General features: G+C 60.4%; 35 protein-coding genes and 2 pseudogenes (2 of these 37 running past the window's edge). 23 read left to right on the top strand and 14 right to left on the bottom strand.

Annotated features, from left to right (window positions below; translation table 11 throughout):
• A protein-coding gene (locus tag YQ44_RS10460) for a glycosyl hydrolase family 18 protein (RefSeq protein ID WP_071323323.1) crosses the window boundary here: on the top strand, positions 1-2,411 show its final stretch. It extends 5,170 nt beyond the left edge of the window; the window shows 2,411 of its 7,581 coding nt (coding positions 5,171-7,581); the start codon falls outside the window, past its left edge; it ends in the stop codon at positions 2,409-2,411.
• Between the two features lie 205 nt (positions 2,412-2,616).
• Here YQ44_RS10460 and YQ44_RS28820 read toward each other — a convergent pair whose 3' ends face one another.
• Positions 2,617-2,859: a hypothetical protein gene (locus YQ44_RS28820; RefSeq protein ID WP_156894770.1), complete on the bottom strand. Its 243-nt coding sequence runs from the start codon at positions 2,857-2,859 to the stop codon at positions 2,617-2,619.
• Positions 2,860-3,014: 155 nt separating this feature from the next.
• Between YQ44_RS28820 and YQ44_RS10465 the strand changes: the two are divergent.
• Positions 3,015-3,839 (top strand): annotated as a pseudogene (locus tag YQ44_RS10465) (efflux RND transporter permease subunit); the annotation flags it as partial.
• Positions 3,840-4,020: 181 nt separating this feature from the next.
• Here YQ44_RS10465 and YQ44_RS10470 read toward each other — a convergent pair.
• A complete protein-coding gene (locus YQ44_RS10470) occupies positions 4,021-4,614 on the bottom strand; it encodes a TetR/AcrR family transcriptional regulator (RefSeq protein WP_071323325.1) in 594 nt (197 codons plus the stop codon).
• A 277-nt stretch (positions 4,615-4,891) separates the two neighbouring features.
• Between YQ44_RS10470 and YQ44_RS10475 the strand changes: the two genes are divergently transcribed.
• Positions 4,892-6,115, top strand: coding sequence for an MFS transporter (locus tag YQ44_RS10475; protein ID WP_071323326.1), 1,224 nt, complete (start codon positions 4,892-4,894; stop codon positions 6,113-6,115).
• 75 nt (positions 6,116-6,190) lie between these two features.
• On the opposite strand, the gene YQ44_RS10480 is transcribed toward YQ44_RS10475, so the two are convergent.
• Positions 6,191-7,414, bottom strand: coding sequence for an FAD-dependent monooxygenase (locus YQ44_RS10480; protein ID WP_071323327.1), 1,224 nt, complete (start codon positions 7,412-7,414; stop codon positions 6,191-6,193).
• A gap of 137 nt (positions 7,415-7,551) precedes the next feature.
• On the opposite strand from YQ44_RS10480, the gene YQ44_RS10485 reads away from it, so the two are divergent.
• From YQ44_RS10485 to YQ44_RS10510, 6 genes are all read left to right on the top strand, one after another.
• Entirely contained in the window at positions 7,552-8,469 is a 918-nt protein-coding gene (locus YQ44_RS10485) for a LysR family transcriptional regulator (RefSeq protein WP_071326391.1), read from the top strand.
• A 597-nt stretch (positions 8,470-9,066) separates the two neighbouring features.
• Positions 9,067-9,825, top strand: a complete 759-nt coding sequence (locus YQ44_RS28825) for a hypothetical protein (protein WP_156894771.1) — start codon at positions 9,067-9,069, stop codon at positions 9,823-9,825.
• A 2-nt stretch (positions 9,826-9,827) separates the two neighbouring features.
• Positions 9,828-10,343: an RNA polymerase sigma factor gene (locus YQ44_RS10495; protein ID WP_071323329.1), complete on the top strand. Its 516-nt coding sequence runs from the start codon at positions 9,828-9,830 to the stop codon at positions 10,341-10,343.
• Between the two features lie 123 nt (positions 10,344-10,466).
• Positions 10,467-11,465: a FecR family protein gene (locus tag YQ44_RS10500; RefSeq protein ID WP_071323330.1), complete on the top strand. Its 999-nt coding sequence runs from the start codon at positions 10,467-10,469 to the stop codon at positions 11,463-11,465.
• A gap of 278 nt (positions 11,466-11,743) precedes the next feature.
• The gene (locus tag YQ44_RS10505) at positions 11,744-24,679 is read left to right on the top strand and encodes a filamentous haemagglutinin family protein (RefSeq protein WP_083411754.1); all 12,936 of its coding nucleotides are present in this window, start codon (positions 11,744-11,746) and stop codon (positions 24,677-24,679) included.
• Between the two features lie 86 nt (positions 24,680-24,765).
• Entirely contained in the window at positions 24,766-25,539 is a 774-nt protein-coding gene (locus tag YQ44_RS10510) for an RNA polymerase sigma factor (protein ID WP_071323331.1), read from the top strand.
• A gap of 898 nt (positions 25,540-26,437) precedes the next feature.
• On the opposite strand, the gene YQ44_RS10515 is transcribed toward YQ44_RS10510, so the two are convergent.
• The 3 genes from YQ44_RS10515 to YQ44_RS10525 form a co-directional block, all read right to left on the bottom strand.
• Positions 26,438-29,527 (bottom strand): S8 family serine peptidase, encoded by a 3,090-nt coding sequence (locus YQ44_RS10515; protein WP_071323332.1) that lies wholly within the window; start codon positions 29,525-29,527, stop codon positions 26,438-26,440.
• Positions 29,528-29,553: 26 nt separating this feature from the next.
• Entirely contained in the window at positions 29,554-30,309 is a 756-nt protein-coding gene (locus YQ44_RS29305; RefSeq protein ID WP_198043906.1) for an NF038120 family PEP-CTERM protein, read from the bottom strand.
• 1,459 nt (positions 30,310-31,768) lie between these two features.
• The gene (locus YQ44_RS10525) at positions 31,769-33,010 is read right to left on the bottom strand and encodes a hypothetical protein (RefSeq protein ID WP_071323334.1); all 1,242 of its coding nucleotides are present in this window, start codon (positions 33,008-33,010) and stop codon (positions 31,769-31,771) included.
• A gap of 338 nt (positions 33,011-33,348) precedes the next feature.
• On the opposite strand from YQ44_RS10525, the pseudogene YQ44_RS29755 reads away from it, so the two are divergent.
• Positions 33,349-33,559, top strand: a pseudogene (locus tag YQ44_RS29755) (IS256 family transposase); the annotation flags it as partial.
• Here YQ44_RS29755 and YQ44_RS29525 read toward each other — a convergent pair.
• On the bottom strand, positions 33,479-34,051 hold the full coding sequence (locus YQ44_RS29525; RefSeq protein ID WP_083412125.1) for an IS66 family transposase: 573 nt from the start codon (positions 34,049-34,051) through the stop codon (positions 33,479-33,481). The pseudogene YQ44_RS29755 and the gene YQ44_RS29525 sit on opposite strands and share 81 nt — an antisense overlap.
• Between YQ44_RS29525 and YQ44_RS10535 the strand changes: the two genes are divergently transcribed.
• Positions 34,043-35,308: a DUF3667 domain-containing protein gene (locus tag YQ44_RS10535; RefSeq protein WP_156894773.1), complete on the top strand. Its 1,266-nt coding sequence runs from the start codon at positions 34,043-34,045 to the stop codon at positions 35,306-35,308. The genes YQ44_RS29525 and YQ44_RS10535 overlap by 9 nt on opposite strands.
• A gap of 261 nt (positions 35,309-35,569) precedes the next feature.
• Here the strand turns inward: YQ44_RS10535 and YQ44_RS10540 are convergent, their stop codons facing one another.
• The 7 genes from YQ44_RS10540 to YQ44_RS10570 all read right to left on the bottom strand — a co-directional run bounded on the left by YQ44_RS10540 (position 35,570) and on the right by YQ44_RS10570 (position 45,385).
• The gene (locus YQ44_RS10540) at positions 35,570-36,733 is read right to left on the bottom strand and encodes an MFS transporter (RefSeq protein ID WP_071323336.1); all 1,164 of its coding nucleotides are present in this window, start codon (positions 36,731-36,733) and stop codon (positions 35,570-35,572) included.
• Between the two features lie 91 nt (positions 36,734-36,824).
• Positions 36,825-37,406, bottom strand: coding sequence for a violacein biosynthesis enzyme VioE (gene vioE, locus YQ44_RS10545; RefSeq protein WP_071323337.1), 582 nt, complete (start codon positions 37,404-37,406; stop codon positions 36,825-36,827).
• A gap of 9 nt (positions 37,407-37,415) precedes the next feature.
• Positions 37,416-38,534, bottom strand: coding sequence for a tryptophan hydroxylase (locus YQ44_RS10550; RefSeq protein ID WP_071323338.1), 1,119 nt, complete (start codon positions 38,532-38,534; stop codon positions 37,416-37,418).
• Positions 38,534-39,823 (bottom strand): FAD-dependent oxidoreductase, encoded by a 1,290-nt coding sequence (locus tag YQ44_RS10555; protein ID WP_071323339.1) that lies wholly within the window; start codon positions 39,821-39,823, stop codon positions 38,534-38,536. The genes YQ44_RS10550 and YQ44_RS10555 overlap by 1 nt, the downstream gene beginning before the upstream one ends.
• A 1-nt stretch (position 39,824) precedes the next feature.
• Positions 39,825-42,842, bottom strand: a complete 3,018-nt coding sequence (gene vioB, locus YQ44_RS10560; RefSeq protein WP_071323340.1) for an iminophenyl-pyruvate dimer synthase VioB — start codon at positions 42,840-42,842, stop codon at positions 39,825-39,827.
• A complete protein-coding gene (locus YQ44_RS10565; protein ID WP_071323341.1) occupies positions 42,839-44,146 on the bottom strand; it encodes an FAD-dependent oxidoreductase in 1,308 nt (435 codons plus the stop codon). The genes vioB and YQ44_RS10565 overlap by 4 nt, the downstream gene beginning before the upstream one ends.
• Before the next feature lie 885 nt (positions 44,147-45,031).
• Positions 45,032-45,385: a hypothetical protein gene (locus tag YQ44_RS10570; RefSeq protein ID WP_156894774.1), complete on the bottom strand. Its 354-nt coding sequence runs from the start codon at positions 45,383-45,385 to the stop codon at positions 45,032-45,034.
• Between the two features lie 230 nt (positions 45,386-45,615).
• Here YQ44_RS10570 and YQ44_RS28845 point away from each other — a divergent pair, with 230 nt between their 5' ends.
• From YQ44_RS28845 to YQ44_RS28220, 12 genes are all read left to right on the top strand, one after another.
• On the top strand, positions 45,616-46,101 hold the full coding sequence (locus YQ44_RS28845) for a hypothetical protein (RefSeq protein ID WP_156894775.1): 486 nt from the start codon (positions 45,616-45,618) through the stop codon (positions 46,099-46,101).
• A gap of 63 nt (positions 46,102-46,164) precedes the next feature.
• Positions 46,165-47,355, top strand: a complete 1,191-nt coding sequence (locus YQ44_RS10575) for a type II secretion system F family protein (RefSeq protein ID WP_071323343.1) — start codon at positions 46,165-46,167, stop codon at positions 47,353-47,355.
• Entirely contained in the window at positions 47,352-49,043 is a 1,692-nt protein-coding gene (locus YQ44_RS10580; RefSeq protein WP_083411757.1) for a GspE/PulE family protein, read from the top strand. The genes YQ44_RS10575 and YQ44_RS10580 overlap by 4 nt, the downstream gene beginning before the upstream one ends.
• Positions 49,024-49,830: a hypothetical protein gene (locus tag YQ44_RS10585; protein ID WP_156894776.1), complete on the top strand. Its 807-nt coding sequence runs from the start codon at positions 49,024-49,026 to the stop codon at positions 49,828-49,830. Before YQ44_RS10580 ends, YQ44_RS10585 begins: the two co-directional genes overlap by 20 nt.
• Positions 49,818-50,405, top strand: a complete 588-nt coding sequence (locus tag YQ44_RS10590; protein WP_156894777.1) for a PilN domain-containing protein — start codon at positions 49,818-49,820, stop codon at positions 50,403-50,405. Before YQ44_RS10585 ends, YQ44_RS10590 begins: the two co-directional genes overlap by 13 nt.
• Positions 50,402-50,971, top strand: a complete 570-nt coding sequence (locus YQ44_RS10595) for a hypothetical protein (RefSeq protein ID WP_071323347.1) — start codon at positions 50,402-50,404, stop codon at positions 50,969-50,971. Before YQ44_RS10590 ends, YQ44_RS10595 begins: the two co-directional genes overlap by 4 nt.
• Complete coding sequence (locus tag YQ44_RS10600; protein WP_071323348.1) at positions 50,964-51,479, top strand: hypothetical protein; 516 nt, start codon at positions 50,964-50,966, stop codon at positions 51,477-51,479. Before YQ44_RS10595 ends, YQ44_RS10600 begins: the two co-directional genes overlap by 8 nt.
• Before the next feature lie 32 nt (positions 51,480-51,511).
• Positions 51,512-51,955, top strand: coding sequence for a type II secretion system protein (locus YQ44_RS10605; RefSeq protein ID WP_083412126.1), 444 nt, complete (start codon positions 51,512-51,514; stop codon positions 51,953-51,955).
• Between the two features lie 5 nt (positions 51,956-51,960).
• A complete protein-coding gene (locus tag YQ44_RS10610) occupies positions 51,961-52,347 on the top strand; it encodes a type II secretion system protein (RefSeq protein WP_071326393.1) in 387 nt (128 codons plus the stop codon).
• Positions 52,337-52,858 (top strand): type II secretion system protein, encoded by a 522-nt coding sequence (locus YQ44_RS10615; RefSeq protein ID WP_198043907.1) that lies wholly within the window; start codon positions 52,337-52,339, stop codon positions 52,856-52,858. The genes YQ44_RS10610 and YQ44_RS10615 overlap by 11 nt, the downstream gene beginning before the upstream one ends.
• 134 nt (positions 52,859-52,992) lie before the next feature.
• Positions 52,993-56,388: an FG-GAP-like repeat-containing protein gene (locus YQ44_RS28850; RefSeq protein ID WP_198043908.1), complete on the top strand. Its 3,396-nt coding sequence runs from the start codon at positions 52,993-52,995 to the stop codon at positions 56,386-56,388.
• An 88-nt stretch (positions 56,389-56,476) separates the two neighbouring features.
• Positions 56,477-57,671, top strand: partial view of an RHS repeat domain-containing protein gene (locus YQ44_RS28220; protein WP_083411759.1) — the 5' end (the start) only. It continues 2,168 nt past the right edge of the window; only the first 1,195 of its 3,363 coding nucleotides appear in the window; the start codon lies at positions 56,477-56,479; its stop codon lies off the right edge, out of view.

The following is a 57,671-nucleotide window of genomic DNA, read 5'->3' on the forward strand; positions in this document are numbered from 1 at the left end:
GCGAAACGGATGTGTTGCCGGCGGGTACATTCAAGGACGTGATCGAGAGAGAGAACAAGCGGCTGCTCAAGCAGGAAGATGACACGGCAACCCAGCGGGCGGACTCCGCGAAGCAATTGCGCTCCCTCTACCGCAAGCAGGCCAGCGATCCCCTGCGCCAGAAGGCGCTGGTCGAAGCGCGTGCGCAAAAGGCCCAGATGAAGTCGGCCCAGCGCATGATGACCAAGATGCAGGACTATGCGATGGTGTCCGAGCAGATCCTGGTGTACGGCACCCAGGCCATCAACTTCCTGGAGGACAAGGGACTCAACAAGGCCGTCGCGTCGCTGCTGCGCAATGTACTCCATTACGCCAACATGGCCGTGCAGATCGGCACGGCGCTGGCCACTGTTGGCTATGCCTTCCAGCAGATGCGCGCCATGCAGGCCATCGGCTCGATAGGCAAGGGTGGCGGTGCGATGATGATGCTGTCCATCGGCTTCACCGCTTTTTCCCTGATCAAGACCGCCATTTTCGGGGCGGACCCCGATCCGCTGGAAGAAGTCTACAAGGCACTTTCCAAGCAGATCGAAGAGATGGCGAACACCATCCTGAAGAGCCTGGAAGCCATGTCCGAGCAGATGGACAGCATGGGCGCGGGCATCAACAAGCGCATCGACGGCCTGGAAGAAAAGATCGACGGGCTGGCGCGCGAACTGGGACAGCAGGTTGCCGACATGTCGAAGCTGATGGACGAAAACTTCGCCCTCGACCGCGCGGAAATTCGGCAATCGACCGCGCAGGTGCTGCTGGCCATGCAACGCGGCTTCGATACGATGAACCGCCGCTTCGACATGCTCGAAGACCGTCTGGAAAACGACATCCGCCACCTGGAAGAAGTGATGACGGTCAGCCTCATGAACGAGTACGAGGAAATCGACATCGCCATCGACAAGTCGGAACGCGACCAGGTCTGGGCTCCGGAGCCGGTCGCTGTTCTGGCCGATGATCCGAAGCGCCTGGTCGATTATCGCAATGCCCTGGTCAGCGGCGTGCGCAACAAGCTGCTGGGGCTGGCCCCGCAGCAACTGGAAAATGTGTTGGATTCCCGCTGGCTGCAGGACTGGCCGCTGGAGGTGGGGACGGCCTCGGCCTGGGCCGGCGCCGTCGCGATCAACCGTATCGGCGACTGCTACGATTTCTATGTCCGGCGCGGCACTGGCGCGGACGCCTCTCGCGGCCGCATCTACTTTTCTTCCGTCTATGGACACAAGCTGGCGGACCGGCTGCTTTGGGTGTTGCAAAAGATGTTGCGCTTCTCCGGTAACGTGGGGTCGATGATCGAAGACCTCGACGAACTGATCATTGCGCCGGCGGAACGCACGAAGGCTTTCCTGACCGGGCTGAAGACGGACAATGCTTTCTTCGGCGCGCTGTTCGACGACTACCGCGATACGCTCGATGACGTTGCCGGCCGTTGCGCCGACATCCTGCCTGGCGACCTGGTGCAAAACTGGCGTCTGCCGGCGCAACGCCTGGGCGATCACGCCTTCCTGCAAGGGCTGATGTTCGACCGCCTGCCGCTGCTGTCGCTGGCCGATCTGGCGGCAGAAACCGTATCGGCGACGACGCCGCTCAGGCGCGACCGGTACCTGTCGTCGTTCGAGCTGTTCCTGAATGGCCCCGCCCTGGGGTGGCGCGCGCGGCGGGTGCTGCGGGTGCTGGCACTAGCCCATGTCTTCAAGGTGGCCGATCTGGAAATCACCGACGACAAGGAAACGATCACGCTGTGGGTCGGCTTCCGGGGCGTGCGCCAGCCGGTGGCGCAACTGTCGCTGGTGGCGGACCAGATCGTGGACAGCCGCTTCACGATGACGGGCAATAGCCTCGCGATACGCATCGCCCGGGCCTGCCGTCCGGAGCAGCAGCGGGCCGTAACCGCGTACAACGCACGCATCCGTGCCGAGGCGAAAGGGGAACTGGCGGCGCTGGACGACAGCGTGGCGCGGTTGATCCAGTTCATGACGCTGGCCGGCCTGTCGGAAGCCGGAATGGCCGAGGCGCTGAGCATGCTGTGGAGTTCCGGACGAATCGACTCCTACTTGTCGGAGCAGATTGCGACGCCTGACGGCGGAGCGGCGGCAATCAGTCCGCCGGTTGCCGTCGTCCTGCGCAGCGGGCGCACGACTTCAGCCCGCTCCGAAACCGTGCTGCGCGCGGCGTTGGCAGCGCTGCCGTCCTGGCCGGCAGACGATGCCCGTCGCGATCCTCTGCCCGCTCACCTGATCGAGGAAACGGAAGATTTCCTCACGCGGGCAAAGGCGTACAAGGACAGGTTGAACGACGCTTTCGTGCCGCTCCTGCCGTCGTTCGATACGCTTGCGCCGGTCGAGATTGTGAGGCTCGGCGCCGCTGAACGGACGGCCGCATGAGGGGAGGGCTTGCGGACAGCCTGGTTTTATAGGACCTTCGGCGTTTTTCTTATTCCGGACTTTTTCCGGAATGGCGGCAACGGGTGGGAACAGATGGGGAGCGAGGCGCTGACGGCGCAGCGCTCCCTGTATGCCATTGCCCTCGATACTTGCCGATTGGAAAATTCAGAATACTCATCCTGAACGATGACCCTCCGGTCATTTTCTAAAATGTAGCGTCGGGGGCATTTCTGGGACCTGATAATTCCTGAATTTTGCCAAATTTGTCAATGCCTTGAAAGTCGTGGAGCAAGCAATGCCCTATCTCGCCAGGAATGTGCACATCCTGGTTTTCCATTCCTTCAGACTGTTTATCGTCGCGATAGGTATCGTCGGCATCAAAAGCAGGACGGAAAGCTGCATCGCTTTCGCCGATTACGCATCCGCTACCAACTGCGGATTCACTCAAATGCATCGTTGCAGAAAAGAAATGATGCGAAAGAGAACTCGAATCGATTGCTCCGCGCCCCGCGAAACCCGGGATTTACGTTGCAAGAGGCTTAGCCACGGAAGCGTGCATGGAGAAATTCACTGAAGGCCAAGCAGTTTTTGCTAGCGCGCGGTATCCGCACGGTGCAAGTGGTGGCCCGTTCTGCCGGAGACAACCGTTTTGATCCAGCCAAACTCATGGACTTTACGTTGACAGGGGCAAGCGGGCAACGCATCCCGCTGTCGCAGGTAGGCAAGGTCGACGTGCGCGCTGAAGAAGCGATCATCCGGCGACGCGACCGGACGCCGACCATCACCGTGCGCGGCGACATCGCCGATGGCTTGCAGCCCCCGGACGTGTCCAGTGCTATTACAAAGCAGCTTCAGCCTGTCATCGACAAGCTGCCGGCTGGCTACAGGATCGAGCAGGCTGGCTCCATCGAGGAATCGGGCAAGGCAACGACCGCCATGCTGCCGTTGTTCCCTATCATGCTGGCGGTCACGCTGCTGATCATCATTTTTCAGGTGCGCTCGATTTCGGCTGTGGTCATGGTATTTCTGACCAGCCCGCTGGGGCTGATCGGAGTGGTACCGACACTCATCGTGTTCCAGCAGCCATTCGGTATCAATGCACTGGTCGGACTCATTGCCCTATCAGGCATCCTGATGCGCAACACGCTGATCCTGATCGGCCAGATCCAGCATAACAAGCAGGCTGGCTTGGATCCCTTCCTTGCGGTCGTCGAGGCAACCGTGCAGCGTTCCCGTCCCGTGATCCTGACTGCGCTGGCAGCCATCCTGGCCTTTATTCCGCTGACCCATTCCGTTTTCTGGGGGACGCTCGCTTACACGCTCATCGGCGGCACATTTGCGGGCACGGTACTCACACTGGTATTCCTGCCAGCCATGTATGCCATTTGGTTCAAGATTACGCCGACAAGCAATGTTGAATCGAACTGATCTGTCGTTTTGCACCATTGTATTGGAAGGATGTGCGATGTCGCAGTCTGCTGTCGTCGTTGCCACCGGGGTGTCGTCTGGAATCGGCGTGCCGGTGCGGAACATTTCGCCAGGCGCGGCCGCACGGTGTCTGGCACCGTGCGCAGCCTCATCGACGCAGCGCCCCTGACCTTGCAACGTTTCACGATGATCTCTTAAGCAACAGCCCGCGTAGTAGTAATTCCAAGGCCGCAACTCCCTCGATCAATCGCACCCTGCCTTCGTCACCGTCTGCGATCCAGAACGCTGCTTCTGCCAGACTGCCGTAAATCAGCGAAGCCAGTGCCCGTGGGCAAGCTTCGGCCACGATGCCTTGATGAATCAGTTCGTGGATAATCCCTTGCATCGACTCGACGCAATGGCGCTGCGAGTCCGGTGACGCACCACCCAGTACCGCCCTGGCATCGCGTAAAACGATGCGCTGAATTTCCGGCTCCAGGGCCATCTCCAGATAGGCACGACAGCGACTACGAAAACCTTCCCACGGATCGTCGGCCCGTTCGGAGATGGTTTGCAGGCGGTCATCCATTTCCGCGTCGATCTGTTCTACCACCGCGAGCAGCAAGCCTTTCTTGTCGCCAAAGTGGTGATACAGCGCACCACGCGTTAGCCCTGCCTGCGCAGTGAGGTCGTCCATTGACGTGTCGGCATAACCGCGCTCGCCGAACACTTTGCGGGCAGTGGCTAGCAACGATGCACGGGTTTCTTCCATTTCTGCACGGGTGCGGCGAACCATTCCTTCCTCCTTACATACGCTACGTATGATTGTTTACATTCAAGGCGTATGAATGTATGATTTATTCATACGCCATGTATGTATTATCACTGTAGCGTGTCTTCATTGCAAGTGCAGCATGAAGGGGATCGAGATCGATACGCCATGGCAGAAGATGCCTGCTGTGTCCGCACCACGGATTTTTCCTTCCATTTCATGGCAATTGCACAACACCTACCCGATACCGTCTTTACCGGCAAAAGCCGTCTATCTGATTCTCTAACGAAGGATATGAACCATGAGTACGTCTCCCTGCGCTGCAACAGAAACCTCTGTCCGTCACCCGTGGCTGGCGATCACCGCCATAGGTATGGCCACCTTCTCGGTAGTGACAACGGAAATGCTCCCGGTCGGCCTGTTGACGCCGATTGGTGACGCCCTGGACACCTCCACCGGAACCGCTGGCCTGATGATCTCGCTGCCAGCATTACTGGCGGCCTTGTTCGCTCCATTGCTGGTGATCGCATCGGGAAGCCTGGACAGGCGCAAAATTCTATGTGGTTTGCTCAGTCTATTAGTGATCGCGAACATTGCCTCGGCATTGGCGCAAAACCTGGCGTGGATGCTGGCTGCGCGTGTTCTCGTCGGTTTTTGCATGGGCGGAATCTGGGCCATTGCCGGTGGCCTGGCTTCCCGTCTTGTTCCTGCTCCCTCAATCGGCCTGGCAACGTCGATTATCTTCGGCGGAGTAGCGATCGCTTCTGTGCTGGGCGTGCCGCTTGGCGCCCAAATCGGTGACTTTGCCGGATGGCGCTGGGCCTTTGGCGTCATGGCGCTGTTTAGCGGCCTGGTACTGGCGTTCCATCTGGCCGTCATTCCTGCGCTGCCTGCTGCCAGTTCGGCAACCTTGCGTCAATTCGGCAAACAGTTGTGCAACCGGAAAGTGCAAGCAGGGCTGCTTCTGACCCTGTTGCTGGTGACGAGCCATTTCGTGGTCTTCACCTTTGTGCGTCCGTTGTTGCTGTCAGTGTCAGGGTTTGATGCGCAATGGCTAGGAGCACTGCTGTTTTTCTATGGCTGCGCGGGCATCATTGGAAACTTCCTGGCTGGTGTCGTTGCGGTGCGGCGCACGGCGCCAACCATCATCGCTATCGCGAGTGGCTTGCTGCTCACGCCGCTACTATTCTTGGCAGTCGGCGACTCCAGGATCGGCGCCGGCTTGGTGTTGCTAGCTTGGGGACTAGCCTACGGCGGTGTATCGGTCGGCCTGATGACATTGATGATGAAGGCGGCACCCCAGGCAGTGGAGATAGGCGCTGCGCTGTACGTGAGTGTATTTAATGTTGCCATTGCGCTCGGGGCATGGGCCGGTGGACAGGCAGTCGACAGGCTAGGCCTTTCCACCAACCTCTGGACCGCAGCAGGATTCTCCGCTGCTGCCTTGCTGCTGTCGTTTGGTATCAGCTTTGTTGAGCATCGAATGAAGACTGACGACAGGCAGCTTGGCTCTGCAATGCACTGACAATGCCAGTCTCGCCCAGTAGTGAGGCGTCTCGCAGTCGGAGACGCCATGCGGTATCTATATTGGCACAGTCTTTCAGAGGCGGTACAGACTGCCGGAGCCAACGCTGCCCACCGGCGTGCCGTCCGTGCAGCCAGTCATCGGCAAACCCTGCGCCCATCCGGCTGCCAAGGCATGCACGTCACGCAAGGGATCGGACGCCTTGGCGCGCTCATTGCGAATGCGGCAGGTTTCAGGATCAGTGGCAAACAGGCCGCGCGCGAAAACGCGACCCTGCTCGGCCAGCTTCGCGGTCTTCGGCCCGCGGATCTCCGCGAAGCGCAGCAAGGCTGCATCGAGGCGGCCGTCCGTCCCAGCCAGACACCGCGCCAGATGCCAGGCGTCTTCCAGCGCCTGACAGGCGCCCTGGCCAGATGTCGGCAACGGCGCGTGCGCCGCATCCCCCACGAGCAGCACATTGGCCCGGCTCCACGTGTGCAGTGGCTCCAAGTCGTGCACGGCAATCAGTCGGATGGCATGCACCGGTGTCGCCTGGATGATGCGGGTGACAGGTTCCGGCCATCCCGCGAACAGATCCTCAATTTCCTTACGCATATCCGCTGCGGGCGCTGCCCCCGGCAATGGCCGTGCCTGCGCCGCCGCCCAGTAGACCAAATCCGGCCGGACCGCCACGCAACCGAAGCGATCACCCGACCCCCAATAATCCTGAATCGCGATATCGTCCACCAGTGCACTCTCCGCCTGCGCCACACCCACCCAGTTCACGAAGCCCTGATAAACTGGCGTGTTGTCCCCCGCGACGAACCCCCGTGCCACCGAGTCCATGCGGCCATCGGCGCCGATCAGCAGATCCGGACGAATGCTTACCCCGTTTTCGAACCGCGCTACGGCTTTGCCGCTAGCATCGAGGTCGATCGCCACCGCCCGATGCCCGAATTCTACCGGGATCCCGGCCTGTGCCGCATGATCCAGCAGTACCGCCTGCAAGTCCCGGCGCAAAATCGTATGGGTCGGATGTCCCATAATCTGGTCTAGCAGCGCAATATCGATGCCCCCCAAAGAATTGCCTGCGGCATCCTGGCGGTGCATGGCCACTGGCCGGCCTCCCACTGCAGCGATGTCTTGCAGCAGCCCTAGTTCCTCTAGCACAAAGCCAGCGTTGGGCCATAGCGTAACGCCAGCCCCCATCGTCGATGGCCCCGCCCGGCGCTCATATACCCGGGGACTGTACCCCCGCTTGCTCAAGGCAAGCGCCACGCTCAACCCTGCAATGCCGCCGCCAAGTATTCCGATTTCCATGCTGAAGCTCTCCTATTCAATCCATCCCGACGTGCCGCCGGCGGCGACCCATCGGACGAGACGGCATCTTAGATTCCGCCACTGTGGAGTACTAGTATGTGAAAATGGGTAGCTTTCATACCTTAATCGGGATAATAATGCGCAATGCCCTCGACCTGAATACCGTCCGTGTCTACGTGGCAGTCGTCGATGAACAAAGCTTTGCCGGTGCGGCACGCCTGCTGACCCTGCCATCTTCCAACGTCAGCCGCCACGTCGCCACGCTGGAACGCATGCTGGGCGTCCGCCTGCTGGAACGCAGCACCCGCCACCTGCGCATGACGGAAGCTGGCAGGTTACTCTACGAACGCGCCAAACCCTTGCTCGACGCCTTACTCTCCACCGAGGAAGAGCTTGGCGCAGTGCAGGGCGAACTGCGTGGTCCCCTAAGGATGTGCATGCCAGGCGAAGCGCCAAGGCTGCTAGCGCCTATCCTGGCCGAATTCTGTAGCCTCCATCCCGGCGTCGAACTGGAATGCGATACGCGCCTGACCGGTCTGGAAGCTCTCCGGGAAGACATGGACCTGTCCATCGTCTTCCATCGTGGGCGCCAGGACGACAGTACCTTCATCACCCGCGAGCTCGCTACGCTGCCCAGCATCGTGGTCGCGGCGCCCGCCCTGCTAGCCAAAACTGGAATACCGCGCCAAGTGCGCGAACTTAGGTCATTGCCTTGCATTACCACCTTGAGCGCGTTAAAGGGCCAGCCCTGGCAGTTTCTCGACGCCACAGGCGAAATCGTGAAGGTAGCTGTGCGTAGCCGCTATCGTGTTAACAGCGGAGAACTGGCATTGGCGGGCGCACGGCAAGGCATCGGCTTTGCGATAGTGGCGGCCTATCCATGCCAGGAAGACCTTGCCGCGGGCCGATTGCAGGAAGTGCCGCTGGACCTGTGCCCTGCGCCGCTGCAATTGCTTGGCGCATACAGCCATCGGCATTCCGTGACTGCGCGGGTTCGGGCTTTACTGGAATTGATACAGGTGCGGTTGGAAGGAGTGGGGAGCGACTCAAGATGAAAAGCGCATCGAGGAACGCGCCCGAATAGCCGAATGCCTGCTCGGCAACTGCGGATTCAATCTATCAACGCAGCACTTTAACTTAGACACATCGTTGCAGACTGGGAATGATGCGAAAAAGAACTGGAATGGATTGCTCCACTCCCCGCAAAGCCCGGGATTAACGTTGCAAGGGGTTTAGCCAAGGAAAGTTCATGGTGGCTTCCACCGAAGCTCAATCAACTATGGCTTCAGCGCGGCACGAGTCTCGGCAGGGCAGGGGAGATAGACAGGCCAGACCCGATCTGGCCGTTGGATCAGGCAGCCACGAGATCGCACACCTGGTACCTGCCAGGACATCCAGGCAAAACACGATCCATCGATTTTTCATCTTTCAAGAACCATGGATCAGGGGAGTCTAAGCTACTGACAGCAACTCATGGCGATTTAGTATTGATGTAACAACACCGTCACATTTGAATGCCACTATGCACCATTTCAGAATGGTGCAGCTACCTTGCCGACTCGATCCGTCATCCTGCCATGGCCCATGCAGCACCGCTGCTGGCTTGACGACGCTCGCGGCAATGCACGGTGGCGGAATCGACAGGGGTGCGTATGTACGTCGGCGGCTTGAGCTGCAACGGGCTGGCGCTCTTCTGGGTACTGAGTGGGCTTATCGGATTAACAGGGGACGCCCATGGCGCTCCTCCCGATTTTCCGCCTACCGGTGCTGCACGTGTCGATCCCGTTTCTGATGCGGCTATTTCTCTCCTTGCTTTCAGTATCCCGGCGCAGCCGCTCAATGCGGCGCTGAACCAATATGCGGACATCACCGGACAGCCTGCATTGTTTTCTAGTGATATCGCGCATGCCCGTACCTCCACGGCAGTATACGGCCATCATTCGGCCGAAGCGGCATTGCGCATCCTGCTCGAAGGTACCGGACTGGTTGCTGACAGGCGCAGTTCTGGCCTGGGCCAGACCTTCATTCTGAAAGAGGCTGCCGTGGCATCCGCAGCACCGGCATCTACCTTGCCGCGCAATGGCATGGCCGAGCTGTTCAGCGAGAATGGCTATGCCGGACTGGTTCAGATGCGTATCTGGCAGGCGCTGTGCTCGGATGCGCTTACCCGTCCGGGAAACTACACGTCCTTGCTGCGGTTTTACCTGGAAACGGATGGCCGCATCGGCGGCGCCCGCCTGCTCGGCAGCAGTGGCGATCCCCGCCGCGATGCCGCGTTGCTGCATACACTGCGCCGTGTGCACATCGGCAGCGTCCCGCCAACGGCGATCGCGCGCCAGCCTTTGACCATGTTGGTTGCACCTAATGCCCCGGATGCCGGGCCGCAGTGCGAGCGGCAGGGAGCGGGCTAGCCATGGCCGAAGGCACGCAGCTCGTTCTGCTGAACTACCTGGGCAAGCATTACGCTTCCATCAAGCAACGCCTGACGCGCAAGCTGGGCAATGCGGAAGATGCCGGCGATGCACTGCACGATACCTGGCTGCGCCTCAAGGGCGGCGAGGACCTTGGGCCCGTCCAGAATCCCGGTGCCTACCTGTCCCGGATGGCGGTCAACATTGCGGTGGACGTGCGGCGCCGGCACAGCCGCCTGCTGTCCGGCGATAATGTCGATGCATTGCTGGAGGAGCTGGTGGATCCGGCCCCCGGTCCGGCGCGGACGGCCGAGATACGCTCGGACCTGGATGCCCTGTTCCAGCTGCTCGACCGCATGCCCGAGCGCCGCCGTGCCGTCGCGCTGCTCGTGCATGCGGAAGGCGTGACGCAAAAAGAGGCGGCCCAGCGGCTGGGCGTGTCGTTGCGGACGGTCGAATACGAATTGAAGCGCGTCCATGAGCGCCTGGACGCTTATCTGGCGGCGGAGCATGAATAATGCGGGTTTTCCGGGGCGCCATTCGTCATCAAGTATGAGAGAGCAAAAAACATATGCATGCAGCACGCAGCAGCCCGCAGGTTTCCTGCCTCGCGGCCCGGCCTGGCCGCTGGACCTGACACGATGAAGACGCCGCCGCCCAAGGACAGCCGCGCCGCTTCGTCCGCCGATCTGGACGCCCAGGCGTGGAACTGGTTGCGCCTGCTCACCTCGGGAGACGCGCGCGAAGTGGATGCGCAACGGTTCCGGCGCTGGGTCAAGTCCAGTCCCTTGCATCAGGCCGCGTACAACGACGTGAAGCGGCGCTGGGATGTGCTTGAGGCCCCGGCCCGCGAGTTGCTGCGCGCCAGACCGCAGGCCGTGCCGGCGCGCGCGCGACGTCCCCTGCTTGCGCCCGGTGGACGGCGGGCTTTTCTCGGCGCTGCCATCGGCGCGGCGGCCGTCGCCGGCGTGGCCGTGATCCATCCGCCCCTGGGCTTGTGGCCGGGGCCGGACGAGTGGGCGGCAGACGAGCGCACCGCCCCTGGCGAACAGCGCACGCTGGCCCTGTCCCAGGGTGTCGACGTCATCCTCAATACGCGCACCAGCGTACGCCGCCAGACCGATGGCGGCAGGCTGGTCGGCCTGGATCTGCTCACGGGCGAGGCGTCCATCGACCTGAGGGAGGCGGGGCCGGCCTTTGCCGTCGTGGCCGGCGTTGGCCGCAGCCTGCTCGAATCCGGACGGGCCGAAGTGCGCCACCTCGATGGCAAGGTCTGCGTCACCTGTATCGATGGCGCCGTCCGCGTGGAGCATCCGGCCGGCGCGCGTCAGCTGCATGCGCGCCAGCAAATGGTTTATGGCGCCAGTTCGCTGGGCGACATCACCGGCATCGATCCGAAAACGGTGTCGGCCTGGCGCCAGGGGATGCTGGTGTTTAACCAGGCCCCCCTGGCCGACGTGCTCGACGAAATCAATCGTTACCGCGCCGGCCGCGTGGTGCTGATGAACGATGCCGTGCGCAACAAGCCCGTCAGCGGGCGTTTCTTCACGGCCTCGCTGGACCTGGCGCTGTGGCAGTTGCAGGAGTCGTTTCAGCTGCAGGCACGGTCGCTGCCGGCGGGATTGCTGCTCTTGAGCTGAACGGCTCGCTCCATCGGGTTGCACCACAGGTCCCGGGGCATTGGCGCGCGTGTCGCCCGGCGTTGTGCGCCGTATTTCGCGCTGTGCGCAGAGGTTACAAAAAAAAGTTTCAAAAAAGTTTGCGGTATTTGCGCGGTGCGGTTCGTCACCCTTGCATAGGGGCCCTTCCTGTCGCCGGCGCTACTCGGCTGCGATGGAGAAAGCCTTCATGAATGTGGCTGGCCGGTGCGAGACGGGCAGCCGGACGGCATCGACTCAATGACCAGGCGGAAACTTACATGGACACACGCGGGCGCAGTGGCAGGGAAAATCAAACGATACGCAAGCAGGATCGGGTATTCAGGCTGGCACCGCTGGCGCGGGCCATCGCGCTGGCGCTGGCCGCCGGCGCGGTGACGGTGCCGGCCCATGCGCAGCGCGCGTTCAGTCCGGCATGGTTTGCCGACAAGGGCGCGGTCCGGGACACGGCGTCGCAAACGGGCCGGCTGCCCAACGGCTTGCCTGCATCCAACCTGACGAGCCCGCTTGGACAGCAGCAGAAGGCCAACGAGCAACTGCAGCGCTCCATCAGCAACCTGAACCTGGCCGCGCGCGGCATCGCGGCGCAGCAGTCGGCCCAGGCTGCCGCCCGCCTGGCGGCAGCGAACGGAGCATCCGTTCCCGACGGCATGACCGTGGGTGGCTTGAAAATCGATACCGATTCGCTGAGCGCAGGCTGGCACAACGCCAATGCCCCGACGCTTTCCCAGGTCGACGGCCGCAGCAACGTCGCCATCGAACAGACGGCCGACAAGGCTATCCTGAACTGGGAAACGTTCAATGTCGGTCGCAATACGACGGTCGAATTCAGGCAGCAGAAGGAGTGGGCCGTTCTCAACCGCGTCAACGATCCGAATGCGCGCCCCTCGCAGATCCAGGGCCAGATCAAGGCCGATGGCACGGTGCTCATTGTCAACCGCAACGGCATCGTCTTCCATGGCAGCAGCCAGGTCAATACGCGCAACCTCGTCGCCGCCGCCGCCCAGATCGATGACGGCCAGTTCAAGACCAGCGGCATCTACACGGCCAATGCCAGCCAGCCCAGCTTTACCAATGCCCAGGGCAAGGTAGAGATCCAGTCCGGCGCCCGGATCGCCACCCAGGCCCCGAAGACTTCCACCGAAGGGGGCGGCTACGTCCTGCTGCTCGGCAAGGAGGTGCACAATGGGGGGGACATCGCCACGCAGAAAGGCCAGACCACGCTTGCGGCCGGCAACAGTTTCGTCATCAAGAGGGGCGTGGGCACGGATGGCAACCAGGCGTCGACCACGCGCGGCAACGAAGTCACGCCGCAGTTCAGCGGCGACAAGCTTGCCGGCAAGGTCAGCAATACCGGTCTGATCCAGGCCTATGAGGGCGACGTGACCCTGGTGGGGCGTGACGTCCAGCAAAACGGCATCGTCCTTGCCACCACCAGCGTCACCGCGCGCGGCACCGTGCACCTGAACGCCATCGGCGCGGACGGCAAGGTGGTTTTCGGACAGGGCGCCGCCACCGCCGTGCTGATCGAGGGCGACGGCAAGACGGCCCTGGACAGCCAGCGCGCGGGCCTGCGCAGCCCCGTGCTGGCCAGCGCCGACAACATTGTGGCCCTGGCCGATCGCCGCGACCAGTCCCGCATCGAGATCGCCAGCGGCGGCACGGTCGACTTCCAGAGCGACTCGCTCACGCTCGCCACGGGCGGCCAGATCGTGGTCAACGCAGCGGGCCGCAGCCTGGTGCGCGAGCGTGCCATGCTCGATGTGTCCGGTGCCGTGGGCGTGAATGTGGCGATGGCGTCCAACAATGTCGAAGTCAACATCCAGGGCAACGAACAGCGCGATGCCCCGCTCAACCGGGACGGCAAAAGCCTCAGCAGCAACGACGCGTGGATCGACCGCCGCCGCCTCGTCTTCGTTCCCAAGGGCACGAACGGCTACGACAGCGACCGCTGGTACACGGCCGGCGGCCTGCTGGAGGTGGGCGGCTATCTTGGCACCGCGGGCCACACCGTGGGCGAATGGATGGCGCAGGGCGGCACGGTGAACTTCGGCGGCAACGAGGTGGTCACGCAGGCCGGATCGCACATCAACCTGTCCGGCGGCACGATCGATGTGCAGAACGGCTTCATCCGCCAGACCTGGCTGAAGGGGGCCGATGGGCGCTTGTACGAAGTCAGCCAGGCCCCGGGCGACCAGCGCTACACGGGCGTCTACAAGGGCTTCGAGGACAAGCACGAACGCTGGGGCGAGAAGGCGACCGGCTATTACTACAACCCGCTGATCGGCATGCAGAGCCGGCTGGAAAGCGGCTACACGGTGGGCCGCGATGCGGGCGTGCTGGTGGTCGGGACGAAGAACGCGGTGCTCGAGGGCGACATCGCGGGCAATACCTTCCAGGGAAGCCGCCAGACGCAGGCGGCGCAGGCCGGGCTCGACGGATACGACCAGTCGCAGCTGGCCGTGGCGCGCGGCGGGCAGCTGGCAGTCGGCAAATATCTGCCGTACTTCGTCAAGGACAGCGCCACCTTGCAGTACCAGCTGACGGCAGATGCGGGCACGCTGCGGGACGTCATCCTGCGCAAGGACGTCCGCAAAGTCGCCGCCGGCCTGGACATGGACACCGTGCTGCCGCAGGAGCGGCAAGGCACGCTGTTCCTCGACACCGAGCGCTTGAACGGCTTCGGACTGGGCGGGATCAAGATCGCGGCGCGCAACAGCATCACGGTCCAGGACGACCTGGCCGTGGGCCATGCGGGCGAAATCACGCTGTATGGGCCGAAGGTGGAGGTCAACGCCGACCTGACGAGCCGTGGCGGCACGATCCGGCTGGGCAATGTACTGAACCAGATCGGCAACAATCTGCAGGTCCAGGATACGCTGCTTGCCGCGCCGGCGGGAACGGCGGCGGGCGTGACGGTGGCGCAAGGGGTGACGCTCGATGCCAGCGGGCTGTGGAGCAACCAGTTGCCCGATGCCGGTGATGGCAGCCGTTTGCCTTACCTCAACGGCGGTAGCGTGGCCTTGCGCAGCAGCGGCAACGTGATCCTGGCGGCCGGCAGCCGGGTGGATGTGTCCTCCGGTGCGGCACTCGATGCTGCAGGCCGGGCTTCCGCAGGCAAGGGCGGCAACCTGACGCTGGCCGCCAACGCCGGCACCGCCAGCAGCCTGGGCAATCTGGTATTGAACGGCGAGCTGCTCGGCTACGGCGTCAGTGGCGGCGGGCGCCTGAGCGTGCAGGCCGGCAAGGTGCTGATCAGCGATCAGGCCGTCGCGCCGCAGGCGGGGACCTTGCTGCTTGGCGGCGACTTCTTCAACAAGGGTTTTGGCGCGTATGACATCACCGGCAATACCGGCTTGCTGGTGGCCGATGGCACGCAGGTCGACGTGACAGCACCCGTGTACCGTCTCAATGCAAGCGCGCAGGAGGTGCCGGGCGGCGCCGGTCCGCGCAGTGCGCTGGACATCTGGATGCCGCCCCAGTACCAGGAAAACCCCGCCAAGGGCCAGTTGACCTCGCGCAAGGGGGCGAGCCTGAATCTGCAAGCGGGCACCTCGCTGTGGTCGACGGCCGCGCAGATGGCGACGGCGCAGGCGCGCATCGGCCAGGGTGCCCGGATCAGCGTCGACCCGGGCCAGTCCATCAGCGTGCGCAGCATAGGTCAGTTGAGCGTGGACGGCACCCTGAACGCCTGGGGCGGCAGCATCGCCCTGGGCGGCGTCAGCGTGCAACCCACCGTGTCTGACAGCGTGGAAGCCCAGGGCCATGGCCGTTCGATCTGGGTCGGTGAGCAGGCGGTGCTCGATGTGGCTGCGCGCGCCGTCACCGCGGTGGACAGCCTGGGCCGGCACTACGGCACGGTGGGGCCGGGCGGCAATATAGCGATCGGCGGCGCGGTCGATGCCGCCACCGGGATCGCCGATGCGGCCAACCTGTTCGTGGTGGTGCGCGAAGGCGCGCGCCTTGACGCCTCGGGCAGTCATGCGGTGCTGGACCTGCCCGGCGCCGGCGGCCCGAGCGTGGTCGCCAGTCGTGGCGGCAGCATTTCCCTCGCGTCCAATAATGGCGTGTACCTGGACGGCACGCTCGTGGCCAACAGCGGCGGTGCGGGGGCGGCCGGCGGCAGCCTGAGCCTGGCCCTGGAAGCGCCGCTCTACATCGATGCGGCCACGGCCCGCGTGCGGCAAGCCCGTGAATGGATCGTCAGCGCAGCCGACCCCGCTTCGTCGTTGCCGAACGGTAGTACCCCCGAATCCGCCGCCGGCAGCCTGGCCTACGGCCATGGCCGGCTGGCGGCCAGCCAGGTCAAGGCGGGCGGCTTCGATAACCTTTCGCTGCTGAGCAATGGCCTGATCAGCTTTGACGGCGACGTGTCGCTGCGCCTGGGGCAGAGCCTGAGCCTGTACGCGGGAGCCATGGCCCTGGCCGATGGCGCGGCCCGGCAGTCCCAGGTGCGGCTGGCGGCGCCGCATGTGCGGCTGGCCGGCGTTGGCAACAATAGCCAGAACAGCGTCGACAGCGCCGTGCGCCCGACGGTCCAGGGCGGCGTTTCCACGCAGGACGCGGCCGGCGTATTGCGGGTGGAGGCGGCCAACGTGCTGGAGCTGCGTGACGGCGTCAGCGTCGGCGCCCATGCCGCGCGTTCCAAAGCCTTGGCCGATGGCATCGACCGCCGCGCCTTCGACCAGACTGAGCTGATCAGCCAGGGCGACATGCGCTTCCTGGCGCGCAGCTCCAGCAAGACCCAGACCAGCCTGACCACCCAGGCCGACCTGAACCTGACGGCGGCGCAAATCTACCCCGCGACGGGGGCCATTGCCGAGGTCACGGCTGGCAACGTGGGCGCCAACAGCGACTTTGACCCGGCGCGTACCTTGCGCATCGGCAGGGTCGGCAGTACGGCCCCGGCGCAACCGTATTCCGTGTTCGGCAGCTTATTGCTGAGTGCCTCGACGATTGAACAAGGTGGGGTGCTGCGGGCCCCCATGGGCAAGCTCAGCCTGGGCGTCGGTGCGGACATTCGTCACGCCACCAAGGTGATCAGCCTGTTGCCGGGCAGCCTGACCTCCGTCGGCGCCGGCGGGCTGGTGCTGCCATATGGCGGCACGGTCGACGGCGTGACCTGGCGCTATGACGGCAAGCAGGTGGAGTTGCTGGGCGTCGGCGGCACTTACGGCACGGGCAGCCTGGCCGTGGGCGTGCAACTGACGGGACGCTCGCTCAATGTGCTGCCAGACGCGGTGCTGGACCTGTCCGGTGGCGGCGAATTGCTCGGCGCGGCGTTTGTTTCCGGACGGGGCGGTTCCACCGATGCGCGCTACCACCCGCTGGTACAAGTGGGCAAGGATGGGCGCCTGGTCTTGCCGGCGCTGGCCACCAACCCCGTCTACGCCATTGTCCCCGGCGCCCAGGCAGGCGTAGCGCCCAGCGGCGGCGAAGCGGGGGCGAGCCAGCCGTTGGCGGGGCAGCAGATCAGCATCGGCGCCGGGGTTCCCGGCCTGGCGGCAGGCACCTACACCTTGCTGCCGTCCACCTACGCCTTGCTGCCGGGTGCCTTCCGTGTCGAGATCAACGGCCTGGCGCCTGCCTTCGCCCCTGGCACCACGCCGCATGCGTCGGCCATGAACAACGGCTCCTGGTCAAGCGAAGGCGTGCTGTCCATTGCGGGTACGGGCATACGCGACAGCCTGGCCAGCCAGGTGATCATCACCCCCGCACAGGTATTGCGCAGCTATTCCCAGTACAACGAAACCCGCTATGCGGAGTTCGTGCGCGCCGATGCGCTTCGGCTGGGCGTGCCGCGGGCCGCACTCGAGGCAGACGCCAAAACGCTGAAGTTGCAGCTGCTTGACGGTCAAGAGGGTCTGGGGCTTGCCTTTGGCGGGGAAGGGCGTTTCAAACCCACCGAAAATGGGTTTGGCGCCACAGTGTCGCTGTTGTCCAGCGGCGATCTGGAAGTGATTGCCGACGGCGCCCGGGCCAGTACGGCGCCGTCGATGGTGTCCGTGCGCGCCAGCGACCTCAATGCCCTGGGTGCTGCCCGTCTGGTGGTGGGCGGCGAAATGACGGTGATGTATGGCCAGGGCGGCAATTTCGCGGAATTCGACAAGGGAGGCACGATCGCCAATTCCGTGTCCGTGCGCGAGGGCGCAACCCTGGCGGCGCCGGAAGTGTTCCTGGTGACGGGCAGGTCCGCGGGGACCATAACAGTCGAGCAAGGCGCCTCGATCAATACTGTGGGCCGCGGCAAGGCCGCCTATGATACGGATGATGGTTTTATCTATCGGCCAGGCATCAGGAGTGTGCTGGCCGTCTCCAACGGGCGCTTGCAAATGCTGGCCCCCGTCAATGGCAATGGTTTTATCGGACCGGGCAGCATCCTGGTCGGCCAGTGCAATGCAGCTGCCTGCAGCGGCGAAACGTCGCTGTATTCGGACGGCTCGATTGCCTTTGCCACCAGCAACCGGTTTGCCTTGAACGACGGCGTGCGCTTCGGCACCCGCCACCTGGCGCTGGCGGTGGGCGGTATCAACGTCGGCGGCGCCGAGGCGCTGGCCGACGCTGCCGCGCGGGGCGTGCTGCCGTCGGGCCTGACCCTGAACCAGCAAGTGATGGACCGGCTGCTGCGCGGCGACACTTCCCGCGGCGCGCCGGCCCTGCAAAGCCTGGCGCTGACCGCCGGACAGTCCTTGAACTTTTATGGCAGCACGACCCTCAGCACGCTGGACGGTTCGGGCAAGTCGCTGCTCGACCAGCTGCTGTTGACCACCCCGGCGATCTACGGTGACGGCAACGCGGGCGATGTGGCGCTGATCCAGACCGGCACCCTCGTGTGGGGTGGCGACACCGGCGCGCCGCCGTCCGTGATCGGCAATGGCGCGGGCACGGGAAGCGGCACCCTGGAGCTGCAGGCCCGGCGCATCGAATTCGGCTATGGCCGCAACGCCCAGCCCGACAGTGTTGCCAGCAATGGCCGCATGACCCTGGGCTTTGCCAACGTCAGGCTCAACGCCAGCGAACGCATCACGGCCAACCATAAAGGCAGCCTGGCCGTGCATCAGTCCCAGGGCGCCTATGCCGTGGGCAAGGGCTTTGCGTACAGCGGCGGCAACCTGGCCATCAGCACGCCTTTGCTCACGGGCGAAGCCGGTTCCGTCAACCGCATCACCGCCGGTGGCGCGGTGACCGTCGCGACCCCGGCCGGCGGCACTGCGCCGGTCGATGCGGCGGCCATCGACGCGCTGGGCGCCGAGCTGCTGCTGTCCGGACGCAGCCTGGCCCTCGACACGGCGGTGGTGCTGCCGAGTGGAAAATTGACCCTGGGCGCCGATGAAGAACTGACCCTGGGCGCCGCTTCGCGCCTGGACCTCAGCGGCCGCAAGGTGCAGATCAACGACGTCAGCAAATACAGCTGGGGCGGCGACGTGACCCTGGAGAGCCGGCACGGCAACGTCCGCCAGGCGGCCGGCGCGCTGATCGACCTGTCGACCCAGTCCAACCAGGGCGGCTTGCTCAAGGCCGTGGCCGAGGACGCCAACGCGGGGCAGATCGACCTGCAAGGGCAAATCCGCGCCGCCGGCAGCGGTTATTCCGATGCGGGCGGCACCCTGGTGCCGTACAAGGCGGGCGGGGTGGACATCCGCGCGCAGCGGGTGGGGGATTTCGCCGCGCTGAACCAGCGCCTGAACCAGGGGCAGGTGTTTGGCGCGCGCAGCTTCCAGCTCAAGCAGGGCGACCTGCAGATCGGCAATGAACTCAAGGCCAGCCAGGTCAATGTGTCGCTGGATAACGGCAGCCTGACGGTGACGGGCACCATCGACGCCAGTGGCGAACGGGTCGGCAGCATACGCCTGGCCGGCAAGCAGGGCCTGACCCTCGCCGGCAGCGCCGTGCTCGATGCCCACGGCACGCTATTGCGCGTCGACAGCTACGGCAAGATCATCGACGCACCCAACCGTGCGGTGGTCGAACTCAACAGTGGCGACGGCCAGCTGACCCTGGCCGACGGCGTGCGCATCGACTTGCGTCACGGCACGGCAGCTGCCCCGGGCAACCGGCCGGGGCAATACGACGGCCTGGCCCGCGGCACCCTGGAGCTGAACGCGCCACGGCTGCATGCCGATGACGTGGCCATCGATGCGGCCGGGCGTGTCGCTATCCTGGGCGCCCGCTCCGTCGCGCTCAATGCCCTGGCCCGTTACACCGACGCGCCCGCCGGCACCGCGCCGTCGGCCAGCGGCCGCCCGTATCAGCTCATCGACCAGCATTACCTCGATGAAAAACACGCGCTCGGCACTACCTTCATCAACAAGGCCCTGGGCAACGACGGGCTGATGAAAGGCAAGCTGGCTGGCTTGAACAACGGCAGTTACCGCGATGCCTTCCGCCTGCGCCCCGGCATTGAAATCGTCACGGAAGGCGATCTGGTTGTCAGTGGCGACCTGGACCTGTCGGGCATGCGCTATGCCAGCGTCAATCCCAACACGCCGAAGACCTCGGTTTACGGCTCGGGCGAGGTGGGCAGCCTGGTGGTGCGCGCCGGTGGCAACCTGGACATCTACGGCAGCATCAACGACGGTTTTGCCCCGCCGCCGGCCACTCCGGACGATAAGGGCTGGGTGCTGACGCCCGGCCTGCAAGGGTTCGGCAGCGATGTGGTCGTGCCCGGGCCTGGCGTCGTGCTGGCTAATGGCAGTGCATTCCCCACTGGCAAGATCCTTAACTATCCGCTGCCTATCCAGGCCACCATGCTGGCCCAGGGCACGGTGCTGCCCGCCGCAGGCATCCTCGATGCCCCATGGAGCGTACCGGCCAACACCGTGTTGAGCGCGGCCGTGCACGACAGCACCGGCAAGCTGCTGTATGCCGCCGGCACCCTGTTGCAGCAAGCCGTCGTGCTGGCCGCCGGCACGCGGCTGGACGCGGGCACCTTGCTGGCGGGCGCGGCCTCGCTGCGCGCCATGACCTGGCCGGCGGGCGTGCCATTGCCCAGCCGTGGGTCCGTGACGGGCAGCGCGGCCGACGGCGTGCTGCTGGCCGGCAACCTTGCACTCCACGTGGGTGCGCTGATTCCTTTCGGCACGGACGTCAAGTTGCCCGATGGCGCGCTGTCCGTGCCCTTGCGCACCGCGACGGGCGCCGTGGCGCGGCAGAACTGGGCCGTGGCGCCGATGCTGGCCGAAGGTTCGCAGTCGTGGTCGTTGCGCCTGGTGTCGGGCGCCGATACCCAGGCGGCCGACACCCGCTCGATCAAGCCGTCCTTTGCCGGCGACCTGACCCTGGCCGACACGCACTATGGCATCTACGAAACCCATGACAAGAAAATCATCCCGGGAAGACCCGCCCAGCCGGGCGGCGCCTGGTACTGGGACCAGCTTGGCGAAGAACTGTTCGGCGTCAAGCCGGGTACGCCGGTGGCGGACATCGACGCGGGTTCCTGCGAGGAGCCGGGCGTGTGCGTGCGCATCAAGTACGTGTGGGACGAGCTCGGTGAACTTTTCGACAAGGTGCCCGGCCAGCCGGTATTTCCCGACGATGAATCTTCATGCAGCGAGCCAGGTTTCTGCATTGCCCTGGGCGAACCTACGCCGGCTATACCGGAGCAGGTGATCGTCGGCGAGGTCAAACTGGTTTCGCCGGTGAGCCAGCATTTCAGCGTGCTGCGCACGGGCACCGGTGACCTGGACCTGATCGCCGCGGGCAAGGTGTCGATGCAATCGCCCTACGGCGTCTATACCGCAGGCGCCTCCAGCGCTGCGCGCGCCGGTACTGCCGCTGCCGACTTCAACCGGCCCCGCGCCACGGCGGCCGATGGCACGGTGCTGGGCAGCGCCGCCAAGGCGCATGAAGCCCTGGCCAATGAAGACGCCGCCAGCCCATATGCCGCCTGGTATCCCGACGGGGGCGGCAACCTGCTGTTGCGCACGGGCGCCAGCCTGACGGGCAACGTCTGGGCGCCACGCACAGGCCAGGCCATGGCCAATGACGGTCGCGCGCAGCTCGCCAGTGACAGGCTGGGGAACTGGCTGTGGCGTCAAGGCACGGGCAACACCGCCGGTGTCGCGCCCATACCCACCAGTTGGTGGATCAACTTTGGCACGTATGTGAAGGGAAGCGCCGGCGCCAACCTTCTGTTCGAGGACCGGGCACAGATAGAACTGCTGCCACGCCTGGTGGGTTTCACCGGTATCGGCACCCTGGGCGGCGGCAACCTCACCCTGGACCTGGGCAGCGATGGCGGCATGCTGGCGCGCCGCGGCACCCTGGCGAGAGCGCCGCGCAGCGAAGGCCTGGTGCTGGCGGTGGGCAGCACCGGGCGGGTAGTCGACGGCCAATTGCTGCTGACGGGAGGCGGCGACCTGGATGTGCGCATCGGCGGCGATTTGAATCCCGGACTGGACGCTCGCGCGAGTCGCGTCAGCAACACCAGCAGCATGCTGTCCGCCGACTACAAGGACCAGGAACTCAGCCTCAACGGCGTGCTGACCAACCTGCGCGGCGCCTTGAACCTGCAGGCAGGCAGCCTAGGCGGTATCGCCCTGAACTATGGCAGTTTGCGTGGAGAGCAGGATGCCAAGGAAAGCCGGGCTTACTCGCCCTATGCCGCAAGCGTGGGCACGGCCACCGGCGGGATCACCCTGATGCTGGGCGATGCCACGGCCAGCCTGTCGACGCGGGGCGACCTGGTGCTGGCGGGAGCGGGCGACCCGGGACGTATTTCTACCGAGAACACCCAGGCGTTCAATTACAACGGCAAGAACGACGGGACCGATGGGGTCACCTGGTTCTCGTTGTGGACGGGGCGCACCGCCATCGACCTGTTCTCCGCAGGCGGCAGCCTGACGCCCAGCGTGCAGACCGTGTCGCTAGGCGCGAGTGCCGGCAGCACTCCCACAGCAGGGTTGAACTACTCCCCGTCGGACGGGCGCTTCATTTTCCCGTCCAAGCTGGGCGCGGTGGCCGCCAACGGCAGTATCTATCTGGGCCCGTCCGCATTGGGCAGTGCCCCGCCACCGAACGCTCCGGCGTATTCGCTGCTGCTGGCGCCGTCGAGCCAGGGACGGCTGGCAATGCTGGCCGGGGACTCGATCTACGCCAGTGGCTATGCGCTCAACCAGTCGGGTGAAAGCCCGGGCTCCATGCCGACACCATTCGCGCCGGCCTTTATTGGCAAGACCGGTGCTTCGGATGCCGATGTCAACAACCTCGGCAGCGACGCCACATCGTCTTCCATTGGTGCCGGATTCTCACTGTTTGCCTTCCGTACGCCGGCCGATCCGGCACGTCCCGATGCCCAGGCAACGCCGGCCAGGTTTTACGCCTTGCATGGTGACATCGTTGGTTTGCGCAGCGGTGAAATCCTGACGCTCGGCGGTTCGCGGCTGGGGCAAGTCCGCCATGAGTCCGCAGGTCCCGTGTGGATGCGGGCGGGGCGGGACATCGTCAGTTCAGGCACCGCCCTGGGCTTGCCTACCATCTATCCGAGCGTCATCAGCTCCACCACGGAGGACAGCGTGGGTTCCATTGGGGAAAGCCGTGGCAATCTGTTCGTCCACAACGCCCCCAACGACGTGTCTGTCGTTTCCGCCGGACGCGACATTCTCTACAGCTCCTTCAACGTCGCCGGTCCCGGCACGCTGGAAATCTCTGCGGGGCGCAACCTCCTGATGGAAGACAAGGCCTCGGTCGTGAGCCTCGGTCCCGTCGCTGCAGGAGACCTGCGTCCGGGTGCCAGCATCGTCATGCAGGCGGGCGTGGGCCCCGCAGGACCGGACTACGCAGGCTTTGGCCGGCGCTACCTGAGCCCGGGCAATCTGGCGGACAGCGGCGCCGCGCTGGCCAGCCAGCCCGGCAAGGTGCCTTACCTCTACAACCGGGAACTGACCATGGCCGGATGGCTGCGCGAACAGCATGACTACACGGGCGACGAGGCCGGCGCGGACGCCTTCCTGGCCGCGTTGCAGGCCAGGCGCGATGCCGCCGCCGACCAGCCCCGGCGCGACCTGCGCCAGGACTATGTCCAGACCGGCCAGCTGCACCTGGTGAACTGGCTGCGCGACCGCCACGCCTATGCGGGCGCGGCGGGCGACGCGCAGGCCTTCTATGACGCGCTGGCCCCCGAGCAGCAGCGCGTGTATGCGCGCAATGTGTACTTTGCCGAACTGAAGGCCGGCGGCCGCGAGTACAACGATGCCGGCAGTCCCCGCGCCGGCAGCTATCTGCGGGGCCGCAATGCCATCGCGGCGCTGTTCCCGGCGCAGGATGCGCAGGGCCGCAAGACCGTCTACCAGGGCGACATCACGATGTACGGCGCCGCTGGCGTCAACACCCTGTTCGGCGGCGACATCACCATGCTCACCCCGGGCGGCAAGCAGGTTTACGGAATCGAGGGGACGGCGCCCGTGGCCGTGGCGGGCGTCATTCCCGGCGTCATCACCCAGGGCCAGGGCGACATCGCGCTGTATGCGCTGGGCAGCATCCTGCTGGGCCAGAGCCGCATCATGACCACCTTCGGCGGCCAGGTCATGGGCTGGTCGGCCGAAGGCGACATCAACGCGGGACGCGGTTCCAAGACCACCATCGTGTACACGCCGCCCAAGCGCGTGTATGACCAGTGGGGCAACGTCAGGCTGTCGTCGTCGGTGCCCAGCACGGGCGCGGGGATTGCGACGCTGGCGCCGATTCCGGAAGTGCCGGCCGGCGATATCGACCTGATCGCGCCCCTGGGCACCATCGACGCGGGCGAAGCGGGAATCCGGGTGTCGGGCAATGTGAACCTGGCGGCCCTGCAAGTGCTCAATGCGGCCAACATCGCCGTCAAGGGCGAGTCGACGGGCATGCCGGCCATTGCGGCGGTGAACGTCGGCGCATTGAGCAATGCAAGTGCGGCAGCGTCGCAAGCGACGGCCGCCGCGCAGGACGTACTGCAGCGCGAACGCGCGACGACGCGCCAAAACCTGCCGTCGATCTTCACGGTACGCCTGCTCGGCTTTGGCAACGAGCCCATGGAGGGAGAGGCGGAAGCACCGCCGCCACCGCGGGCCGGCTTGCAGTCCGCCCGTGGCGTTCCCTACGATCCTGCCAATCCGGTGCAGTTCCTTGGCGTGGGGCGGGATTTTGACGCCAAGCAGCTTGCGCGGCTGAGCCCGGAGCAACTGCGCCAGTTGCAGCAGGAGCGCCAGTCCAGCGGCATGTAGCGCATGCCCGCCTGTTTCCTGCCCCGTGCAGGGGACAGGCCGGGGCGCTCCCCCCATTCTTGCAGCCGAACACCGAGGTAGACGTCATGAACCCGAGTACCCTGGATGGCCTGGAGGCCTCCAATACTGCCGATGCGCTCGCAGCAGCGTCGTTTGGCGAAAATGGCCCAGGCATTGTGCTGCGCGATTTCCTGGCGGCGAACTACGCCCGCCTGCACCGCCGATTGCTGCGCAATCTCGGTTGCGCGGACCTGGCCAGCGATTGCCTGCACGACGCCTGGCTGCGGCTGGCGGACACCAGCACCCCGGTATACGTGCAAAACCCGAACGCCTATGTCTACCGGGTGGCGTGCAACGTGGCGATGGACCAGCTGCGCGGCAAGCGGTCGTCGCAGTACGACGACGAGGCGGCGGTCGAACACTTGACGGATCCGGCCCCCGGTCCGGACCTGATTGCGCTGGCCCGCTCGGACCTGGCCGCGGTCGAGCGCGCGATGCAGCGCATGCCGTACCGACACCGTTCTGTGCTGCTCGCCCTGAGAATAGAAGAAAAAACGCGCCAGGAGGTGGCAGACGAGTATCAGGTTTCCCTGACCAATGTCGATACGATGCTGCGCCAGGCCCTGGATCATTGCGCCCGTGAAACCGGACAGCCCGTGCTCGGGGGCATCAGCCAGCCCCGGCGGGGTTTCTCGCGCCACTGGCAGACCAAGGTGCTCGCCGCCGAGTCCACTGCGCTGGCGTGGCAACTCCCAGCTACCGACCTGTTCCGTTTTGTTCAACAAATCAAGCCCGTTGGCGAAATCCCTCGCATGACGCGGCTTGATCACCGCCAGAGGAGCAGCGGCAATAGCCAGTAACGCAGCGGCTTCAAAGGTGTTATCACAATGGTTCTGTCGCCTTGTTGATCGGTGGGTGAAATTTTCCCGGCATGGCACTTGAGCTCTCACACTGGACGGACCTGGCCTGCCAGCGCACAAAGTGGTCGGCGAACGACGTCATCACTGTGCGAACCATTGCGAACCGACCTTCGCCGATCATGTGCATGAGTTTCACGCAAGCAACTATGCGCTTCCAGCGTTAACAAGCAGGCGCTCTGCTGCTGCTTCGGTCAGCTATGCCATCCTTCGCCGGCAGCGATAGCCAGGGAAAGCCTGCTTTTGCTAGGTCGCGGCAGGAGTCTCTGCAGGGCAGGGGAGATAGACAGGCCAGGCCAGATCTCGTTGGTGGATCAGGCAGTTACGAGATCGCACGCCAAGCGCCTGGCAGCATACCCAGGCCGCAACACGATCCATCGGTTTTTCATCGTCCGAGAACCATGGATCAGAAGAGTCTAAGCTACGGGTGGCGATTCAACTGGGCGAATCTCAAACTGGCCCGCCAGACCTACAACGCGCGCCCGGGACGGTATACAGCAAACCACCTCTGCGTGCAGGTGTCGATGGCTGGTACCGGTGGCGCCGAAGCAGGCGCTGCAGCCGATCCCGTCGGCGGCTTACTTCCTGGCGCGGTGGCGCGAGATATTCAAGACTTGATCCTGCCGAGGGGCACGCTTGCTGCGACAGGGCGCGCATGCCAAGCGTTTGTGCGGCGTGAGCCGGTCTCAGGCTGTGTATGGGAGGGAGGCAAGAATGGCTGCCGAACGATTGAACGATTGAACGGATAGAACGCAAAACGGCGGTACGCCATTGCAGGCATACCGCCGGCCTCATGCCAAACTGCCGCGATGGCGGTCAGGCATTGCGGCGCACAGCTAGTTTAAGGGATGATGGGCGCATTTTTCGGGTCCACGGCCAGCACGGTGGTGCCTGCCACGACGCCCTTGCTGTCCAGCCATTGCACCGCGCCCAGATAGCGTTTGCCGGCGTCGAGACCGGACCAGCTCAGGCCCACGGTCGCTTTGCCTGCGGCATAGACCTGGCCCGGAGCGCCCGCTTTCAGGTTGCCGCCGACGTCGCCGCGCTTGACGATGGCCTGGGACAGGGAAAGGTTCGTGGAGACGCCATTGGCAATTTTGTAGCCAACCAGGCAAACGTTGTAGCTGCCCGGCGCTGGATTGCTGATCGTCAGGCTTTCATTGCTGCTCGATCTACCGCTGTAACCTTGGCGTACGCCATTGCTGTCCAGAATGAGCATGTCGATGTCATCGCCTTTGCCGGTGCCAGTATCGCGGTCAAACGTTTCAAAGCGTACCGCGGCCGTACCGGTGCTGACGACAAACGGCACCAGCAAGGTACCTGCGCTTTTGGCGACGCATGCCTCTACATTGCTGACTACGGTCGCCAAGTCGGCCTGAATTCCCTGGGTGAGCGTCAGCGGAATGCGTTTGACTTCGCTGAACCCGGCAATGGCTGCCGTCATGGGGCCGCTGATGGCGCTGGTCACGCCCAGCAGGCGCGTAGCCGCGGGTTTGTCCGAGCTGATCAAGGGCGGCACTTCCAGCAACTGTGAGCGTGCCACCAAGGGGCTGCGTACCTTGTGTTGGCCATCGCTCCATTCCAGTGCGCCGAATTGCCAGGTATTGGTTGGCGTGCTGGTACGCGTCAGGGTCACGTCGAAGGACTTGCTTTCGCCAGGCTGAAGGCTCAGGCTGGCCGGTACTATGAGCACATCGTAGCCGTTCAGCGACGCGCTGGCGACATACGTTGCCGCAGCGGTAGCCACATTGGTTACCGTGCGCTTGACAGTTTGCCGAATGTACACATTGCTCACGGAAATCGACGGCAGGTTCAGGTTCAGGCCTGCCTTGTCGACTGCTGTGCAACCCTTGCCGATACCCATTTCACAGACATATTTCTGGTAGTCGGCTGGCGTTATGTCGTATACCAGACCAGGATCGGACGCCAGGTTTGGAACGACGTGACCTGCGCCTTGGCCGAAAGGCAGGATGCCGCGCGCATCGCGCTCCTGGATATCGGCATGCGTGGCGCTGGCCGTGGTTATCAGCGCCGATTTGATGGCGGCAGGGGACCAGCTAGGGTATTGCTGGCGCAGCAGGGCGGCCAGACCGGCCACATGGGGACTGGACATGGAGGTGCCTTGCAAGAATTGCCAGCTGGCTGGCGGTACGATGGTGCCGGCAACGATGGACGCATGCTCGGCTTTCGTCATGCCTGGCGTGTAGCCCGCCAGTACATTGACGCCCGGAGCGGTGAGATCGGGCTTGAGCACATTACCGTCGTACCTGTTGGGTCCGCGCGAGGAAAAATCGGCGACGACGGGGGAGGCCGACGGGTTTTTGCCGAAGCTGGCCGCCGAGAGGGCGGCAGCCGCGTTGGCGGTGCCGGCATAAGTACGGATCAGTGCGCCGTCCGCAGCAGTCACGTGCACCGTAGGGACGGCGTGTATTTCCGCGACCAAGCCGGCACCATTGTCAACCATCACCATGCCCACGCCGCCGGCTTCCCGAACGGCATAACTCTTGTCCACGCGGGCATTCGCCCCGCGTGCGCATACGACAACCTTGCCTGCCGCCTTGGCCGGATCGAGCAGGGCTACCCCGGCATTTTCCGTGCTGCTGTAGCAACGCGCCAGCTTGACGGCGTCGGCACCGGCCAGGCCTGCATCTTCCGCGCGGATCAGCGTTTTCTGGGGCAGTGCGGCGACATTGCCTGAGGCACCCTGATATTGTTTGCCATCGGCCAATAGCACACTGGCCGTGCCCGGACCCCGATCATGCGTCGATGCCGCCACCGTGATCAACCATGGGCTGACATGCGCGACTTCGTTGGACGGCCCACTGTTGCCGCCCGAAGCGGCAACAAACACGCCTGCGCTGACCGCACGCAAGAAGGCCAGCTCCACAACGTCATCGATTTTTTCGCCACCGCTGATCGAGAAGTTAAGTACATTCACGCCGTCGATGATGGCTTGCTCGACTGCAGCCACAGAGTCGGCTCCATAGCATGTATTTTTGCCTGCAACAGCTGCCGTTGGATACGTCCAGCATACCTTGTAGGTGGATATCCGCGCGCGCGGCGCCATGCCCGAGATATTGATAAGGCCGCTGCCCGCCAGGCTATTGCCAGCCGCAGTAGTGGCGGTATGAGTGCCGTGGCCCCCTTTGCCAACGGGGTCACCCAGCGAATCCCGGGGTGAGCGGAAGTCACTCCAGTGCATGACAGGGTAGTTCGCCCTGAAGGTACTGTCGAAATAGCGTGCACCTATCAGTTTATTATTGCAGTGGTCGGCTGTAAATCCGTCTCCCGTCTGGCATATGCCTTTCCAGCTGGCTGGCGGCGCGCCGTAGGCGAGCGTAGCGCCTGGGTCAAAGGTCGGTGCGCCACTGGCGTCGATGCGGTCGGCAAAGGCAGGATTTTCCGGCCAGACGCCGCTATCGATAATGCCAACCACGATGTCCTCGCCCGCGTGCGCGCGCCCGCCCAGCTTGCTCCATAAACCATCGGGTTGGTCCAGCCCCAGGAAGGTGGGTGTGCTAACCGTTTGCGCCGCTTGTGCCACATCGGCCTTGATGCTGGCGACATCGTCGCTGGCTTTCAATTGCAGCACTTCGCTATCCGTCAGCATGGCGGCAAAGCCGTTCAGCACGGCCACGTATTGATGTTGGACAGGCGCGTCGGCCACGATGGCTAGAACGGCCTGGAGTTTTCCTTCCAAGTAACTGGCATATTGCTGGGCATTGCTGCTGTTGATATCCAGGCGCTCGCCGGGAGCGGGCTTGGTGGCGGCTAAGCCATCGATGCCACCGGTATAGGTGGCCAGTGGTTCCGCTTTCAATTGCACGATGTATGAGCGACGTACGTCATCTCCGTCAGAAGGGGCGGCGTTGACGCTGGATATGCTGCAAAGCAGCACGGCGATGGCAAGGCAGATAGGGCGTAATTGCATGGTTTATCCTCGGTGTATGGATTGAATCAGGCGCGGCGACGTGCGACGGCAGCGATGCCTGCCAGGCCCAGCAAGAGCATCGTGTAGGTCGATGCTTCCGGTACGGCGCTGATGCTGAAGTTAAGATTGTCGAGGGCAAACTGTCCCTGATTGTTGCCAAGGCCGTTGCACGCGCCGCTTGAATCGCAACTGAGGGTAAACATTTGCATGCCACTGAAGCTGAGTGCGCTCATGGCGCTATTGAAACTGTATTGCTTAAAAGATAGCCCATTCTTGCCGGGGCCGGCCAGGTCGAACGTTTGCGACAGAGACAGGCCATTGCCATAGAAACCCTGCACGACCAGGCGCCCGGCCAGCACAGGAAGACTGCCGCCGCTGCCAATAAAGCTGGCGTCGAAGTTCTGTACCTTGAATGTACTGCCGCCTTGTAAGCCATGAATGCCGAGTATGCCGTCGTTCAAACTGCCATAGTAATTACCGGCGTTGCCCGCAGGGCAGCTGAGAGCGCTGCAAAACCCGCTGTCGCTGCCGTCGATGACGGCGCCTACCAGCGCTCCACTGGCGCCATTGAAGTCAGAACCGCTGAGCCGCAAGCCACGCTGTTCGATGCTGCTGCCGCTGAAAATCAGGTCATTGCCGAGTCCTTCGAAATCAATTACATCGGCGTGTACGACGGGGGCCAGGGTAGTAAGCGAGCAAAACACGGCGACGGCCAGACTTTTGTAAAGTGGGGAGCCGGCATCGATGTCAGGCAAAGTAAATCGGTAGGCAGAGTGATTCATGTTCATCCCTATGGTGATAGTTTTTGATGGTTAGCGCGCGCCGGATGGGTGCGAATAACATGTCGTCCAGCAAATGTTGGACTTGGTAAACTATATCCATAATGATATTTAAGTGTGTTTTTTTTAATGGTTGGTGCGAAAAAGAAAACACGTCATTACTTTCATGTTAGCAATTATCATTCTTGCAGTAACTAATAGTAGATAAAAAATAAATGTAAGTTGTAGAAAAAAAACGACATTTTTTTTGCGTTCGGGTATTTCGTACAAGATGTGTGCGACAAGGCACGATAGATGGCGCGGGAGTCGTGGCGAAAACCAGGTATTTCGAGGAGTGGCGGGATTTTTTTTGCATTCTAAGGCTATTTAATTACTAAAAAGTCAAATTTATTTTTGAATAATTTTTCAACACTAATTTGAAAATCATGGCAAATGGGGAAATAAAATTTCAAATTCATCATCATATTTTGACTAATAGTTGTATTCTCATGTTTGAAAGAGTCCGCCGTGATATCCCCCGGCAGGTTGTGGTCAAGCCCACCTGTTTGCGCTGGCAAAGGCCTGTGATCTGGTTTGATGTGTGCGGGGGAGGGGACGCATCCCTGTCAGTGGGGGCCATGGCTGCGTTGGGCACGCTGAATGGGCGCTTCGGACGCCGTGCCCCCGCGATATGCAGGCCAGGTCTGGTGTCGGGTAAGGTTGTCCGCGAACGCAGGCCACGGTATGGAGCGCAGCTTGGAGTCGCGCGTCGGTCTGCATGGATTGATCAGTGCCTGGCGAAGGGGGCAACTGGAGGGGCAGCCTTGCATGGTTGTAATGCCAGCAGCCAGGCAGGCAGAAGCTGCTCAGCGGACCGTACACGATTTCCCCGTCGATGCCCAGCTTGCCACGCGCTGCGACTCATCGATCCGCACGATGAGCGGCAGCCGGAGGCTGCGCTGCCATAGTTGAACTGTAGCGGGCCGCCGCGGTGCTGGCAATTGGCGGGCGTGCCGTAGCGGGCGGGGGGCGAAACTGGCGATGCCGGTCATATCGGCATGCTCGCGCGAGCGCGGCCCACTGCATGAGCACAAGGTCAAAAGTGCAAGAATTCTCTACGAAATCAAATGCTTAGATTAAAGCCGACACGTGAGGTGATCGGCTTTTTTGTGCCTGTGTAATTAGCCTGTGTAGTTTATTTTGGGCCTTGCACCAGCGCCGAGAGTTTACTCGAGCGCATGGAAAACATTCGGCAAGCTTAGCCGACGTCAAATCAGGTCGGCATACGCCCATTTCCTTCAAACGCTTGTGCCTTGACGCTTAGGGATCGCAAGGTCGGCGACGATCTGCCCAAAAGTCATGCCAATCCCTGTAGTCTTTTCCATGGGCGCAAGTTGCCTGGATCGCCTTTGGTGAAATCATCTTGGTTCAGATCGAACGACCATGAGGCAGGATCGGCAGCGGTTGGCCGATGGCGATATTGTCACAGGTCCGACGTTGCGTTCCCATCGGGAATGACTAATACAAAATCGTAGCCCTGAATCATGCCTTGGACACTGCTGTTTCCATTCGCCAGGGTGTTAGCCGAGCCTAACAAGGGGCGCACGTCGAACAATGACCATTCCTTATGCCCATTCGCCGCGGCAAAGAAGGGCAATACGCCAGCCATGGAGGACTTGGTATCGATTTTTTCGATTTCTGTTATGGCCGACGCGCGCCCAATGCCAGCAAATTGCGCCTGCTGGCCTTTGGATGCCAGCACCAACACATGCAGCGATTTTTGTCCGCGGCCTTCCGCATATTCAGCCAAATAATTGCCGATCTCCCGGCTGCCCGCAGCAAGCGAGTTATAACCCCGGAATACATGAACTGCGCCGGCTTTCAGCAACATTCGCTGCGCAGGCGCAAGCGTCAAATGGCTGGCTACAAGCTGCTTCATTAGCCTGGCACGCTGTATATTGGACGAATACCCTTGTCCCGGAGTCATGTTTTTGAGATAAATGCTGCGGCTTTCAAGCAACGAATTTAACATCGTCAAGGCGGGCATTTCCGCAGGTGTCGTGAGCAGCTTCTGTAGCGCGACCAATTCTTCTTCCTTGATTTTCATCATGAAAAGCTCACGCGGGTCGCCGTTCTGCAACGCTCGGCTATAGTAGTCGCTTTCAAGCTTGCGGAAGGCCTCGATTTTTGATTTCGCCAAGGGACTGAGCGGTTGCCCAGCCATTTGGTCGAGCAAATATTTCGAAGCGCCCATGAGTTCCTGATCCATTCCTACTAATTGGAACGATGGCCCAGCAGCTTTAGCGATACGGGCCAAGAATTGCGCCTCAGCTTGCCATTTGTAAAAAGCAGTAGCGACCGGATATGCCGTATTAAATGCTGCTATGCCAGCAACGCCAGTATCGGACTTCAATGTCTTTGCCAAAGCATCAGCAACGGCCGGCCCATTTTCGATAATCAGCGTCGTAAATCCCCGACTGGCCAATGCATCAAAATACGCCGCCGAAAAATGCGCAATTTCTGCGACGCCATGGTCCTCACCGATGAGTACGAATTGGCTGTCCAGACCGGCGTCCATCAATGTTGCCGCGCCAGAACCCACCATCTTTCCATGATCGATTGCGATCGTCGTGCGAACGGCAGCCAAGCGCTCTGGCAAAGATAGTGGCTTATCCGCCGACAATACAGGCATGGCCAAGCTGGCCAACATGATAAACATAATCATGGAATGAGGTTTTCGCATTATTTTTCGCATAAATTGTGTTCTGGTCGGCGATTTCAGTCGCGGTGTATTTGGAAGCACGATGTAAAGCCGCCAGCGCAGGAAGTCCTGTTTGTCTGGTAAGCAATCGCGATCGGGCTCAATCAGTATGCCATGTGAAATGAGGGTAGGCTGGCCTTGAAGGATGCTTCCTTTTATAAATTTTATGTATTGGCGGGAAGGAGAAATGCGGCAATCCTACGATAAATCAGGTGACGCCACAACTATCCTGACACAGGAGGGTATTAATAATTTTATGTAAATGGTCATGCGCGGGACACGGCCGCGATCAAGGAGACATAATGGCCGTAGCAAAGCGCAACAAGCGGGCCCGGCCCGGCCTTGAACTGCTCGAACTGGATGACAGCCTGCTGGCCAGCCAGCAGAAAGCCGAGGACCTGATCGGTGAAAACGGCCTGCTCAGGCCGCTTGTCAAAGATGCTGGTGGAGCGTGTCCTGGAGGTCGAAATGACTGGCCACCTGGGCCTCGACACGAGCGGCGAGCTGAGCAACGGCATCGCCATCCCATGGCCGAGCCGAGCGCGCCGGTACGCGCCTGCTGGCCGGAACGGCGCTGCATGGCCTGTCCATCATTTTTCGCGCTGGGTTCAAGTACAGGAAGGCCGGAATCATGCTGATGGACCTGCAGCCGGAGACGCGGCGCCAAAGCGTCCTGTTTGATGCGGGCCGATGGTGCACGGTCGGTACGCGCCATGGCCGCGAACGGTAGCAGTGTATCCATCCTGCCGTTGGGGCAAGTCGGGCGCTGCGCGACGGTGTCAGACAGCCAGCGTGCTGGATCGAGTCCGTTGAGCTTGGCAATGGCAAACAGGCTCTGGATCGTGGCGCACGGCGGCCCGACCGCTCGGCGTCCACCACCAAGCAGTTTCTCTTGCCGATGGCGATGGGGCGTATTGCGCTCTCGACCGGGTTGTTGTCGATGGGCAGGCTGTCCGAACTGGCGTAGTGCTGCAGCGCCGGCCGGTGCTCGAGGACATGCTCGATGGCCTGGCCGTGCGGCTGCCGGCGGCGCCAGCCGTGGCGGTACCGTTCGCCAGCGTGCCGATTGCCGTTTTAGCCAGTATTTACTTGAACATACAGGCGCCTTGTTGCACAATCAGCCATTTTCCTGGTGAGAGATGCACGATGAGTGACTTGAAAGCGGCCGGCGCCCTGACGATGGCAGGTGTGACGGCCAGCGAGATCGAGGGCGATAAAACGCCGCAGCGGGCCAGTGCCGCGCCCCTTGCGAACTGCGCCAACTGCCAGGCGCCGCTGGGCGGCGCGTTTTGCCAGGCCTGCGGCCAGTCGGCCCACATCCACCATTCGCTGCTGCACCTGGCCGAAGAAGTCGTGCACGGCATCCTGCACTTCGACGCCAAGGCCTGGAAGACGCTCCCGCTGCTGGTGGCCTTTCCGGGCCGCCTGACGCGCCGCTACATCGACGGCCAGCGCAAGAACTATGTGTCGCCGCTAGCGCTGTTCCTGTTCATGGTCTTCCTGACCTTCTTCGTCACCTCGTTCGGCAACGGCCAGCTTCTCGGCCGCGATGCCAATATCGCCTCGCTGACCAACCACGCCGCGTCTGCCAAGCTCCGGGTCGAGCGCAATGAGCGGGCGCTGGATGAGGCCCGCAAGGCCAATACCGGGGTCGCTGGTGTCGAAAAAGCGTTGGCCGTTTCGCGCAAGCTGCAACACGAAGCCGAGCAACGCCTGCTGTACGTCGTATCGCCAGAAAAGGCGAACGGCGAGGAGGCGATTGCACTGAGAGAACCCGGCTGGTTCGACAAGACTGTCTCCAAGATCGCGTCCAGCCCGCCCAATCCCAACGCCAATTTTCCGGAGTTGGAAAAAACCTTTCGTCATGCCGCCGAAAATCCCGAGTTGGCGTTTTACAAGCTCAAAAACACGATCTACAAGTTCTCGTTCCTGCTGATCCCGATCTCGCTGCCCTTCATGTGGCTGATGTTTTTCTGGAAACGCGACGTGACCATGTACGAGCATGCGGTGTTCGTGCTGTACTCGCTGTGCTTCATGTCCCTGCTGTTTACCGTGTTGATACCGCTATCGATACTCAACCAGGGCTGGCTGATCGGATTGCTCGTGTGCCTGGCGCCGCCCCTGCACATGTTTCTGCAGCTACGCGGCACCTATAACCTGGGCAAATGGGGCGCGCTGTGGCGCACTTGCATGCTGCTGCTGGTAGCCAACATCGTGTTTTGCGTGTTCATCGTGCTGGTGTTGATGAAGAGCCTGCACTAGAGTCGCAAAGTGGGGCCATGAAGTGGTCGGGACCCATCTGTTTGGGTATCTGCCACTCAGCCGTGGCGTACGGGCACTCTAGAATTGATGAAGTTCTACATTTTGGCCACCGTCCAATATTACGAAGCAGCTTGCGGGCCGTCGGAAGCATCGATTTTCTGGCGTGATGCGGACCTGCCTGCGCCGTGCAGGAAGGCGCGGTCTGCGAAGTCTGAAATAAGGGGGCGGCGCGGTTGGCAATGCCAACCGCGCCGCCAGCTATTAATGCGACAACACCGAATCGCGCGATCTGTGTCCGAGGTAAGGCAGCAAGCTGATGAGGCCAAGCACGGCCAGTGCGACACCGACCCACAGTGGGGAGCGCAAGCCGTAGCCGGCGGCGATGCCGAGGCCGCCGAGCCACGAGCCGGCGCCCAGGCCGATGTTGATGACGGAGGTATGCACGGTGTTGACCAGCGGGCCTGGATGGACGGTTTTCATCACGCGGGCGATGATGGCGGGATTCATCGACATCCCGACCAGGCCTGTGACGACCAGCAAGGCGACGCTGATGGTCTTGTCGTGCGCAAAGACCGCGAATAGCGCCAGGCTGATGCTCAGGATGACCATGCCCCAGACCATGATGATGGTGGTATAGCGGTCCGCATAACGGCCGACTACGGCATTGCCCACCACGTTGGCGACGCCGTAGATGCCCAGCAGCCAGGGGATGGCGGACGCGGGAAAGCCGGTAATTTCCGTCAGGATGGTGGCGAAGTAGCTGAAGGCCGCGAAGATCGCGCCAATGATGAGGCCGCTGCTGGCATATGCTGCCCACAGGTGGCGGTTCCTGAATTCCCCCAGTTCATTGCCGAGGCTCACGACTTCAGATGGCTTGGTGCGCGGTACCAGCACGGCGATGAGCACCAGGCACAATACCGCCAGCAGTACCACCAGCCAGAAGCTGGCGCGCCATCCCAGGTGCTGGTCGATGAGCGTGGCGACTGGCACCCCCAGCACGGACGCCAGCATGAGGCCGCCGATCACGACGGCGGCGGCGCGCCCGCGCGCGTTGGCGCTGACGATGTCGGCGCAGATCGCCAGCGACAGGCCAAAGCAGGTCGAGGCGGCCACGCCCGTGACCACCCGTGCGATGGCCAGGATGTCGTAGCTGGTGGCCGATGCGGCGACGGATTGGGCAAGGGCATAAAAGCCCAGCAGCCATAGCAGCCCCTTTTTATTCGGCACGCGCAGCTTGAGCAGGGCAATGGTGCTCAGCGGCCCGCCGATGACCATGCCCATGGCGTAGAGCGAAATCAGATAGCCGATCCGTGTCACCGGTTCGTCCATGGCCAGGGCCAGCGAGGGCATCATGCCAGCTACCATGAATTCGGATGTCGTCAACGAGAAGATCGTCAACCCCAGAATGTATACAACCAACGGCATAGCAATATCCTTCGAGAGTAAAGACTAAAACACTTGCCAGGCGTGGCGCGCGCCCTGGCCGCATGCGACCGGGGCGAGCGCCACGTGCTGGTCAGGTGTCGCAAGACGTAAAAACGCTGTCCGGAATGTCGCCGACAAACAGGTTGGGAAAGTCGCGTACCGACAGGTGCTGCGGGTCGTTGCCGGTGACCATGCGCAGCAGGCGGTTGCCTCCGGCCTCCAGGTAGAAGACCGATGAGGCCTTGCCCGCCCGCTCGACTACCCAGGCGTCCGCCTCCTGGCCCAGCACGGTGTGGCGGCCATCGTGACGCGCCGCGCCGTCAAGCAGGATCGCTTGCGGCAGGAACAGGCCATGGAACGGCGTCACCTCATCGGCCAGCGCCGTGCCGTGCAGCTGTTCGCCAGCGGCTTCGGCTTGCCTTGTGTATGCCACTTTCTGCTTGCGGCTTTTTTCACGCCTGGCGTCGCCGATTTCCGACATCCACAGCAGGTGTCCATGTTCCTTTTCCGACCAGGGGTTGAACAGGCCATCGATGCGGCAGATGTTGCGCGCATAGTCGAACCAGCAATAGCCGGACGTGACCTGGTCGTCTTCCTGCATCGGCGTCCAGTAGGATATATAAGCGCTACTCCATTGCATCGGCAGCAGCGGCGGGGCGAGGTGGGTTGGCATGGCGACTCCCTAGCGGCCCAGCGCGTAGCCGAGGCTGGCCATCAGCGCTTCTTGTAGCGACGGCAAGTCCTTGCGGCGGGCGTCGAAGCTGGCGGTCAGCTCTGCATTGCTCAGTCCGATACGCTGGCCCACGCTTTCAAACCACAGGCGGCTGCTGTTGGCGTGCTCCTTGAACAGTTGCACCAAGGGCACTGCACGGGCGTTGAAGCTGTCCAGGGCAGCCGCCGCGTCGGCTTCGGTATCGAGGGTTTTGACCAGCAGCAGTGCCGCCACCACCGCCATGGTGGTGCCATGGCCGATGGAAAAATGCCCCGATTGCAGCGCATCGCCGAGCAGGACGAACTTGCCGTCGCGGGCCCGGTCGTGGCTGAGGGTCATGAAGTTGCGCCAGCCCTGGCTCGGTTGGCTGAGCAGCCCGTGCTCACCCAGTTCGGCCTCGAAGGTTTTGGCGATATACGCGGCGGCGTCGCGCTCGGAAAGCGCCTCCAGCTGCGCCCTGGCGTACGTTTCTTCACTGCATTCGACGATAAAGGTGCTCATCGTGTCCGAGTATTTATAGGCATGGCCGATGAAAATGCCTTGGTCATTGCTGCGGAACACCAGGTTCATCTGGTCGAACAGCTGGGTGGTGCCGTACCAGATGTATTTGTTGCGGCCGAAATCGATGTGCGGCGCCAGCGCTGGCGGCAAATCCAGCGATTTGTAATTGACGCCATTCGAGACCACCACCAGGTCGTATTCGGCTTCCAGCTGCGCCTTGGCCGCCGGCGGTGTTTCATAGCGGATCGTGATGCCGGCTGCCACGCACTTGGCGCGCAGCGCCTGCACCAGGGCCTGCCGTCCGACGCCGCACAGGGTGACGCCGGTGCTCATCAGGTTGGGCTGGTCGTGATGCACGAGCTTGAATTCTTCGAGGAACTGCGGATTGAGCCGTTCCGGTTGCTCCAGGTAAGAGAGCGGATTGGCGGGATGGCGCGGCGGCCGTCCCGGCAGCACCACACCCCAGCCCAGCACTTCTTCCTGGGTGTTTTTTTCCGTAATGCGGATATTCCAGCCGGGCTGGGCCTGTTTCATCTGGCTGGCGAAGAGCAGTCCTGCGGGGCCGGCGCCGATAACGAGAATGTTCATTAGTTTACCCTCCCAAGTTTGTACCAAACGTTTTGCTTTTTCTGGATTTGCTGCAATTCATCGTAAGGTATCGATGTAAAGAACAATTTATCCGCCATGTCGGGTGGATAAATACGGGGGAATTTCTGGTGCATGTAGCGGTTGTAGCGCGTCTGCAGGAAGAAAATCAGGTTGGGGTTGCTCAGCGCCTCGTAGTTGGCGATCGCCATATCCTGCATGGCGTCCGCCTGTACCTTGCGCAGGTGCGTGAACTCGGACAGGGTGGGGGCCAGGGCATTGCCGTGCTTTTCCAGCAAGGTGGCGAAGATATGCGTGTCCTCCAGCGCCATGTTCATGCCCTGTCCGAGGAAGGGAGCGGTGGCGTGCGCCGCATCGCCGATCAGCAAGACATTGCCCTTGTAATGGAAGGTGCTCGAGCGGACATTGATGAGGTCGTTGCTGGGCAGGGCGATAAACTGGTCCACCATCTCTTGCCGGCTGGCCGCCGGCAGCTTGTCGTAATAGCGGTCGAAGAAGGCCGCCATGGTTTCCCGGTTCAGCGTGTTCAGGCTGGGCGTGCCGGAGTAGGGCAGGCAAATGACGAAGCTGACGCTGCCATCCGGGATGGTGGCGGCGCGGCCGGCAAACTGGCCCTTGGACGCCATGCCGAAGAAATACAGCAAATCTTTCCTGAAACCCAGGCCCTCCGCATTCGGCAACACGAGGGTCTTGTAGCCATGGCGGAAGAAGCTTTGCTTGAATTCAAAGCGCCGCATGCCGCTTTGCATGGCGCGACGCACGGCGGAATGGGCGCCGTCGGCACCGATGATCAGGTCGCCATGCAGGTGCTGCAGGGCGCCGTCCGGGCCCTGGACCAGCACGACTTTTCTTTCCAGGTCGACATCCAGGCATTTATGCTCGAAGTAGTATTTCACTTCGTGCCTGGCGGCGTAGGTGTTCAACAGGCGCTGGAATGCGGACCTGTCCAGCGACAGCGGAAACAAGCCTTCGCGCTGGGGCAGTTCGCGCACCTTGAATGTGCGGCCGACGGAAAACGCCATGCCCAGGATGCGTTCGCCGCACAGCTCGAGCTCCTGCCGGCTGATGCCGGCCGCCAGCACCGCCTTGACGCCGCGCACGGTCATGGTGACGCCGATGGCGCGCGAGTTGACCGGATCGGCGTTGGCGGACGCTTTCTGCAGCGGATCGCCGCGTTTTTCGACGACGTGGACATCGTGTCCCCGTTGCGCCAGATAAATGGCGCTGAGGCTACCTGCCAGGCCTCCGCCGACGATAATGATTTTATGCATTTCAGGCCTCTCTTGACATCTTTCCCCGAGATAAATCGGTAAGTTGCTGATTAAAAAACTCCAACATTTCTATCGGCGCCATGCCGATGACATCGCTTTCCAGGCTGCGGGCGTACTGCGCCAGCGCCAGGCACTTTTGCGCCAGCATGTCGCAGCCCAGGCTGTAGTCGCTGCTGACCCGGCTGCTGACGGCCTCGGGTACGGGCGGTCCTGCTTGGCGGCCGGGCAGGCCGGACGGCATGTTCATCAGTGCCGCCGACAGCGGACGCAACAGGCCGGTCATGATGTCGATGGACGCATTCATCAGGCGCGAGCGGCGCAGGCTGCCCAGCGGCTGCTGCGCAAAATGGTGCGCCATCATCAGGAAGGTCAGTTCGTAGCAGCCTTGGTACAGCTGCATCAGCGCGCGCGCCTTTTGATCGGTCACCACGGTGCAGTCCGCGCGCGCTTCCAGCACGGGATTCTTCAGCGCCGGCAGCGCCGGTTCGAACGGCTTGTCGCGGGACGAAAACTTGCCGGCGATGGCGCGCAGCCGCTGGAAGTGCGAAGAGGCGAAATGCGGCGAATCGACGGCCACGCCTTCCCCCTGTTCGGTGACGAAGTCGATGGCGAACAGCGCGCTGTCGCGGTCCGATACTTCCAGCTGGTAGCCGGGATAGGCGCGGTTGGTCAGTTCTTTCAGGAACAGGTGGTGTTCGCCGCCGCGCTTGCCGCCGCCGCTCTCGAACAGTCCGGGCAGCTCGGCCACGGCCTGGCGGATCGCGATATAGAAGGTGGCAATCGATTTGCCCGGCGTGGGAATGTAGTCGGGCCATTCGAACCGCACGAAGCGGGCCAGCACGTGCTCGGAAAATGGCTCGAACGCAAATTCCGTGTCCAGGCCGAAACGCCGGCGCGCCTGCTGGCCTAGCACCGGGGTGCCGCTGTAGAACGGTTCGCCAAGCGCCATCAGCACATTGTTCACCAATAAGTAGTGAATCATTTCTTCATGGGCGATTTCCAGCAGCGCGCCGCGCGTACCGCTGTTGCGGCGCCGGTCTTCGGCACCGCAAGCCAGCTCCAGCTCGGCCGGTTGCCAGCGACCGGACTGCACCAGCGCTTCCCCCTGCGCATAGTTGGGAATGGAATAGGCGGCATACAGATACTGCAGCATGAGCGACAGCTCCAGGTCGATGGCTTTTTTCAGCTCTTCGATCAACTCGGCCTTGCAGCCGATGACGTGCGGCACCGCTGGCGCCGGCACCGCCGCCTCGGCCGCCGCCTCGACCTGCGTCAGGTATTTCAGGAACAGGCGCGACTTTGGCAGCGACAGTTCGCGGGTGCTGGGCATGTAATAGCTCTTGTCGCGGTTCTGCGGATCGCACATCTGCCACATCAGGCGCGAATACGTTTCGCACTTGCACTGGTCTGCCAGGCTGAAGACCTTGTCCGACATGAAGGGATACACGAGCTCGTAGTAGCTCATCACATGCCGGTAGAGGAAGGCATAGTCGACCTGTTCCGCCGGTACCTCATCGAGGTGCCAGTCGTCGGGCAGCACGCGCACGCCGAGGTACTGCGTGCCCTTGCCGGTCCCCAGCACGACGCGGGTCGCGCCAGGCCGGCGGCCCGTCAGGGTCAGCGTCGTGTAGCCAAGCCCGAGCGGCGACGGCTGCTGGCGCACGGCCAGCAGCGCGCCATCCTCGGGTTCCGCCGCCAGGGCCGCAGGCGCCGCCAGCTCGCCGCGGAAGCGGCTTTGCAGCATGATCGTCTGCGGAAATTCCTCGTGCTTTTTTCCGTTGGGCGCTTCCAGATACAGCTGGTTGCTGTCCGATTGCAGCACCCAGTCGGCCTCGTCCCACTGTGCCTGCGCGCTGCCCAGGCTGAGCGAACCCGGGGCGGCGCCAGCGTGCTGCAGCGGCACATCGAAGACGCCGTGATGGCGCCAGTGGTCGCGGTACAGCGGCTCGGGAATGCGGGCCAGCAAGGTGCCGGCGTCGTCATGCAGCAGCAGATCGCCGAGCCTCTGCTTGCCGCCCAGCGCATGCGTGGGATGCTGTTCCGAGACGGCGCCCGTGTCGCGCGTGGTGAAGGGAATGGCGGTCGGCATGTTGAACGAGACGCGGTCCGCATGCACCTTCACCAGCACCGGCCCCAGGCTGCCCTGGCGCGGCTGCAGCAGCCGGCCGGCCGGGTAGGTGGCCAGCTCGCCGCGCCGCCACAGGCCGATGCTGCCGGCCAGGTCGTAGAACACGGGCGAATCGGGTTTTTGCGGCGTCGACATATTGAAGAGGGCATACTGCACGGTCAGGCCCAGCACCTCGTCGTCGTCCAGGGCTTGCCGCAAGGCGAGCATGCTGGCCGGCAGCGGCAGATCCGCATTGAACAGAAAATGCGGATCCTGCTTGGCCACGGAAAACTGGAACAGCCTGGAGCGGCCGATTTCCTCGTCGAGGAAATGCCCGCTGCGTTCCGTGATATGCCCGCTGCCGAGCCAGCGCACCGAGTGCGCCTGCGCGATGTCGGCGGTAAACAGCGTGGGCGTGTTGGGCGTGGCCAGCCTGTCGCTCAAGGTGAACTGGCCCGCGTAGATCAGCGTCGTGTCCGGCTGGGCGGGATTGTTGTCGATCCACCTGGCGCGGTTGAACGTCGTGCGCAGGTACTCATTGTAGTGTCCCCACAGGCCCAGCTTGGCGCCCACCAGTGCATCCTGCGTATCGACCTCGCCATCGCGCAACTGGACGCCCGTGATCCGCGCGTTTTCCCACGAGAAATGATTGTTGCCGCAGAAATTGTAGCCCGCCGCCAGGCTGAAGATGCCCTCCGGATCGGGCTTGCCCGCCGCATTGAAGCGGGGGGCAAGCTGTTTCAGGTGCGCATGGAATTCGGCTGGCGGCCGGCTCAGGTCGACCGCTTCGCCCGCCATCGATACCGCATTCGTGGCGATATCGATGTTGCCGTGCGTATTGCGATTCCCGGTCGGCACATTGGCGCGGGCAAAACCCCGAAAATGCAGGCGGGGGAAGTCAAGTAGGCTCATGCGCGCTCGGTCGAGGAAGTGATGAACGTATCGTTGGCGGCTTCTTCTGCCGTCCGCTGATCTAGCCGTTGCAGCAACAGGCCGCTCGCGTGCCGGGCGCTGATCAGGCTGCCTTCCATCCAGCCGCAATGCGCGGTGTAGGCATCCGAGCAGGAGATGATGCCGTCCTGGTGCAGCAGGATGGCCGGGTGCTCGGCCTCCGGCTCCACGCAAAACTCGACGCCATGCGGCCAGAACTTGTGGAAGTGCGCCTTGATCTGCGGCAACGGCTGGCCATCGAGCGGCAGGACTTCCTCCAGGTGGCTGCGGACACGCTCCAGGTACACGTCCTCGCCCAGTTCCAGGCTGTCGCGCCAGTAGGTGGCGCTTTTGCTGTCGGTGTAGAACAGCACATATTTGTTGCTCTTGAAGTAGATCTTGCGCAAGGGATTTGCCGCCATCAGCACCTTGTCCGTCAGCCCCAGCGCGTCCCACCAGGCCGTGTCGAACGTGAGGAAGCCCTTGAACAGGGGCAGCGAGTCGTACTGGAACGGACTCCATGCGGTCGGGAAATCCAGGTTCAGGCGCGGCATGGCGGATGGCGGGATGGCCATCACCAGATGGCGTGTCCGGTGCATCTGCGTGTCGCCATTGTGGCTGAAGGCGAGCACATGGTCGGCGCCGGATTTTTCAACGGACAGCAAGCGATGTTCGAGCTGGAATTCCACCCCGGCGGCCTGGGCCTGGTGCTGCAACTGGCACAGCAATTCGTGGTAGCCGTCGGTGGCATAGTGCCACTGGTTGGCGGCGTTCTCCGTAAAGTGCTGCGTTTCCGGGTGTTTCTTGATGATGTCGTAGGCCATGGCCGCCGACACCATCGGCAGCAGCAGGGCGTCATAGCCGGTCGCCTTGATGATGTGGTTGGCCTTGGCGGCGCCCAGATAATGGCTGACGAAATCAAGGAAGGAGTCGTTCGGATGGTCTTTCAGCATCGGGCTCAGCTCATCCAGCGTTGCCTTCAGTTCTTCCAGCACGCTATCGTGGGAGATGACCTCGGTGAACGGGTAGACCGCATGCGGCAAGCCGCTGCCCTGCATGAGCTGCTGGAAGTGCGGATGCAGCTGTGGCGAGTAGCGGGCGGCGCCGAGTTCGGCGATTTCCTTGCCATCGATCTTACGCGACTGGATGCGGCCGCCGACCGTGGCATTCAGGTCGAATACCCGGATGCGCAGGTTCCTGCTGGCGGCGGCGTCGATCAGGTGGTTGGCGCAAGTCAAGCCTCCGATACCGGCGCCAACGATGCAAATGTCAGAATAAGTGCTCATAAGAAATTCCTTTCTACGTTCATTAATCAAAAGCCGCAAAATTGCTGGCAAAAGTTTTCCCAGCGCGTGTAGGCAAGGAAGGGGGAACGCTGCGTGTCACCGCACTGGGCGGGTGTTATCGGCTGGGGAATGAAGCGCCTGGCGAGAACTGGCGTTGTTTCTGAAATGGTCGATTCTTGGCAGCAGAGTTTCTGTTTCAAATCAAAGATGGCACCGACAGTAGCCCAGGCATCGGGCAGTCAATTTGATAAATATCAATGTAGTTGTCGTTTGGCCTGCGCCGCTTCCTGGCGCGTCGATGCATGCGGGCCGGCGGCGGCGCCCATGTACAGAATCGATACGGCTGCCGGTGGCGCCAGCGTCACGGCGCGCCGGGCGAGGAGGGGAAGCGGATTTGCAGCGGCAGTGCGCCGGGCAGTGCAGGAGTGCTGGGAAGGGGGAATGGGTGCGGGATCTCCAGCCGCTGCCATGCCGTGAGTTCCGCCGTGTGCCGATGGCGACAGGGCCGGCAGCGGGGCGTGTCGCCATCGGCGGTGGCTTGATCTACATCTTGCTTTTTACATTGCTGCTGGCGCGCGGTGCATGCCGGCAGTCGACGGCGCTCGCTTCTTCAGCCATCTTCCGGCCGGGCGATGCCGGTGCCCGTCAAAAAAACCGATGCATGAGAGTCGCACGGTGCGGTGCGCCGATTGCAGGAGCGTTCCATGCGCCGCCGCGCCCGCCCGGCAATGGCGGTCAAGTGCGTTGATCGGCCCGTCGCGCGAGATGCCTGCCTTGCTGAAGGAGGGCGACAAATTGCCAGCTTTTTGTCATGCCGTCGAAAAGCGCTCGTGCCCGCCCTGAAATCGGCAGGCCGGCACGGTAGTCGCCCTGGGTGTCCTGTTTTTAGCGTGCGATCCAGACTCCGCGGATTTCTTGCAGGGCGTTGCAATCGGCATTGTCCGGCGTATAGCGAACCACCACATCCTTTTGTGTGCTGATAGCCGTCAAAAAGAGAGCGTAAATGGGTTTGAAGTCCGGGCTTGTTTGCGCAATTTTTCCCTGGCCACCTCCTTGAAATACCACCCATAACAGGCCGTCGCCCACATACATGTTTCTCGGTGATAGATTGCACTCGGTCACGGCAGCTGCCGGCAAGGGGGCGAGGGTCAATGCCATGCCGGCGGCAAGGACATAAGCCAGCTTGGCGAGAATGTTCTTTGTGTTTTTTTTGTTTGTTGTGAGCTTTTGAATGTTCATCAATGATTTTTGATTGTGTATTGGAGTGGAGCGATTATCGTCGCCAGCTGTGAACTGATTTATTTCCTTTGTGATTTTATCATGCTTATGATGCAAGTATTTCTGGCATGTCTGAACCGGTATTCCTTGTCGTTGCTGTATGAACGGTGCGACATGGCGAGCATGTCTGCATGGTATGACGGTGCAAACAGACTGCTTTGGGCGGGCGTGCAGGAATCTTATCGGCTTGCATGGTGGTCGGGAAATGGCAATCGTGTCTCTGCCCGTGTATTTCAGAAGGCCGTCGCGTCGGCGCGGCGGTTACCGCAAGCCCGGCATGCGGGGGACCTGAAATTTGCGTGCCCGTTTCCCTCCTTTTGACAATTCGCCTGGAATTGTCGCAAGCACTTAATATCAGCAAATATCGAATCAATAATTTTATTTTTTTGAAAAAGTCAATTACAAAAATCAGAAAATATCGGCAGGCGATAGTTTTTTATGCTGCAATGACTGACGCTGCCAGATGCCATGCCGGCTGTCGTTATTTGGGTTGTGAAATGTTAATTTTTCCTGCATACTTTCAATGTGGTGGGAAAAAGACATCACTCTCTTTGCTGGGGCACCTGTCGATATCGTTATGCGATTCTTTGCACATATCTGATGCGGTAGTGCGCCATATTTTCTCAAGATTGTCTGATTTGCGGGCTTGCATGTGGCTGCTGTTTCTGTTTGCCTGATTTGGCAGGCTATTGATATGCGCTGTCATGTAGGGGGTGGAAACCGGATTCTAAATATAATTAATGCAGTTCGAACTCAAAACTTTCCGCCAGGGCCAAGGTGTCTCTTCTTTAGTCTTGCGTGCGAGTAGTTTTTCGGACGCACGTCAGCAGGCTGAGGTTCTTGGCCATCAGGTCATTTCCGTGCGCCGGCAGATACGCTGGAATTTTTCGCGCCGGACGGCCCAATCCTTTTCAGTGCCATTATTTAGTCAGGAGCTGCTTTCCTTGCTGGAGGCAGGCCTTAGTTTGATCGAGATTATCGATCTTCTCGAACGCAAGTCTCGCCACGAAGCATCCAAAAAAGTTCTTCGCACGCTATTCTCCGCACTGCATCAGGGCTATTCTTTTTCACGCGCCCTGGAAGAGTTGCCTGAAGTTTTTTCTCCCCTTTACATCGCGACGATTCGCACTTCGGAACAGACGGGTGATTTGATTGAGTCCCTGCGCCGATACCTGACCTACAACCAACAGCTTAATATTGTGCGCGATAAGATCGTCGCCGCCTCTGTATACCCCGCATTGCTGATTAGCGTAGGCGCCTTGGTCGTCTTGTTTTTGCTCGGCTATGTCGTTCCGCGGTTTAGCCGTGTGTATGAAGACCTGGGACGCGACTTGCCATGGATGTCCCAGTTGCTAATGCATTGGGGGAAATTTGTTGGCGACTATGGTTGGTGGCTGGCCGCCGGAGTATTGGCGACATTTGTAGCTCTCGTGGCGGCTTTCATGCGGCCTGGCACGCGTGCGGGCATTGAGCGTCGCTTGTGGAACATTCCGGCCGTCGGTGAAAAGATGCGTTTATATCAGCTGGCGCGGTTTACCCGTACCTTGGCGATGCTGGTGAATGGCGGGATTCCCTTCGTCACGGCCCTGGAAATGGTCAGCGGCCTACTGCACCAGCCTGGCCTTCGGCATGGCTTGGTGCAGGCGGCTCAGTTGATACGCGAGGGACGTTCGGTTTCCGATGCATTCTCCGTGCATGGCCTGGCCAGTGAGGTTGGCGTCCGCCTGCTGGCGGTCGGCGAGCGATCGGGCAACCTGGGACGCGCGATGGAGCGCGTGTCAGGCCTGTATGAAGATGAATTGGCACGCTGGATAGATTGGTTTGGCCGTTTATTTGAACCCTTATTGATGATAGGTATCGGCCTGATTATTGGCCTGATTGTGATTTTGATGTATATGCCAATTTTTGAACTTGCGAGCAGTATTCAATGACGTCTTCCGCCCATGCTGCTTCACCGCCCGTGATTCCAACTGCCATGCTTGCCGAGTGCCGCGATATTTCGGCCAATGGCGGCGGCACGCTGCTCGATTTGCTGGAGGAACGGTTGCAATTGCCGTCAGAGCAATTCATGCAGTATTTGCAGAATACATTGCATTATCCCGTCCTGGTGTCGGAGGACTTCCATCGCCTTAGCCCCGAGTTTGATGTGCTGCCGTTTACGGAGGCACTGCAGCAAGCCTGTTTTTTAGCCCGCGATGGGGCTGTACTGGTTTGCGTGCTTGCCGATCCATTCAATTTGTCGCTACAGACATCGATCGAAGCCCGCTGCAGGGAACCGATTTCGTGGTATCTCGCGCACCGGGCCGATCTCAAGGCATTCTTTGCCTTTCATGAAAATACGCTGCGGGCCATAGACGATACCCTGCATACGGCTTCCGATGAAACCTCTGTACCGATGATGCTGGAGGATCTGTCGCTGAGTTCTATTGCCGGCGATACCAATCCTGTCATTAAATTGGTTAATTCGACCATTTATGACGCGCTGAAAACGGGAGCCAGCGACATCCATCTCGAAATTACCCGCGCAGGTCTGCATGTCAAGTATCGCATCGATGGCGTGCTAGCCAGCATCGCCAATTTCCAGGGACTGGAAATGGCCGAACAGGTGGTGTCGAGAATCAAGGTGATGGCGGAGCTGGATATCGCCGAACGGCGCATTCCGCAAGATGGCCGATTCAAGCTGTCTGTGCGAGGGCACGAAATTGATTATCGTGTTTCCATCATGCCCAGTCTGATCAGCGAAGATGTGGTCATCCGTATCCTGGACAAGCGCAATCTGACGGATCAGATCCAGGGGCTGCGTCTGGATTTGCTGGGTTTTAATCCGGCCACGCTTTTGCAAATACGCCGTCTTGCGCGCGAACCGTACGGCATGCTGCTGGTGACGGGCCCCACCGGCAGTGGCAAGACCACCACCATGTATGCGGCCTTGTCTGAAATTAATAATGGCCAGGACAAGATCATCACCATCGAGGATCCTGTCGAATATCAGTTGCCCGGCGTCTTGCAGATTCCCGTAAATGAAAAAAAGGGCTTGGGATTCGCCCGCGGCCTGCGTTCCATTTTGCGCCATGACCCCGACAAGATATTGGTCGGCGAGATACGCGACCCCGAAACCGCACAGATCGCCATTCAATCGGCCCTCACCGGGCATTTGGTTTTTACCAGCGTCCACGCGAATAACGTGTTCGATGTATTGGGCCGTTTCCTCCACATGGGGGTCGATACCTACAGTTTTGTTTCTGCTTTGAATGGCATCCTGGCGCAGCGCCTGGTGCGTTTGATATGCCCCAAATGTACCGTGCCCTATCAGCCCTCCCTGGAAGAACTGGAACTGTCGGGCATTGATGGCGCTGACGCCTCTGCCATGCATTTCTGCAAAGGGCAGGGTTGCGGTCACTGCCGCGGCACCGGTTATCAGGGGCGGCACGCCATAGGCGAGGTATTGATGCTGAATGACGAATTACGCGAATTGATCATATCCCGCGCTCCTATCCGCACGATCAAGGAAGTCGCGCGCGCAAAAGGCACGCGTTTCCTGCGCGATTCGGCGATCGAGTTATTGGCACAAGGCAGGACTACGCTGGAGGAGATCAACCGTGTCACTTTTGTTGCGTAATAAATTGCGCGTTGTCCTCTGTCGCGATCAATTATCGTTGACCGTCACGGCCCGCGGCTGGCGCCAGCCAGCGGCCGACCCCATCGTCTTAAGCTGCAAGGCGGCCGATGGTGCTGCGGAATGGGCGCCGGCGCTGGCGGCGCTGGACGGCTGGCTGGCTGGGAACAAGATGGCTGCGACAGTGGAGTTTATCTTGTCGGACAGGCTGGTGCGCTACGCCATGATGCCATGGTCCGCAGAGATAACGAGTGAGGCGGAGCGTCGTGCCATGACCCAGATTCATTTTCAATCGCTGTATGGCGCAACAGCGGGAGCATGGGAAATTCAGATGTCACAGGCTGGCTATGAGCAGGCACGCCTTGCGTGTGCCATCGACCCGCAGTTATTGCATGCACTGCGCGCCCTTGTTTCCACGCACAAGTTGCGCCTGGCGTCGTTGCGCCCCTATTTGATGAATGTTGTTAAGCAATGGCGCAAGCAAATGACAGGCGATGTCTTGCTCGCTGTGATGGAATCGGATCAATGCACGATGGCAGGTTTTAAAAATGGGGGCTGGTGCAGCGTCCGTGGTGTCCGCCTGCAAACGCACGCCGCTACAGATATGGGCTTGCTCATCGAGCGTGAGCTCGTGTTGCAGGGCCTCGAGGGCGCAACAGTCTATTTGCATGCGCCAGGTCTCGCGCCAGCCGTTCAATTGCGCGGCGGCGGCGCCGTCGTGGTGCTGGCGAATGTGGCCGGCGGCGTAGCGCAGGCTCCTTCCATGGTGATGTCGACATGCGCAATGTGATGATGCGGAAGCTGGACCTGGATTTTGTACGCCAGACGCGTCCATTGAAAACACTGGGCGTGGTGCTGTTCTTGTTTGCCGTGTCAGGCATGGCGCTGGTGACGCACGCATATCTCCAGCGTAAAGGCGAGTTGGATACCTTGCAGCTGCAAATGCAAAAGCTGACCCAGTTGACGCGGAAAGTGAGGGAAACAGGCCTGACTGAAAAAAAAGCGACAAAGCAGGTTCAGCTTGAACTGACGCTTGCCCAGCGCGTCATAGGCCATCTGGCAATGCCATGGGAGCCATTGTTCCAAACATTGGAATCGACCTTGGGCGAGGACGTGAGTTTGCTGAGCGTGATTCCAGATACGGAAAAAATGACCTTGAGCGTAACGGCGGAAGCCAAGAACCTGGCCGCCATGATCAGTTATCAGCAGCGCTTGGCTGGTGATCCGCTATTCCAGGATGTTTATATCGCCAGCCATCAAACACAGCAGCAGGACTTGCAGAAGCCCGTGCGCTTCATGGTCAATGCCCGCTGGGTCGATCCCGCTCTGCATGACGCGGCACAGGCCGAGCAGGTGGTCCCATGACGGCAAAGACCCATTTCCAGCGCTATGTCTGGTGCATCAAGGAATATGCGGCGGCCCTGGCCTGGCCGGGCATGTTGGCCATCGCGATTGCTTTGACAGCGGTGCTTGTGGCAGGCGTGTTATTGCGGCCCCTATCCGGGCAGATGAGTGGCTTGCAGCAGCGCGTTGCGCAGGCCAAGGCCGCCCATGGCGGAAGATTGATGCAATTGCCTGCTGCCGACGGGGCAATTGAGCAGTTGCGACAGTATTACCAGTTCTTTCCTGCCAAGGAGACCTTGGGCGTCTGGATGGGACGCTTATATGAAACTGCCGCCGAGAATGGTATTGCCCTGGATCAAGGGCAATACCAGTTGTCTCACGATGGCAAGGGCAAACTTTGGCGTTACGAAATTGTGTTGCCTGTGCACGGCAGTTATCCGCAGGTACGGGCCTTCCTCGCGCAGGTGCTCGCCAAAATCCCTCACCTTGCGCTGCAGAGTGTTTCCTTCGAGCGCCAGAAGGTTGGCGATGCCATGGTCGAGGCGAACATCAGATTGACGCTATATCTCAGTGAAAATAATGCTTAAGAGAAAGCCTATTTTATACGCGCTGCTGGCGGCGACCATTGTTGCCGCTGTCTGGCCGGGCGCGGACGATGCTTCGGCAGTGGTGGAGCCCAGTGTGGCAGTGCGGCCCGTGAAGGTCGCCGTGGCAGCCCCGGGGGCCAGCGAGCCCAAGCCTGCGGATTTGGCTTTGTATAAGCTCGAGCGCGCATCGATGGTGGTGACCACGCAGAATCCGTTTGCGACGACTTCCTGGTTCGTGGCGCCACCGCCACCGCCGCCACCAGCGGCCGCCGCGCCGCCACCGCCACCAACGGCTCCCGCGATGCCGTTTGTGTATGCCGGCAGATTGCAAGGGACGGGCGGACGCTGGACATACTATCTGACGCGCGGAGACCAATCGTTCGCCGTCAGCCGCGGCGAAACATTCGATACCTCGTATCGCCTGGACAGTGTCGATGACAGCAAGATGGTCATCGAATACCTGCCCTTATCCGTCAAGCAGACGCTTTCCCTGATGGGGGAGTCGTGAGGCAGGTGCAGCGCGGATTCACCATCGTGGAAATGCTGGTCACGGTGGTACTGGTATCCATTTTGGCCAGCGCGGCATTTCCCATGGCTGAACTGGCTTTCCAGCGTGACAAGGAGCAGCAGTTGCGGCGCAATCTGAGGGAGATACGCGAAGCCCTGGATGCATATAAGCAGGCAAGCGATGACGGGCGGGTGATGCGAAAGGCTGACCAGTCAGGATATCCGCCGAATTTGCAGGTCTTGCAGGATGGCGTGCCGAATGCGAAGGATCCGGATGGCGCGCCGATCTATTTCTTGCGGCGTATTCCACGCGATCCATTCTTTGAGAAAGAGGATATGCGACCGGCTGCGGCAACCTGGGGAACGCGCAGTTATGCCTCCAGCGCGGCCGAGCCGAAAGAGGGGGCGGATGTGTTTGACGTTTATTCGACGATGGAGGGCGCTGGCATCAACGGCATCGCTTATCGGGAATGGTAGGGATAATGAGAAAAGATCAGCGCCGCCATGGCGGCTTCACCTTGATCGAATTGCTGGTCGTAATGACGATAATCGCCACCTTATTAACGCTGGCTGCGCCGCGTTATATGGGGAATGTAGACAAGGCAAAGGAGTCCGTATTATCGGAAAACCTGGCGACATTACGGGATGTGATTGACAAGCACTATGCGGACACGGGATCTTACCCGATGGTGCTGCAGGACCTGGTGACGCTCAGGTATATGCGCAAAATACCGCTTGATCCGATGACCGATAGTAACCTGACCTGGGTGATCGTGGCGCCGCCGGATACCCAAAAAGGCGCGGTATTTGATGTGCATAGCGGCGCCAAGACCCGGGCGCGTAACGGCAGTTATTACCGTGACTGGTAATACGTTACGGCAGCCGCCTTTGCCAAATTGCGCGGGATTTACTTATCTGGCGCTGCTGTTTGCCGTCAGTATTGCCGGTTTGGTGCTTGCTGGCGGCGGCGTCCTGTGGTCGCATGCGCAGCAGCGCGAAAAAGAAGGCGAGCTACTTTTTGTAGGCAATGAATTTCGCCGGGCAATTGGCGCCTATTACGAAAAAACGCCAGGCACGCTAAAACGCTACCCAGCCACTTTTGACGATCTCATGGAAGATCGCCGCTTTGCCGCGACCACCCGCCATTTGCGCCGGATATATGCGGACCCGATGACTTCACGTTCCGAATGGGGCATCGTTACTGGTCCGGATGGCGGAATTATGGGCGTCTACAGCATGAGCGCGGGCACGACCATCAAGCGCTCCGGTTTTCGCCAGCGCGACGCCGGGTTTGAGATGGCCGAGCACTATGGCGAATGGCGGTTTGTTTATGAGTCACCCGCAGTAATCGTGGATAAAACGGATGTGATGAAAAAATGAAAATATTTTTAATTGTTAAAAAAATAGTTTCCCTGTAGAGTCACGGTCTTATTTTATTTTGGCTTTTCTTGGTTGAGAAAAATCGCCGGGCGGTGGTCTGGCATGTACTTCGTATAAGAATGAAAGAAAAATACATGATATTTAAATGGCGGACAACGCTTGGGGCAATTTTTGCCTCTCTTTCCCTGGCAGGTTTTGCGCATGCAGCCATGCACACGCCTGGGAAATTTGCTGTTAGCGCACTTGGAACGGCAACCTATTCCATACCGATACCCGTACCTCCGGCGACGGCAGGTATGGGGCCCAAGCTGGCCCTGGATTTTAATAGTCACTCCGAAGCAGGGCTCATGGGAAAAGGATGGGGAATAGTCGGCCTGTCGGCTATTCTCCGCTGCGGCCAGACCATTGCGCAGGATGGCGGTGTGCCGGGAGCAATTAACTTTGACGGCAATGATCGTTTTTGCCTCGACGGTGAACGGCTGGTCGTCAGCAATGGTGGCGTTTACGGTGCCAATGGCACGGAATATCGTACTGAACGCGATAGCTTTTCCAGAATCATCTCTTATAGCAACGCTGGTGGCGGACCTGCATGGTTCAAGGTATGGAATAAAAGTGGTGAAGTCATGGAATATGGTGGAACCGCGGATGCCCGTATTGAGGCACAAGGTAAAGCTACTATCAAAACCTGGGCAATAAATAGAGTCCAAGACGCAGCAAGTAATTTTATGACAGTCAGTTACATCAAAGAAGCTGGCACCGGTGATTATTACCCGAATAATATTGAATATACGGGTAATGTCAATGTAGGGATGGTGCCTAATAATTCTGTCCGATTCAAGTATGAGCAGAGGCCTGACCCTGCCACGATGTATCAGGCTGGCACCACATTAAAAACCACGGTGCGCTTGAGTAATATTGAAACGTATTCTGGTTCATCGCGAGTAATGGATTTTCGCCTTAAGTATGGAAATTACTTTTCCATGTCCCGTCTGGAAAGCATCACGCAGTGTAATGGCGCTGGAGTGGAGTGTCTTCCAGCGACCACATTTGGATGGATAACTAATCGCGCCCTTACTCCATTGAGCGAAGAGTGGTTAAAAGAGGGGACAGCTTTAAATACAGGCGAACCTGCTATGTGGGAAGAGATTCCGCAAAATGGTGCCGGCCAACCGAATGCGCCTATATTTGAGGGAGGACGTTCATTTTTAATTGGAGATATTAATGGGGATGGTAAGATAGATTTAATTCAGTTATCCCAAAGAAATAACACTCAATGGATATTGCCGTTAATATCCAATGGTGCTGGCTTTGTTGCGGGTACTTGGCACGATACTGGTGTGGCCGGTTATGCAAAGGTGGCTGGTGATATTAATGGCGATGGTAAAGTTGATGTTGCTATTGTCGGGGCTGGCTATATTCTTCCGGTATTTTCAACAGGATCGGGTTTTTCTAATGGAGTGTTGGCGAATTATCCAGGTTCCTTGGTCAGTGACGCGAACACTTGGCATGCAGTCGATGTTAATGGCGATGGTAGGATAGATCTTGTACAGCAAAAAATGAATAATGACGAACTTAGTTTGTCGACATTTATATCGAACGGGAGTGGGTTTAATTCTGGTAGTTGGGAGAAGGTAAGTACGCGCCAGACTAATGGGCCTATATATGGTGTTACTGTTGAGCTTTTGCCAGCTGAGCTGAATAATGATGGGAAAAAGGATTTTATTCAGGTATGGCGCCAAGCAGGAATAGGGAATATATGGGTACTTCCTTTGTTGTCAAATGGATCTGGCTATAGCGCTGGGGTTTGGTTTGATACTGGAATAAAGACATATAATTCGGGTGGTAATGCGCAACCATTGAGTGATCAGCATCTGGTAATTGATTTAAATGGCGATGGACTGGATGACTTTGTTGTTGTTAGAAAGTATTCATCTTGGTCTGGACAAAAAGAAGGAATTGATTATTTTCCATATTATTTCAATGGGATGGCATTTATTTCCAATCCATCAATATGGCATGATGGGCCGTATCTTTATCCTGCAGAATTGGCTGCGGATAAGACAATAGTAATGGATTTGAATGGTGATGGTCGTATGGACCTGGTGCAAACTTGGCTGATGAAGAATACTGCGAGCATGCCTGGTGAAATGTGGCTGCAGCCATTAGTGTCAGCAGGGCCGAACGGGCGCTTGTATATGCCGCCTCATAATACAAAAAGAAAAGGGACGACGACAAAGATACGCTATCGTTATGGAAAAAATGGAAGCCGCGCATACAGAGACGATGGTCCAGGCCTAATAGTGCTCGATATTAACGGAGATGGGAAGTCTGACCTTGTCCAACAGAGCTATGCTGATGGCGTGACACCTGTTTCAATACAACCGTATTTTGTTCCGGAGATAGGCCCCGATGTAATGAATTCTATCACGGTGGGAACTGGGGCGCGGATTGACATTCAATACAAGCCATTGACGGACCGTGATGTTTATACTCCGGATACACAGTCAGCATATCCTTTGATAGATATGGCGCCGCCTTTGTATGTAGTATCAAGTGTAAGTAGTTCGAATGGAAAAGGTGGAAAAAGTTCCATAACCTATACCTACGGTGGGTTGAAGCTGGATGCACTCCGTGGCGGATTGGCTGGATTTCGTTGGATGCAGCAAAAGAATAATGAATCGGGAATCGTCAGTTTTCAGGAATATCGTCAGGATTGGCCATATACAGGTTTGCCGGCAAATGCTAAAACAATGCTGGCCGGTCGCGGTAACGGAGATCGTCTGAAAGATACGGCTAGCAGCTACGCATGTATCGATCCAATTTATATGACATTATGCACCGTTGCACCCGGGCGTATTTACTTCCCCTATGCCAGCCAATCCGTTGATTTCTCCTGGGATTTAAATGGTACAGCATTGCCTGTAAATACAGTGACTACTAGCTACGATACTTGGGGTAATGTGAAGCAGATGGTGAGTACTCGTGTTGACGGCGCCGCCGCACACAGTACGATCATGAATAACATTTATAACGCGCCAGATGTGGGCAATTGGCGTGTAGGACAAGTACAGCGGTCGGTAACGACCAATACCGAGCATTCCCCTTACGTGCCGCCATTCCCCTCAGGGCCGATCGGTGTTTCGCCTGGAAGCGAGGGATCGGCCGGGTCAGGTATCAGCAATCCAGGCGGCAATGGCATTGCAACGAGTAGCACATTTTGGGCTGCTGGTTCTCCGTCGCCACTGAAAGCGGCCCCAGGACAAACCGTGGATTTCAAGGTCTATGTCAGGGGAGCTGTCGTGCGGACTGGCTATGTCACTTTCAGGGAAGGAAATGACGTTCTTGCCATCGTGGCGCTGGACGCAAGTGCCTCGGCAGCATTTTCCGGTTCTCTGAACAGCATCGGCCAGCATACGATTACCGCATCGTATTCTGGCGATGCGCGAAACTCGCCTAGCTCCACAGCAACTACTATCGAAGTCAGAAGAGTGGATTTGACGCCGATTCTCATGCTGCTAATGGATGACTAATCTGTATTGCCAATGTGAGCGTCAAGTCATCAGGACGACGGGATAATTAGAATTGTTCAAAGCGAAAAAATAACGAAAGAGATTTTTCATGGGTTATGACTGCAACTGGCTATCTGCACATGCTGTAATTTATGGCAATGCAGAGATGTTGATAAATGTGAATAAAAAAATAAAGCTGGCAAAGATGTATGCGCGCCTTCTTTTGATCTTGTTGGGAGGGGGGGCGCTAATGCAGGCGGTAGCTGCGCCAGTGATGCCGCCCGCCGCCAGCATAAGTCGAACCGTGGCATATGCATATGATCCGGTTACTGGATTTTTGAGTACTGCCACGATGGAGCCGGATAATGCGCAGTTGCGACTGGAGGCAGGCATTAAATATGATGCCTGGGGTAATAGGAATGTGACATCCATTTCATCGACTGCAACGGGTGATAGAGCAATTGCAATGCGGGAAAATCGAATTTCATTCGATGGGCGTGGCCAGTTTGTGTCCGTGGCTACTAACGCCTTGTCGCAAGCCAGCAGTTTTACGTTTGATCCACTATTCGGATCGCAACGAACGATTTCCGATGTGAACGGACTTGCGACAGAAATCAAGTATGACAGTTTTGGCCGGAAAATTCTGGCGATCGGAGCGGATGGTAATCGTATTAAATGGGATTACCAATTCTGTAGCGGCATAAACGGCGGGAATGGTACTTGTCCAACGGATGCTAAATATATTGTTCAGGCAACGCCGCTAGCCACCGATGGGGTAACTGTGGTTGGTGCCTGGAGTAAAACTTACTTTGATGAGTTGGATCGTGCAATTGGGGAAGAGTCGCCGGGATTTGATGGTTCGATAATCACTGTCAGTAGAGAGTATGACGAGCACGGACGCATATCAAGAGTAAGTCATCCTTATTATAAGGGTAAACAGATTCGCTGGAATATCATTGCCTACGATGCTATCGGGCGTGTCAGCACGGTTGTTGGTGCAGATGGTGCGGAAACTACTTATGCATACAATGGGACGAGTAGAACAATTAAGAATGCATTGGGCCAGGTTAAGACGAGCATAACTAATGTTCAAGGGAAAATTTCCAAGTCTATTGATAATGAAGGAAATGTATTAAGTTATTATTACAATGCGTCAGGTGACTTGTGGAAAACAGTCGATGCTAAAGGCAATGTAATTGCAACTGCTTATGATGCCCTTGGCAGAAAAATGCAGATGGATGACCCTGATTTGGGGACTGTAACTTATATTAATGATGTATTGGGACAGGTAGTTTCGCAAACCG

Origin of the sequence: Janthinobacterium sp. 1_2014MBL_MicDiv, assembly GCF_001865675.1 — a bacterium.
Taxonomy (GTDB): Bacteria; Pseudomonadota; Gammaproteobacteria; order Burkholderiales; family Burkholderiaceae_D; genus Janthinobacterium.

What these genes read in the sequence shown, in the direction of transcription:
- YQ44_RS10470 (WP_071323325.1), bottom strand. Translation starts at nt 4,614, where the DNA reads ATGGTTCGCCGCACCCGTGCAGAAATGGAAGAAACCCGTGCATCGTTG.
- YQ44_RS10475 (WP_071323326.1), top strand. Translation starts at nt 4,892, where the DNA reads ATGAGTACGTCTCCCTGCGCTGCAACAGAAACCTCTGTCCGTCACCCG.
- YQ44_RS10480 (WP_071323327.1), bottom strand. Translation starts at nt 7,414, where the DNA reads ATGGAAATCGGAATACTTGGCGGCGGCATTGCAGGGTTGAGCGTGGCG.
- YQ44_RS10485 (WP_071326391.1), top strand. Translation starts at nt 7,552, where the DNA reads ATGCGCAATGCCCTCGACCTGAATACCGTCCGTGTCTACGTGGCAGTC.
- YQ44_RS28825 (WP_156894771.1), top strand. Translation starts at nt 9,067, where the DNA reads ATGTACGTCGGCGGCTTGAGCTGCAACGGGCTGGCGCTCTTCTGGGTA.
- YQ44_RS10495 (WP_071323329.1), top strand. Translation starts at nt 9,828, where the DNA reads ATGGCCGAAGGCACGCAGCTCGTTCTGCTGAACTACCTGGGCAAGCAT.
- YQ44_RS10500 (WP_071323330.1), top strand. Translation starts at nt 10,467, where the DNA reads ATGAAGACGCCGCCGCCCAAGGACAGCCGCGCCGCTTCGTCCGCCGAT.
- YQ44_RS10505 (WP_083411754.1), top strand. Translation starts at nt 11,744, where the DNA reads ATGGACACACGCGGGCGCAGTGGCAGGGAAAATCAAACGATACGCAAG.
- YQ44_RS10510 (WP_071323331.1), top strand. Translation starts at nt 24,766, where the DNA reads ATGAACCCGAGTACCCTGGATGGCCTGGAGGCCTCCAATACTGCCGAT.
- YQ44_RS10515 (WP_071323332.1), bottom strand. Translation starts at nt 29,527, where the DNA reads ATGCAATTACGCCCTATCTGCCTTGCCATCGCCGTGCTGCTTTGCAGC.
- YQ44_RS29305 (WP_198043906.1), bottom strand. Translation starts at nt 30,309, where the DNA reads ATGAATCACTCTGCCTACCGATTTACTTTGCCTGACATCGATGCCGGC.
- YQ44_RS10525 (WP_071323334.1), bottom strand. Translation starts at nt 33,010, where the DNA reads ATGATTATGTTTATCATGTTGGCCAGCTTGGCCATGCCTGTATTGTCG.
- YQ44_RS10535 (WP_156894773.1), top strand. Translation starts at nt 34,043, where the DNA reads ATGCTCGATGGCCTGGCCGTGCGGCTGCCGGCGGCGCCAGCCGTGGCG.
- YQ44_RS10540 (WP_071323336.1), bottom strand. Translation starts at nt 36,733, where the DNA reads ATGCCGTTGGTTGTATACATTCTGGGGTTGACGATCTTCTCGTTGACG.
- vioE (WP_071323337.1), bottom strand. Translation starts at nt 37,406, where the DNA reads ATGCCAACCCACCTCGCCCCGCCGCTGCTGCCGATGCAATGGAGTAGC.
- YQ44_RS10550 (WP_071323338.1), bottom strand. Translation starts at nt 38,534, where the DNA reads ATGAACATTCTCGTTATCGGCGCCGGCCCCGCAGGACTGCTCTTCGCC.
- YQ44_RS10555 (WP_071323339.1), bottom strand. Translation starts at nt 39,823, where the DNA reads ATGCATAAAATCATTATCGTCGGCGGAGGCCTGGCAGGTAGCCTCAGC.
- vioB (WP_071323340.1), bottom strand. Translation starts at nt 42,842, where the DNA reads ATGAGCCTACTTGACTTCCCCCGCCTGCATTTTCGGGGTTTTGCCCGC.
- YQ44_RS10565 (WP_071323341.1), bottom strand. Translation starts at nt 44,146, where the DNA reads ATGAGCACTTATTCTGACATTTGCATCGTTGGCGCCGGTATCGGAGGC.
- YQ44_RS10570 (WP_156894774.1), bottom strand. Translation starts at nt 45,385, where the DNA reads ATGAACATTCAAAAGCTCACAACAAACAAAAAAAACACAAAGAACATT.
- YQ44_RS28845 (WP_156894775.1), top strand. Translation starts at nt 45,616, where the DNA reads ATGGTGGTCGGGAAATGGCAATCGTGTCTCTGCCCGTGTATTTCAGAA.
- YQ44_RS10575 (WP_071323343.1), top strand. Translation starts at nt 46,165, where the DNA reads ATGCAGTTCGAACTCAAAACTTTCCGCCAGGGCCAAGGTGTCTCTTCT.
- YQ44_RS10580 (WP_083411757.1), top strand. Translation starts at nt 47,352, where the DNA reads ATGACGTCTTCCGCCCATGCTGCTTCACCGCCCGTGATTCCAACTGCC.
- YQ44_RS10590 (WP_156894777.1), top strand. Translation starts at nt 49,818, where the DNA reads ATGCGCAATGTGATGATGCGGAAGCTGGACCTGGATTTTGTACGCCAG.
- YQ44_RS10595 (WP_071323347.1), top strand. Translation starts at nt 50,402, where the DNA reads ATGACGGCAAAGACCCATTTCCAGCGCTATGTCTGGTGCATCAAGGAA.
- YQ44_RS10600 (WP_071323348.1), top strand. Translation starts at nt 50,964, where the DNA reads ATGCTTAAGAGAAAGCCTATTTTATACGCGCTGCTGGCGGCGACCATT.
- YQ44_RS10605 (WP_083412126.1), top strand. Translation starts at nt 51,512, where the DNA reads ATGCTGGTCACGGTGGTACTGGTATCCATTTTGGCCAGCGCGGCATTT.
- YQ44_RS10610 (WP_071326393.1), top strand. Translation starts at nt 51,961, where the DNA reads ATGAGAAAAGATCAGCGCCGCCATGGCGGCTTCACCTTGATCGAATTG.
- YQ44_RS28850 (WP_198043908.1), top strand. Translation starts at nt 52,993, where the DNA reads ATGATATTTAAATGGCGGACAACGCTTGGGGCAATTTTTGCCTCTCTT.